This is a genomic window from Micromonospora costi, from assembly GCF_003626655.1.
Classification (GTDB): domain Bacteria; phylum Actinomycetota; class Actinomycetes; order Mycobacteriales; family Micromonosporaceae; genus Micromonospora; species Micromonospora costi.
Genome location: NZ_RBAN01000011.1, coordinates 1 through 57,671 on the forward strand (window position 1 = coordinate 1; position 57,671 = coordinate 57,671).

Here is a 57,671-nt window from a genome sequence, read left to right on the forward strand (position 1 = left end):
CGGGTCAGTTCGGGTTCTCGCCGTGGGTCAGGGTCTCCCAGGCGACGAAGAGGTTGTTGGTGCTCGCCGGGCGCTGCTGCTGGGTGAGGGTCTGCGTGTTGGTCATGGCGTTGCCCAGACGGTTGGCCAGAGCGTTGTAGCCGACCTCGGTGATCGGACCGAGCCCCCGGGTCAGGCTGCCGCCGCAGAGCCAGGACGGCGGCGCCTCGCCGAGCTGGTACCGGGAGTGGAAGCCGAGGGCGTGCCGCAACCGCTCGCCGACCTGCGGGTACAGATCCTGCCCCTGGATCCGGGAGGTCTCGGCGACGTGTGAGATCGCGGAGATGCCGTAGCCGGTGTGGGTGAAGTCCCGGCACGTCTCCTGGGCCAGGCCGGCCACGAACGTGGACTGCCCGTGCCAGTAGTTGATGATCTCGCTGCTCGTGTCCAGCCCGCTGCCCGGCACCGTGTACGGGAGGGCACCGTCGCTGGGCAGGTAGACGAACGCGCGGGCCCGGTTGAGGAAGCGCGTGACCGCCGCGTCGTAGCTGGCCCGGTCGTTCAGGAACACCGCGATGCCGGTCGCGGCCTCCATCATGGTCAGTTCCCAGTTGCCGTTGCTGTTCGAGCCGTTGCGGACCACCGGCAGGTACACGGTGCGCAGCATGGTGGCGAACCGGTCGGCGTTGGGCCAACTGCTGTACGTGTACCGGATGATCTCCGCGGCACGCGGCCACACCGAACCGGCCCACCCGGTCTGCAACGGCGCGTTGCTCCCGGTGTGGGAGGCGATCGTCGCCGACCAGGCGTCCATGATCTGGATGGACTTCTGCGCGTACCGGGCGTCGCCGGTGAGGTACCAGGCGAGCGCGTCGGTGTACGCGGCGATCGCGTCCTCCCGCTCGTCGGTGCAGCCGTTGTTGGGGTTGGAGTACGAGCCGCACTCGACGATGGGGCGGGGCGCGGGAGTGCGGGACAGGGAGGCGTAGCGGCTGCCCATCATCTGGTTGAAGGCGGACGTCCAGGGCTGGGCGCCGGCCTGCACCCGGCCGCGGACGAAGTCGAGCTGGCCGCGGCTCACCAGCACGCCGGGGTGCGTGAACCCGCCGCTCGGGGGTGGGGTCGTGCCACCGCCCGGCAGCGTCCAGCGCTGGTTGGCGGCGCCGGTGCAGGTCCAGATCTGCAGGGGGGTGCCGTCGGCGGAGCTGGTGCCGGTCGCGTCGAGGCACTTTCCCGAGCCGACGTTGACGAGCTGCCCGCCGGTGGCCGACCACCGCTGGGCGGCGGTGCCGTTGCAGTCGTAGATCTGCACCCGGGTGCCGTTGGCGGTGCCGGCGGCGGCGACGTCGAGGCACTTCCCGAGCGCGCGGATCGTCGCGTCGTCGCCGACCGTCCACTGCTGCGCGGCCGTGCCGTTGCAGGTGTACAGCTGGACCGCGGTGCCGTTCGCGGCGTTCGCGCCGGCCACGTCGACGCACTTCCCGCCGTATCCCGTGATGGCGCCCACGGCGGCCGCGGCCGCCGTCGGCGCGCCGACCACCAGACCCACCGGCACGGCGAGCGCGGCCGCCGCGAGCACGGCGGTCAACCGGCGGGGCCGGCGGACAGCAACTCCTGTCGATCGTCGTGCCATTGATGATCCTTCCCACCGCTCGAAGCGGTAGATCCGAGACAAATCCACCGCAGGCGGTGCGCGTCGACCAGCGGACGGTGCCGTGGGGGTGGCAGAACCCGATCGGTGGCGGGCGCTCGGCCGGACCGGCGGAGTGAACTGTTAACTCTGTTAATCATTACATGTGCACAGATCGATATCAATGCACCGGTTCGGCCCGGCCAGTGGAGCCGCGTCGTCACGCGTCCGCGAGGTCGGCCGGCGGTGGCCAGGGCGGGCCGCCCACCCCCGTGACCCGTACGCCGCCCCACGGGTCGATCTCGGCGAGCCGGGCCCGCGTCGGCCGGTCGGCGATCCGCAGCTCGACGTCGCGCCGGCCGGACCGCAGCAGGTCGGCCACGTGCGGTTGGGGCTCGATCCGGCCGGCCCAGTGGTAGCGGCCGTCGACCGGCTCCCACCGGCCGGCCAGGTGCACCCGCACCGGGTGGCCGGCCACGTGGGCCGGGCCGTCGTAGCTCACGGTGTGATCCGCTCGTGCGCCCGGGTGAGTTCGCGCGGAAGGTCGGCGCTGCGCCGTACCCCCTCGATCCCGCTCCACAACAGCGTGGTGAGGTAGTCGGTGAGAGCCTCCCGGCGGATGGGTTGGCCGTGACCGGTCCACCAGTCGCCGACCGCCTGCACGAAGCCCACCAGCCCGTACGCCCACGGCTCGGCCGGCCCGGCGTCGAGGCCCAGCGCCCGCAGCCGGTCGCCGATGACCCGGGCGAGCCCGGCGGCCACCTGGCGGCCCGTGCCGGCGATCACCTGGTGGACGCCCGGATCCCGGGACTGGTGCATGAGGAACCGGAAGAGGGCCGGCTCCGACTCGATCAGACCGAGGTACGCGTCGATCGTCGCCCGGACCAGGTCGCGCTCCTCGCGGACCTGCTCGACCGCGGGGGCGATGGTGTCGACCACCCGGGCGGCGATCAGCTCGCTCACCGCGAGCCACAGCGCGGACTTGTCGGCGAAGTAGCGGTAGAGGACCGGTTTGCTGACGCCCGCCGCGGCGGCCACCTGGTCCATGTCGACCCGCGGCCCGTGCCGCAACAGCGCCCGCACGGCGGCGGCGACGAGCTCCTGCCGGCGCTGCTCACGGTGGTCGGCCCACCGGGCCCGCCGACGGTCGGTGGCCGGCTTCGCGTCGGCGGCCGGCTTCGCGCCGGCGGCCGGCGGGCCGGATCCATTGACATCGGTGGACTCCGATTGCATGCTACTACTCGTAACAGTTACCGGGCGTCACGTCAATGTGGAGGCGTCATGGCCGCGACACCGGCGGGACGCGAGCGCGAGGCGACGGCCGACCGCCTGCTCGCGTCCTCGCTGCGGACGAGCTACGACCCCGCCGTCGAGATCGACTGGACGGCGCCGCACGTCCCGGGCGCCTACTGGCTCCCACCACACCGGAGCAGCCTCTACGGCACCGCGCTGTGGGACGGGATGGACGAGGAGCAGCGGGTCACCCTCACCCGGCACGAGGTGGCCAGCGCGGCCAGCGCGGGCGTGTGGTTCGAGACGATCCTCATGCAGATGCTGATCCGGCACTACTACGACGCCGACCCGACCAGCCGGCACGCCCAGTACGCGTTGACGGAGGTCGCCGACGAGTGCCGGCACTCCGTGATGTTCGGTCGGCTCATCGAGGCGATGGGCTGCCCGGTCTACCGGGCCAACCGACGGGACCACGCGCTCGGGCGTTTCCTCAAGACGACCGCCACCGGCCCCCAGATGTACGCCGCGATCCTCATCGCCGAGGAGATCCTCGACGCGTTCCAGCGCGAGATCATGGCCGACGAGACGCTGCAGCCGCTCATCCGGATGGTCTCGCGCATCCACGTGGTCGAGGAGGCGCGGCACGTACGGTTCGCGCGCGAGGAGGTCGCGCGCCAGGTCGAGACGTCCGGCCCCGCGGCCCTGGCGTACGCCCGGCTGCTGGTCGGCCGCGCCGCCTACTCGATCAGCAACCGGCTCGTCCACCCCGACGTGTACGCGGCCGTCGGCATCGCGCCGCAGGTCGGTCGCGCCGCAGCGCGCGCCAACCCGCACTGGCGGGCCACGCTGCGCTGGGCCGCCCGGCGGGTGTACGACCACCTCGCGAGCTTCGACCTCGTGGCGGGCCCGGGGCGGCTGCTCTGGGCGCGCGCCGGGCTGATCTGAGGGGGCGAGCAGGGGCCCGTGATCGTCGGACCGGCGCCGCGGTGGCCGCCGACGTGCGCGCCAAGCTGCCCGTAATGGGCAGCGCGTCACCCACCGCCCACCCGCGGCTGCCGGTGGTCGGTCAACCGGAGGCCGACACCGCGCACCGCGTCGATCGTGATGCCCGTGCCCAGCTCGGCGAGCTTGCGCCGGAGCCGCTTGACCAGCGACTGCACGTCCGCCCGGCGTTCCAGGCCCTCGTCGTGCCAGACGGCACGGTGCAGCTCGGCATAGCTCCAGACGCGGACCGGGTCGGCGGTCAGGCAGCTGAGCAGATCGTGTTCGAGCCGGGTCAGCGGGATCTCCCGGTCGCCGCAGCGGGCGGTGGACCGGGCCGAGTCGATCAGCAGGGCGCCGTCGGCGACCGCCGCGCCGCCGGGCGTCGTGGGAGGCGCCGGACCGCGGATGCGCCCCGGGACCGCGATGAGCCGCCGCAGCTCGTCGAGGTCGGCCACCAGCAGCAGCGGCGCCGCGCCGTCGAGGCGCTCGGCGAGCCGCAGCCGCTCGGCCGGCGACGGTGTCACCGCAATGACCAGGGGAAACAGGTCCTCGGCCGGATCGGGTCGACCCGACACAGTGGTTTCGTCGTCTTCGGCCATCGCACCTACCCGGAGACGATGGGCAGCAGCTGCCCAGATTCGATCGTGATCGTGACAGTTATTGGCAGGACGGCGAACCGGTCGGCAAACGGTTAGTGACAAGTTGCTTACGGCGCGTGCTTGATCGTCCTTTTTCTCGATCATAGTGTCCAACCGGGCAACCGGCGTGACCCGCGCGGTGCATGGGGGGGGCATGGAGGGGTTCGTCCGAACGACTTTCGTCCACACCGGAGTCGGACCCCTGCACCTTCACCATGGCCCAATTCACCCCCTGGGTCGTTCTGAAGGAGGCAGCACCGAATGTTCAGACGTCCACACTGGAGGCGCGTCGCCAGATCGCTGGTGAGCGCCGGCGCGGCGACGGTCCTCGTCGCGACCGCACTGGCGGCCACCGGCTCCGGCGCCCAAGCCGCGTCCGGCGGCTTCGGAGCGAGCGCGCCGTCCCCGGCGGACAAGATCCGACCGGAACTCACGAGGCAGCTCGAGGGCAAGAGCGAGAGCGACTTCTGGATCCGCTTCACGAACAAGGCGGACCTGAGCAAGGCCAGCCAGCTCACGGACTGGAACGCGCGGGGCGCCGCGGTCGTGGAGGCCCTCAAGAAGACCGCGGCCGACAGCCAGGCCACGGTCAAGGCGGAGCTCGACGGCTCGGGCGCGAAGTACCAGACCTTCTGGGCGACCAACGCGATCCGGGTCAGCGGCGGTTCGCTGGCCATGGTGCAGAAGCTCGCCGCCCACTCCGAGGTCGAGGGCCTCTACGCGCCGGTCGCGTACGAGGTGCCGAAGACCACCGAGGGCGACAACGAGAAGGTCGTCAACGCCCTCGAGTGGGGCATCGCCAACATCAACGCCGACGACGTCTGGTCGCAGTACGGCGTCACCGGCGAGGGCGTCACCATCGCCAACATCGACACCGGCGTCCAGTTCGACCACCCGGCGCTGGTGAACTCCTACCGCGGCAACAACGGCGACGGCACGTTCGACCACAACTACAACTGGTTCAACGCCGCCGGGACCTGCGCCACCCCCTGTGACGGTGACGGCCACGGCACCCACACCATGGGCACGATGGCCGGCGCCGACGGGGCGAACCAGATCGGTGTCGCTCCCGGGGTCAAGTGGATCGCCGCGAACGGCTGCTGCCCGAGCGACGCCGCGCTGGTGAACTCCGGCCAGTGGATGCTCGAGCCGACGGACCTGAACGGCCAGAACGGGGACGTCACCAAGCGGCCGAACATCATCAACAACTCGTGGGGCACCCGCCTGCCGTCCAACGACCCGTTCATGGAGGACGTGACGCTGGCCTGGAAGGCGTCGGGCATCTTCGGCGTCTTCTCCAACGGCAACATCGGGCCCGGCTGCCAGACCAGCGGCTCGCCGGGCAGCCTGGCGAGCAACTACTCGGCCGGCGCGTACGACGTGAACAACAACATCGCCGGCTTCTCCAGCCGGGGCACCGGCCAGAACGGCGAGACCAAGCCGAACATCTCGGCGCCCGGCGTGAACGTGCGGTCCAGCGTCCCCACCAACGGGTACGCGAGCATCAGCGGCACCTCGATGGCGGCCCCGCACCTCGCGGGCGCGATCGCGCTGCTGTGGTCGGCGGCGCCGGGCCTGCTCGGTGACGTCGACGGGACCCGCGCGCTGCTGGACAACTCGGCGACCGACTCGGCCGACGACCAGTGCGGCGGCACCCCGGACGACAACAACGTGTTCGGTGAGGGGCGCCTCGACGCGCTCGCGCTGCTGAACGCCGCGCCGATCGGTGACACCGGCACCCTGGCCGGCACCGTCACCGACGCCGGCACGGGCGCGCCGATCGCCGGTGCGACCGTCAGCCTGACCGGCCCGGCCGAGCGTCAGCTCACCACCGGGGCGGACGGCAGGTACACGTCGCTGCTTCCGGCCGGCGACTACCAGGTCGCCGTGTCGGCGTTCGGCTACGAGGCCAAGACCAGCCCGGCCACGGTGACGCCGAATGCGACCACCACGCTCGACGTCGCGCTGAGCGCCGTGCCGAGCGTGACGGTCAGCGGCACGGTCACCGACGGCTCGGGCCACGGGTGGCCGCTGTACGCCAAGGTGACGGTCGTGGGCCCGTCGGGCCTGTCCGACTACACCACGCCCACCAACGGCCGGTACAGCCTCACCCTCCCGGCCGGGGCGACGTACAGCCTGAAGGTCGAGTCGCAGTACCCGGGCTACGAGACGGTGACGAAGGAGGTCGTCGTCGCCTCGCGTAACGTGACCGCCAACGTCGCCGTTCCGGCCAAGGCGGACTCGTGCTCCCTGGCGCCCGGCTACACCTACGGGTCCGACGGCGAGTACGAGACCTTCGACGGCGACACCGTGCCGAGCGGCTGGTCCGTGGTGGACCACGCGGGCACCGGCCAGGTGTGGACGTTCACCGACGACGGCAACCGGGGCAACCTGACCGGTGGCACCGGCGGTTTCGCCATGGTCGACAGCGACCACTACGGCTCGGGCGGGCGGCAGGACACCTCCCTCGTCAGCCCGGTCGTCGACCTCACCGCGGTGACGGCCCCGGTGATCCGGTTCAACCAGGACTTCAACTGGCTCGGGTCGGACCGCGCCGACGTCGACCTCAGCGTCGACGGCGGTGCCACCTGGACGAACGTGCTCCGGCAGTCGACGGACGCGCTCGGCCCGCGGGTGACGGAGATCCCGATCCCGCAGGCCGCGGGCGAGGCCCAGGTCCAGGTGCGGTTCCACTACTACGAGGCCTCGTACGAGTGGTGGTGGGAGGTTGACAACGTCCTCATCGGCAGCACGGTCACCTGTGAGCCGGTCGACGGCGGCCTGGTGCTCGGCCACGTCCGGGACAAGAACACCAACGGTTACGTGAACGGCGCCACCGTCACCAGCGTCGACCGCCCGGCGGAGAAGGCCACCACGGTGGCGACGCCGGACGACCCGGGGCTCGAGGACGGCTTCTACTGGATGTTCTCCTCGCTGACCGGGACGCACAAGTTCACCGCGGCGGCCGGCAACTACGTCAGCCTGAGCAAGGGCGTCGACGTCCAGGCCGACGGGGCGACGGCGGCGAACTTCCCGCTCGCGGCGGGCCGCCTGTCGGTGACGCCGACGGCGCTGACCGGCACGGTCCAGATGCCGACCGGCAAGGTCAGCAAGACCTTCACGGTGACCAACACCGGTGGGGCTCCGGTCGACGTGGCGTTCGGTGAGCGCGACGCCGGGTTCGAGCTCCTGCGTGCCGACGGGTCCCGCCTGAGCAGGCAGCAGGTGCTCGGGTCCAGCGGTGCTCCGGAGCAGCGGCTGACGGCGGCGACGTCGTTCGCCGCGAAGGCGTCGGACAAGTCGTCGCAGGCGGCGCCCGCCGCGGTCGGCCCCCAGGCCGCGCCGTGGACGGACATCACCGACTACCCGGCGAACATCATGGACAACCGGGTGGTGAACCTGGACGGCAAGGTGTACTCGATCGGTGGTGGTGACGGGACCGCGTCCACGACGAAGAACTACGTGTACGACCCGGTCGCCCAGACCTGGGGTCAGATCGCCGATCTTCCCGGGGCGCGCAACGCCATGACGGTGGGCGTCATCGGCGGGAAGATCATCGCGACCGGCGGCTGGGCGGCGGCCGGCCCCGACGGCACCACCTGGTCGTACGACCCGGGTGCCAACGCCTGGACCGAGGTGGCCGACAACCCCGCGCCGCGTTCCGCGGCCGGCCAGGCGGTCGTCGACGGCAAGCTCTACGCCGTGGGCGGCTGCACCACCTCGGGCTGCACGCCGATGTCGAACAGCGTGGTCCGGTACGACCCGGGTAGCGACAGCTGGGAGACCCTGCCCAACTACCCGAAGTCGGTGGCGTTCGCCTCCTGCGGCGGCATCGACGGGCGGGTCTACTGCACCGGCGGCAACGACGGTGCCGCCTCGCAGAAGGCCAGCTACGTGTTCGACCCGGGCGCCAACGCCTGGAGCCCGATCGCGGACGCCCCGGCCGACAACTGGGCCAGCTCGTTCGCGGTCGCGAGCGGCAAGCTCCTGGTCGTCGGCGGGTCGCAGGGTGGCGCCGTCACCAACGCCGGCTTCGCCTACGACCCGGCCACCGACTCGTGGGCGACCCTGCCGAACGCCAACACCGCCCGCTACCGCGGCGGCGCGGCGTGCGGCTTCTACAAGGTCGGCGGCTCGTCCGGTGGCTTCACCTCGACGCCCGACAGCGAGGTGCTTCCCGGCTTCGAGGGGTGCGCCGAGGCGGCGGCCGACGTCAGTTGGATGACGATCGACACGTCCGAGGTCACGCTGGCGCCGGGCGAGAAGGTCACGGTCACCGTCGGGATGACGGCGAACGTCGACCAGCCGGGCACCTACAGCGGCGAGGTCACCATCAAGGAGAACACGCCGTACACGGTGGCTCCGGTGACCGTGACGATGACGGTGCAGGCGCCGAAGACCTGGGGCAAGTTGATGGGTACCGTCACCGGGACGAGCTGCCAGGGTGGCAGCGCTCCGCTGCCCGGTGCCGTCGTCCAGGTCGACTCGTGGGCGATGTCGTTCACCTTCGCCACCGACGAGCAGGGCAAGTACGCCTACTGGATGGACCGCCGGAACAACCCGTTGACCATGATCGTCGCCAAGGACGGCTGGAAGCCCCAGACCCGTCAGACGAAGATCAACACCACCACGCCCACGGTGGAGGACTTCGCGTTGTCCCCGATCCGGTGTTGACGCCTGAGCGCTGACACACCGATCCGGCCCGCCTGGTTCGCACCAGGCGGGCCGGGCCGTGTCGGTCCACGCGACGGTGCTCCCGTACGCGCGGCCCGCCGACCGAGCGGTCGGCGGGCCGCGGCGCCGGTGACGCGCGTTCAGGCGGAGGCGAAGCGGAAACCGACCCCGCGGACCGCGTCGATCGTCGCCGAGGCGTCCAGTGTGGCCAGCTTGCGTCGTATCCGGCGCACCACGGAGTGGATATCCGAGCCACGGCCCAGATGCTCGTTGCCCCACACCGTGAGGTGCAGCCGCTCGTACGTCCAGATCTGGCCTGGCGCACCCACCAGGCACAGCAGGAGGTCGTGCTCCAGCCGGGTCAACTCGATCTCGCGGTCGCGCCAGCGCACCACCCGCCGGTCGGAGTCGACGACCAGCGCCGGTGGCGACGCCGACGGCTCCGGGCCCGCGACGACCTCGCCGACCACCACCGGGAGCGGCGGCCGGGCCGGCGGGGCGGACGGCGCCTCCACCCCGCCGAGGAACTCCCGCGCCTGGTCGACGCTGGAGACGATCAGGAACGCCTCGGTGTCGCCGAGCAGTTGCGCGAGCTGGCGACGGGCGGCCGGCGACGACGCGATACCGATGACCATGGATGCGATCGGGATCCCCCTCATTTTCCACCTCTTCCGGTTCCCCACTGATACCGGGATGGTTTCTCGATGACGTATATCGATCTGCGCAAAGACCTTAGTGTGGCTTTATCTCGGTTCGGTTAACAACGCTTGCGCGTAGGCACCCATGAATACCCTTTCGGGGCATACGGGCCGGTGGCTGGCGTGTTCATGACACGGTGACCGGCCCGGACGCGCGGCGTTTCTTCGGTTTGACCGGGTTGTGCGCGACGGTCCTCCCGCCCGGACGGTCGCCGCTGCTCGCGGCGCGCCGTGCCGTCATCGGACGCCCGACGGTGCCGGGATCAGGCCGCGTTCGCCGCCTGATCCTCCGGCTTTCTCCGTCATCGGCGCCCCGGAAATCGCGCGTCACCGATTCACTTCCGAATTGGCAGACAATACCGCAGGCGGCCGCCCGACGTGGGATAACATTCACCGCTGTCTCCGTCGATTGGGCCGGATCCCGCGTCGCCGGACACTCATTCGTCCGACCGCCGAGAGGATGCGGCGGTCGCCGCCGTGACAATTCCGGACCGACGCGTCCGCAGTGCGCGGGCCCTCGGGCCCGCGCACTGCGACCAACTGCCGGGCCGGCCGCCGGACGCCCAGCCCGGCTCCGCCCGGCCGCGCACGGGACGGGTGGAACGCCGGGGGAGAGGACACCTGGAAGAAGATCGCGCTGGCCTGTTCATCTCGCTCGACGGCGTGGCAGGGGCGCCCGACGGACGGTGCCTCCCGTACGACAACGACGGGGAGGGTGCACCGCGCACTCCATCCCGGCGATCATGCAGTTGTGGTTGGCGGTTTGTGGGCATACAACCCCTTTGCCCACCACCACAACTGCATGATCGGCGGGGAGGGCGGGGCACCGCCCAGCTCAGGTGCGGGCCGGCGCCCACCCCTCGGCGACCAGCCGCGAGGCGTCGGCGCCCTCGCCGTGGAAGAGCAGCCCGCCCCGGTCCGCCACGACGATCCGGTCGACGTAGACGCCGCGGCCCTGGCTGGACACGTCGGTGCTGCTGGTCCACCGCAGGTGCGTCGCCCGCTCCGGCAGGTCCACCGACACCTGCCACCACACCCGCCCGCCGTACCCGGTGACCGTGCCGTCGCTGGTCCAGCGCCGGTCGCCCTCGCGCAGCACCATCGGGGCCGGCGTCCACGTCGACCCGCCGTCGGTCGACACCTCGACCCGGGCGCCGTCGAAGCGCGGCTCGGTGTCGTACCAGAGCAGGAAGCTGGCCACCCCACCCCGGGCGGCGCGGCGCAGGGGCGCGGTGAGCGTGACGGTCGCGGAGTCCCGCGGGTCGGCGCGCCAGGCATCGCGCGAGCGGGGCCGCACCGGCATCGCCTCGGCGAGGTCGCGCGCCACGGCCCGCCGTGCCACGTTGTTGCTGCCCCAGCCGCGGTCCGGGTGCACCCGGTTGCTGAGCAGGATCACGAACGAGTGCGACAGCGGGTCGACCACGATCGACGTGCCGGTGAAGCCGGTGTGGCCGAACGCCACGGGCGACGACAGGCCCATCATGTACCAGTGCTTGTTCAGCTCGAACCCGAGACCGCGGTCGCTCTCCGGGTACGCCTGCTCCAGCGGCGCGTTGTGGTTCACGAGCATGGCCCGCACCGTGTCGGGTCGCAGGATCCGGTGACCCCGGTACTCGCCGCCGTTGAGCAGTGACTGGCAGAGCACGGCCAGGTCGGCCGCCGTGGAGAACACACCCGCGTGCCCGGCCACCCCGCCGAGCGACCACGCGTTCTCGTCGTGGACCTCGCCCCAGACCATGCCCCGGCCGGCGTACGGCTGGTACTCGGTCGCGGCGATCCGGGCCCGCCGTTGCGGCCCCGGGTTGTAGCCGGTGTCGGTCATGCCCAGCGGCGCGGTCACGCCGTCACGGACCAGCTCGGCCAGACCGCGGCCGGTCACCCGTTCGGCGAGCACGCCCAGCGCGATCAACCCGAGGTCGGAGTAGACGTACTGGGCGCCCGGCGCCGCCCCGGCCGCGAGCGGCGTGGCGAGCGCGGCCGCGAACCGCTCGGCCGGCGTCGGGTAGCGGCTCCACAGTGGCGTGAACGCCGGCAGGCCTGAGGTGTGGGTGAGCAGCATCCGTACGGTCACCGCGGCCTTGCCGCCGGCCCCGAACTCGGGCACGTACCGGGCGACGGGCTCGTCGAGCCGTACGCGCCCCCGCTCGACGAGCTGCATGACCACGATCGTCGTGAACAGCTTGGACACCGACGCCAGATCGTGGATGGTGTCCGGCCGCATCGGGATCTGCGCGTCGGCGGGGAGTTCCACACCGGGAAGCTCGGGCGGTGGTCCCACCTCGGCGTACCGCACGGCCGTGCCCACGGCCGCGTGCTGCACGATCACCCCGTCCTTGGCGGCGAGCACCACGGCGCCGGCGTACGTCGGGTGCCCCGGGTGGTCCGGGGTCGGTTCGAGGTAGGCGGCCAGGTCGGCGGGCATCCGGGCCACGTGCTCGGGAAGCAGGCCCACCTCGCGGGCCGTGCCGCGGCGCAGCGTGTCGTGCCGGAACCGGATGTCGGCGGGCGTCACGGCGGGTGGCCCGGCGTCGGGGCGCGCGGCGGCGACGTCCCGGGCCGGCGGCGCGGCGCTGCGCGGCGCGGCCGACGCCGCCGCGGTCGGCGGGAGCGTGGCGCCCAGGACGGCCACGGTGAGGACGAGCCCCGCGGTGCGCAGGGGCGTGGTGACGCGCGCGTTCCCGGCCGGCATCGTTCCTCCTACCAGGTCAGGCCATGGCCGTACGGGTGCAGCACGCCCGTGCCGTCGGCCGTGGGGATGGTGACGGGCAGCCGCCCGCGCGGCGACAGCTCGCCGTGCAGGGCACGGACCAGGGTGTCCATGGCGGCCCGGGTGTACGAGTACGTCGCCAGGTAGGTGTCCACCCCCGGCAGGTGCGCGATGTCGTACGGGTCGCGGACCGCCACCACGACGACGGGCCGGCCGGTGGCGAGCAGCGCCGCGACCAGCCGCTGCTGGCTGGCGCGCGGGTCGCCGACCTCCGTGTCCCACGCCTTGTTCACGAGCACGACGGTGAGGTCGTGCGCCGCCGCGGCGGCCGCCGTGTCGGCGATCGCCTGGTCCGAGGGCAGGGTCGCGGGCCGGGCGGTGGTGCGGGCGCCCCGGGCCGTGAAGCTGGCGGCGACGGTCGCGACCGGCGCGAAGGCGGCCGTGTCCCAGCCAGTGACGAGCACCGACCGGTCGGCGCGGGGCAGGGGCAGCAGCCCGGCGTCGTTGCGGACCGCCGTGAGGGTCGCGTCGGTGACCCGGGTGACGGCGGCCAGGTGCGCGGGCGCCCCGACCGTGCGTACGGCCTCGTCGACGTCGACGAAGGGCGCGCGTGCCAGCCCCTGGCGGTACTTCATCGTGAGGATGCGCCGGACCGACTCGTCGACGCGCCGTTCGGTCAGCTCGCCGTCGGCCACGGCCCGCAGCACCGCGTCCCGCGCCAGCCGCAGGTCCGGCGGCATGAGGAGCTGGTCGGCCCCGGCCTTGAGCGCCAGCACCGGCACCCGCTCGTCGCCGTACCGCTGGCGGACGGCCGCCATGTTGAGCGCGTCGGTGACGACGACGCCGCGGAAGCCGAGTTCGCCGCGCAGCACGCCGGTGAGGATCCGCGGGGACAGCGTGGCCGGGTCACCGGACGGGTCGAGCGCGGGCACCACGATGTGGGCCGTCATGATCGACTCGACGCCGGCGGCGATCGCCCGCCGGAACGGTGGCGCGTCGACGCGGTCCCACTCCTCCCGGGTGTGGTCGATCACCGGCAGGTTGGTGTGGCTGTCGGTGCCCGTGTCGCCGTGGCCGGGGAAGTGCTTCGCCACGGCGGTCACCCCGGCGTCGTCCTGGAAACCCAGGACCTGCGCCGCCGTCAGCCCGGCCACGAGCGCGGGATCAGCCCCGAAGGAGCGGACGCCGATCACCGGGTTGGCCGGGTCCACGTTGACGTCGGCGATCGGCGCGTACGGCTGCCGGATGCCCACGGCGGCCAGTTCGCGCCCGGTGACCCTCGCCGCCGTCCGTGCCGCCCCGGCCGACCGGGCGGCGCCCAGCGCCATGGCGCCGGGAAACTGCGCGGCCGGGGCGGGCATCCGCAGCACCACGCCCTGCTCCTGGTCGGTGGAGATGAGCAGCGGCACGCGTCCCTTGCTGCCGTCGTCGAGCGCGGCCCGTTGCAGGCCGTTGGAGAGCGTCGCGATCTGGCCGGGGTCGTTCAGGTTGTGCGACCAGGAGAAGTAGCAGACGCCGCCGAGGTGGTACCTCTCGATCACCTCGGCCGGTGTCTCGACCCCGAACGCGGCCCGGTTGGCGGCGCGGTCGGCGGCGCTCGGCGCGGTCGCGTCGGCGCCGTAGACGTACGTGGCGAAGAGCTGGCCGACCTTCTGCTCCAGGCTCATGTGCCGCAGAGTCGAGGTGACCCAGCCGTGCTCGCCGGCGGGCGCCGGCGGCGACGAGGCGGAGACGGGCGGGAGCGACGCGGCGGAGACGGGCGGCGGCGCGGCGGTCACGCCCAGGGCGGCGAGCAGCACCGAAGCGGTCACGAGACGGGTCTTCATAGACGACTGCCTCTCAGCCGGGATGGCTGAAACTTAGCTACACATCTATGAATCGTCAAGGAAGGTTAGCTACACGGACGGACTTAGAGGACGAGGACCACCCGTCCCCTGGTCCTGCCCGCGGCCTGCCGGGACCAGGCGTCCGCCACGTCCGCGAACGGCACCACCTCGTGGTCGACGGTGAGCCGGCCGGCCGCCGCGTGACCCGCCACGACGGCGATCGACGCGGCACGCTCCCGTGTGGAGAGCGCGTTGTTGGTGTAGCCGATCAGCCGCAGCGACCCGCTGCGCAGCACCGCCGACTCGACCGGCGCCGTCGCGCCCGCCGAACTGCCGAGGTTCACCAGCCGGCCGCCCGGACGCAGCACCCGTAACGCGGCCGCGGCCGGGGTGCCGAAGACCGGGTCGAGCACGAGGTCCACCGGACCGTCCGTGGCCCGTCGCAGCCGGTCGGCCAGCGCGGCGACGTCGTCGTCCGGGAGCAGCGGGACGGCCGCGTCCGCGCCCAGCTCCTCCGCGCGCTCCTGGGCCGCGGCCGAACGGGCCACCGCCACCACGCGGCGCGCGCCACCGAGCCGGGCGAGCTGGACGGCCGCCTGACCGACCACGCCGCCCGCGCCGAGCACGACGACCCGCTCGCCGGGCACCAGGCCGCCGGCGACGGTGAGGGCCGCGTGCGCGGCGACGGCGGACAACCCGAGGGCGGCCATGAGCCTCAGCGGCACGCCGGCCGGCAGCGCCACCACGTCGGCGGCCGGTACGGCCACAGTGGCGGCCATCCCGCCGTCGGCGCCCGACCGCATACCGGCCGACGTGCCGAACCACACCGCCTCGCCGCCGGCGAGGCGGCCGACACCCTGCACACCCGGCACGTACGGGGTCGCCGGTGTGCCGAAGTAGCTGGTGCCGGAGGCGCAGAGCAGGTCGAGCGGCGTGATGGGCACGGCGTCGACCGTGACCAGCACCTCGCCGGCACCCGGCACGGGAGGCGGCCGCTCGCCGAGGACGGGCGGAGCGCCGCAGGCCGTGAGCAGCGCCGCGCGGATCACGTGGCGATGTCCGGGTACGGCAGGGCGAAGTGGGCCAGCCGGGCTCCGTAGTACTTCTGGTACTCCAGCGGCTCGGTGTTGTCCCGCTCGAACATCGCGATGAACAGTGTGAGCGTCAGGAACGGGTGCGCGCCCAGCTCGAAGAGCTTCACGTGGTCGTGGGTGGCCAACGCCTCGCGTTCGGCCTCGTCGAAGCGCAGCCAGGTGCTCGCCTCCCCGGTGTGGCAGTTGAGCACCGCGTTGGCGCGCTCGGCCTCCCACCAGGCCACCAGCTCGCGCGGCTCGCTCCGGTAGCGCTCGACCAGCTCCGGGTCCCGGTCCACCGTGTAGAGGAACTTGTTCAGCAGGTACCTGCTCATGCCGGCGCTCCGTTCGGGTACCAGGTGAAGTAGGCCTCCATGGTGTGGAACAGGTCGAGGGTGTCGACGTGGTCGGCCTTGGCGCCGGCTCCGGCCACGCCCATCATGAGCATGAAGTCCATGAAGCCGTGGGTGGCGTTGCCCGGGGCGTGCAGGCTGTCCAGGGTGACCTCGCGCAGGCACCCGTCCAGGTCGCCGGTGGCGATCCACTCGACGGCCCGCCGGTCGAACTCCGGGTCCGGCCCGTGCGGCCCGAACTGCCGCGGCCCGCCCAGCTCCAGCGACAGGTGGCCGGTGCCGATGATCGCCACGCGCAGGTGCGACGGCCACTGCTCGACGATCTCCCGGATCGCCTGCCCGAGCTGGACGAAGCGTTTCGGCTGCGGCAGCGGCGGCGCGAAGATGTTCGTGTAGATCGGCACGATCGGCAGGTCCGCCTCGGGGCGCAGCGTGACGATCGGGCAGGTGATGCTGTGGTCGATCCGCAGCTCGTTGCTGAACGCAAGGTCGAACCCGGCGTCCAGGCCCGCCCGCAGGATGTGCGCCGACAGGTCCTCCTGGCCCGTGAGCAGCATCCGCGGCAGGCCGAACTCGCGTTCCTCGTTGTACCAGTTCGCGTCGTAGAAGGGCGCCTTGCCGACCAGGAACTGCGGCATGTTGTCGAGCCAGAGCTGGTGGAAGTGGTCGGAGCCGACCATCACCAGCACGTCGGGGTTGGCCCGCGTCAGGGTCTCGCGGAAGGCGAGGATCTTGCGGGTCCACTCGTCGGCGAACGGCGGCCGGTCCTCGCCGGTCGCGGTGCTGGCCCGGTAGTAGAAGGGGTGGTGGGTGGAGGCGATGACCGCGACGACGGTGGCCATGGCCGCTCCTTCCGGGGGTGGGGGAGGCTCAGGGTTCGTAGACGGCGTTGCGGTCGACCGTCTGGTAGATCCGCATGCCGAGGGGCCGGCGCCGCTCCTCGGCGAGGTGGCCGAGCAGCCCCGCGGCGCGGGCCAGCAGGGCGAAGCCGCGCAGCAGGTCGACCGGGAGACCGAGGTCGGCGAGCGCCGCGCCGCAGACGCCGGCGCCGTTGAGCGGCAGCGTGCGGCCGAGCACCTGCGGGTGCACGCGGCCGATCGCCTCGAACAGCCGCAGGTGCGGCCCACGCAGGCCCTCCTCGTCCGCGATGCGGATCAGCGCCGGCGTACGCGGGTCCTGCTCCTTGTGGACGGGGTGGCCGAGCCCCGGGACGAGCCGCCGCTCCCGGCGGGCCCGGGTCACCGTGTCGAGTGCGAGGGCGTCGTAGTCGGTCACCTCGCCGGCCTGCGCGAGGGTGTCGGCGAGGAACCGTCCACAGTCCTCGGTCACGCCGAGGAAGCGGGACCCGCCGCCGAGCAGACCGGCCGCGAGCGCACCCTGCAACGCCTCGGGCGCGGACACGTACGTGAGTCGCGCCGCGATGGCGGTCGGGGTGAAGCCGTGGTCGGCGAGCGCCACGAGGACCGCCTCGAAGACGCGTACCTCGCCCCGGGTGGGGCGGCGGCCGGCCACCAGCCAGTACGCCAGCTCACCGAACCCGACCGTGCCCATCAGATCGCCGGCCAGGTCCTGGCCCAGCAGCGAGATGGTGGTCGGATCGGACGTGCCGATGCCGGTCGGGAAGGTCAGCTCCTCAGCCACGCGCGGATCTCCTCGCCGTGTTCGTCGAGCCCGGGCGGCGGCAGCTCGTACCGGGCCGGGGTGTCGGAGAACGTGATGGGGTTGCGGACGCCGGGCACGTCGCCGACGGTGACGACGGGGTCCAGGCCCAGCTCCGCGGCGAGGGCGACCCCGCCATCGATGGTGTTGATGGGCGCGCACGGCACCCCGGCGGCGAGCAGGTCCCGGAACCACTCGTCCTTCGTCCGCTTCCCGAGCCGCTCCACGAGCAGCGGTCGCAACTGCTCCCGGTTGGCGGTGCGGTCCTGGTTGCGGCCGAAGCGGGGGTCGTCGGGCAGGTCGGGCAGCCCGAGCACCTGGCAGAGCTTGCGGAACTGCCCGTCGTTGCCGGCGATGACGATCAACTCGCCGTCGGCGGTGGGCAGCGGCTCGTACGGGAAGAGGCTCGGGTGCGCGTTGCCCATCCGGAAGGGCACCGTGCCGCCCGCCACGTAGCCGCTGGAGTGGTTGACGAGCCCGGACAGCGCGGAGCTGAGCAGGTTCACCTCGACGTGCTGGCCGCGCCCGCCGGCCCCGCGGCGGTGCAGCGCGGCGAGGATGCCGATGCTTGCGTGGAGCCCCGCCATCACGTCGAAGACGGAGATGCCGGCCCGGTACGGCGGGCCGTCCGGGTCACCGGTGAGGCTCATGAGGCCGGAGATGGCCTGCACCATCAGGTCGTAGCCGGGGTAGTCGGCGCCCGCGCCGGTGCCGAAACCGCTGATGCTCGCGTACACGATCCTCTCGTTGCCGGCGGCGACGGTGTCGTAGTCCAGGCCGAACCGGGCCAGGCCGCCGGGGCGGAAGTTCTCGATCATCACGTCGGCGCGACGGGCCAGCTCCCGCGCGGCCGCGAGGTCGTCCGGGTCCTTGAGGTCGAGGGCGACAGACCGCTTGTTGCGGTTGATGCCGAGGTAGTACGTCGAGACGCCCTCGCGGGTCGGCGGCATCCAGGTGCGGGTGTCGTCACCGCCTGGGCTCTCCACCTTGACGACGTCCGCGCCGAGATCGGCCAGGAGCATCGTCGCGTAGGGGCCCGCGAGGATCCGGGAGAAGTCCGCGACGAGGAGGCCGGCCAACGGCCCCGACGAGTGGTGCACCATATCTCCGTCCGTCCTGCGGACATCCGTCCGCCACCACAGCTTCGCGCCCCGACCGTGGCGTGTCAACGGCGTCTTCACTGCGCGGAAACGCGGGTATTGACACGGCCGGTGACCGGGACCACACTTGCGCCACCCGGGAGTGCCCGCACAGCGGACAACAGTCCGGAGATCTGTACCCGGAAAGGATGGGTGGCGATGAGCGCAACCGACCGGCCGGTGCTCCTCCGTAACGGCCTGGTTCTCACCATGGACGACGCGCACACGGTGCTGCCCCGCGCCGACGTGCTGGTCGTCGGCGACCGGATCGCGGAGGTCGGCACCGGCCTCACCGCGCCCGAGGGCGCCCTGGAGATCGACGCCACCGGCGGCATCGTCATGCCCGGCATGGTCGACACCCACCGGCACATGTGGCAGACCGCCATGCGCGGGTACGGCGCCGACTGGACCCTGACCCAGTACTTCGTCTGGTACTACCTCGAATCCGGCAGGCTCTTCCGGCCCGAGGACGTGTACGCGGGCAACCTGCTCGCCGCGATCGAGGCCGTCGACGCCGGCGTCACCACCACCGTCGACTGGTCGCACGGCCTCCAGACACCCGACCACGCCGACGCCGCCGTCGATGCCCTGGAGGCGGTGCCCGGACGGTTCGTCCTCGCGTACGGCAACATCCAGCAGGGCCCGTGGGAGTGGGCCACCTCGCCGGAGTTCCGGGACTTCCACCGCCGCCGCGTCGACGGCGGCAGGCTCGCCGGCTTCCAGATGGCCTTCGACGTGACCGGCGACCCCACGTTCCCCGAGAAGGCCGCCTTCGAGGTCGCCCGGGATCTCGGCGTCGCCGTCACCACCCACGCCGGCGTCTGGGGCGCCACCAACGACGACGGCATCCGCCTCATGCACGAGCACGGTTTCATGACGCCCTCGACCGTCTACGTGCACGCGGCCACGCTGACCCACGACTCGTACAACCGGATCGCCGCCACCGGCGGAAGCGTCTCCGTGTCCACCGAGAGCGAGCAGAGCGCCGGGCAGGGCTACCCGCCCACCTGGCAGCTGCGCCACCACGACATCCCGGTGTCGCTGTCCATGGACACGAGCGTGTGGTGGAGCGGCGACCTCTTCTCCGCCATGCGTACGACGCTCGGCGCCGACCGCTCCCGCGAGCACCTGGAGGCGCACGCCAAGCAGGACACCATCACCCACTGCCACCTGCGCGCCGAGCAGGTCGTGGAGTGGGCCACCCGGGGCGGCGCCCGCGCCCTCGGCATGGACTCGTCGATCGGCGCCCTCACCCCGGGCCGCCAGGCCGACATCGTGCTGCTCAAGAACGATGCCTCGCCCGTGATGTTCCCGATCCTGCACCCGTACGGCCACGTCGCGTTCCAGGCCCAGCGCGGCGACGTGCACACCGTGCTGGTGGGCGGCCGGGTCGTCAAGCGGGACGGCAGGCTCGTCGGCGTCGACCTCGCCGCCGCCCGGGCCCGGGTGGAGGCCACCGTGGCGCACCTGCGGGACACCCTCGGCGAGGAGGCCTGGCAGCGCGGCATGAACCCGGACATCCCCGAGACGAAGATCCTCGAGAATCCGTACCAGTACACCGAGTGGGATGCCGGCTCGGCGCAATGGAAGCATTAGGGCATGAGTGACAACGGAAGGGGCGCCGGACCGGACTTCATCGAGGCGCTGGCCCGCGGCCTCGACGTCCTGCGCTCCTTCCGCCCGGGCTGCCCCGCCACGACGCTCAGTGATCTCGCCGCGGCCACCGGCCTGGCCCGGCCCACGGTCCGTCGCATCCTCATCACGCTCGAGTCGCTGGGCTACGTCCGCGCCGCCGACCGCGGGTACGCCCTCACGCCCCGCGTCCTCGACCTGGGCATGGCGTACGTCAACGCGCTGAACATGTGGGACGTCGCCCGCCCCCACATGGAGAAGCTCGTGGCGCAGACCCACGAGTCGACGTCGATGGCGCAGCTCGACGGCAGCGACATCGTCTACGTCGCCCGGGTCGCCGTACCCAAGATCGTCACGCTCGCCGTCACGATCGGCACCCGCTTCCCGGCCGCGGCCACGTCCATGGGGAAGGTGCTGCTCGCGGCGCTGCCCCCGGCCGCGCTGGCCGGCGTGCTCGCCGAGCCGTCGCGCTCGGGCATCACGGCGCGCTGGCAGCCGTCGCCGGGTGAGCTGGACGCCGCGCTGCGCGAGGTGCGGGCCAAGGGCTGGGCGCTGGCCGACCAGGACCTCGCGCCGGGCATCCGGTCGGTCGCCACGGGCGTACGCGACGGCGACGGGCGGGTCGTGGCCGCCATCAACGTGACCGTGCACGCCGCCGAGACCCCGGTGGAGACGCTGCTCGAGGAGCACCTGCCGAAGCTCCTGCGTACGGCTGCGGACATCAGCCACGACTGGGCGCTCACCGCGTCCGTGCCGGTCGCCACCGGCTGACCCGGCCGCGTCCGCCCCTCGCGGTTCGGCGGCGCGGCCACTAGAGTCGACGGCAGCAATTCCCGTGGATCTATTCGATCGCATCACGGTGAGGAGCCCGCCATGCAGCCACCCGACGGTGTCGTGGTCACCGGTCCCCGGCACGACCGCTACGAGGAGATCCTCACCCCGCAGGCTCTCGGCTTCCTCGCCGAGCTGCACCGCGCCTTCGACGCCCGCCGCCGTGATCTGCTCGCCCGCCGCGCCGACCGCGAGGCCGCGCTGGCCGCGGGGGAGTCGCTGGACTTCCTGCCCGACACCCGGCACGTCCGCGAGGGCGACTGGGCCGTCGCCCCGCCCGCGCCGGGTCTCGTCGACCGACGGGTGGAGATCACCGGGCCGACCGACCCGAAGATGACGATCAACGCGCTCACCTCCGGGGCGAAGGTGTGGCTCGCCGACCTCGAGGACGCCAACACCCCGCTGTGGGAGAACGTGGTCGGCGGCCAGCTCACCCTGCGCGACGCCGTCGACCGGACGCTGACCTTCACCTCGCCCGACGGAAGGCGCTACGCCCTCGGCGACGGTGAGCTGGCGACCATCGTGGTCCGCCCGCGCGGCTGGCACCTCACCGAGAAGCACATCCTCGTCGACGGCGAACGCGCTTCCGGCAGCCTCGTCGACTTCGGCCTCTACCTCTTCCACTGCGCGCGACGGCAGCTCGACCGCGGCAGCGGCCCCTACTTCTACCTGCCCAAGATGGAGAGCCACCAGGAGGCGCGGCTCTGGAACGACGTCTTCCTGTTCGCCCAGGAGCGGCTCGGCATCCCCCGGGGGACGATCCGCGCGACGGTGCTCATCGAGACGTACCCGGCGGCGTTCGAGATGGAGGAGATCCTCTACGAGCTTCGGGAGCACTCGGCCGGCCTCAACGCCGGGCGGTGGGACTTCATGTTCAGCGTCATCAAGAAGTTCCGCACCCGCGGCGCCGACTTCCTGCTGCCCGACCGCAACGCGGTCACCATGACCGCACCGTTCATGCGGGCCTACACCGAACTGCTGGTCCGCACCTGCCACCGCCGCGGCGCGCACGCGATCGGCGGCATGGCCGCCTTCATCCCGAGCCGGCGGGACCCGGAGGTCAACGAGACCGCGCTGGCCAAGGTACGCGAGGACAAGACCCGCGAGGCCGGCGACGGCTTCGACGGCTCCTGGGTGGCACACCCCGACCTCGTGCCGGTCTGCCGGGAGGTGTTCGACGCGGTCCTCGGCGACCGGCCCCACCAGCTCGACCGCACCCGCGACGACGTCCGCGTCACCGCCGCCCAGCTGCTGGACGTGCGGAGCACGCGCGGGCGGCGGACCGAGGCGGGCCTGCGCAACGCCATCAGCGTCGGCGTCCAGTACCTGGCGAGCTGGCTGCGCGGCACCGGCGCCGTCGCCATCTTCAACCTCATGGAGGACGCCGCCACGGCCGAGATCTCCCGGTCGCAGGTGTGGCAGTGGCTGCACGGCGGCGTCACCCTCGACGACACCGGTGAGAAGGTGGACCGCGCCCTCGTCGAGCGCCTCGCCGACGAGGAGCTGGCGAAACTTTCCGGCGACCCGGCCGACCTGGCCCCCGCTCGGGCCCTGTTCATGGAGGTCGCCGTAGCCGACGACTTCGTGGACTTCCTGACCCTGCCCGCGTACGAGCGCATGCCCTGACGACCGACGCCGCGACGGGAGGTCGACGGTGACCACGACGGACATCCCCGCCCTCGTCGCGGTGCTGCGGGCCGCGCTCGGCGAGGACCAGGTGATCAGCGACCGGCAGGAGCTGCGCACCTACGAGTGCGACGGCCTCGCCCAGTACCGGGTGGTCCCGGCCCTCGTGGCCCTGCCCCGCACCGCCGCCGAGTGCGCGGCGACCGTCAGGGCATGCGTCGACGCCGGCGTGCCCTTCGTGGCACGCGGCTCCGGCACCGGCCTGTCCGGCGGCGCGCTGCCGCACGCCGACGGGGTGCTGGTCGTCACCTCGCAGATGCGCGCGATCCGCGAGGTCGCCCCCCTCGACGAGCGGGCCGTCGTCGAACCGGGCGTGATCAACCTGCACGTCAGCCGGGCCGCCGCCCCGTACGGCTACCACTACGCGCCGGACCCGTCGAGCCAGCAGGTCTGCTCCATCGGCGGCAACGTCGCGGAGAACTCCGGCGGCGCGCACTGCCTCAAGTACGGCTTCACCACCAACCACGTGACCGGGCTGGAGATCGTCACCCCCGACGGCGACCTGGTACGCCTCGGCGGGCGCGCGCCCGACGCGCCCGGCTACGACCTGCTCGGCGCGTTCGTCGGTTCGGAGGGGACGCTCGGCATCACCACCGAGGTCACGGTGCGGCTCACCCGCTCGCCGGAGTCGGTGCGGACGCTGCTGGCCGGCTTCACGGGCACGGACGCCGCCGGCGCCGCGACCTCGGCGATCATCGGCGCGGGCGTGGTTCCCGCCGCCATCGAGATGATGGACGCGCTCGCCATCGAGGCGGCCGAGGCGGCCGTGCGGTGCGGCTACCCACCCGGAGCGGGGGCGGTGCTGATCGTCGAGCTGGACGGCCCGGCCGCCGAGGTCGACGCCCAGTTCGCCGACGTCGAGCGGCTGTGCCGCGACCACGGCGCCACGGAGATCCGGGTCGCGGCCGACGACGGCGAGCGGGCGCTGATCTGGAAGGGACGCAAGTCGGCCTTCGCCGCCGTCGGGCGGATCAGCCCGGACTACATCGTCCAGGACGGCGTCATTCCCCGCACCGCGCTGCCCGAGGTGCTGCGCCGCATCGCGGAGATGTCCGCCGAGCGCGGTGTACGGGTCGCCAACGTCTTCCACGCCGGCGACGGGAACCTGCACCCGCTGGTCCTGTTCGACGACGCCGTCCCCGGCCAGGCCGAGCGGGCGGAGGAGGTGTCCGGGGCGATCCTCGACATCTGCATCGCGCACGGCGGCTCGATCACCGGCGAGCACGGCGTGGGCGTGGACAAGGTGAGCTACCTGCCGCGCATGTACGGCGACGACGACCTCGACACCATGCAGTTGCTCCGCTGCGCCTTCGACCCGCGGGGGCTCGCCAACCCCGGCAAGGTCTTTCCGACCCCCCGGCTGTGCGGCGAGGCGCCCGGCCGCCGCCGGGGCGTCCACCCGCTCCAGGAGGCCGGCCTCGCGGTGGTGTTCTGATGCCCGACGACGTCCTCGACGCTCTCCGCGCGGCCGCCGACGCCGGCGGCGAGGACATCGTCCGGCTGGCCGGCGACACCGACGCGGTGGCCGGCGTCGCGCCCCGGTACGTCGCCGCGCCCGGCTCCACCGCGGAGGCGGCCGCGCTGCTGACGGTCGCCGCGGCCCGGAACCTCGCCGTGACTGTCAGCGGAAGCGGCGGCAAACAGACCTGGGGTAACCCGCCCCGGCGGCTGGACCTGCTGCTGCACACCCGCCGGCTCGCCGGCGTGGTCGCGCACGCGGCCGGTGATCTCGTCGTCGTGGTCCGGGCCGGCACCCCACTGGCCGAACTCCAGGCCAAGCTGGCGCCCGCGGGCCAGCAGCTCGCCCTCGACGCTCCGCTGCCGCCCGGCGGGTCGGCCACCGTCGGCGGTGTCGTCGCCACGAACACCAGCGGGCCGCGGCGCATGCGCTACGGCACCGTGCGGGACCTGCTGATCGGCGTCACGATGGTCCGTCCCGACGGGACGGTGGCCCGGGCCGGCGGCACGGTGGTCAAGAATGTCGCCGGTTACGACCTCGGCAAGCTGCTCACCGGGGCGTACGGCACGCTCGGGCTGGTCACCGAGTGCGCGTTCCGGCTGCACCCGGTCCCCGCGGCGCGCGCCTTCCTGTGCCGGCGGGCGGTCGACGCCGCCGAGGCCGGACGTCTCGCCGCCGCCGTCCTCGCCGCACAGGTGGTGCCGAGCGCGCTCGAGGTCGACACGACGCCCGACGGCGGCGTCGAGGTCGCCGTGCTGCTGGAGGGCACGCCGCGTGGGGTGCGGGAACGGGCCGACACGACCGGGCGGCTGCTCGGCGGCGCCACCGTCTCCGACGAGCCGCCGCCGTGGTGGTGCGCGTACCCGTGGGGGACCGGGGACGTGGGGCTCAGGCTCACCGCCGCCCTCTCCGGCGTGCCGCGGCTGCTCGCGGCCGCCGCCGAGGCCGGCCGGCGGCACGGGGTGCCCCTGGCCGTCCGCGGCTCGGCCGGCACCGGCGTGCTCCACGGCGGCCTGCCCGGCGCCGCCGCGCCCGACGCCGTCGCCAGCGTCGTCGCGGACCTGCGCGCCGCCACGGCGGGCCTCGGCGGGCACGCCGTCGTGCTGACGGCGCCCCCACCGGTGCGCGAGCGGGTCGACCTGTGGGGGCCCGTGAACGGCCTCGACCTGATGCGCCGGGTCAAGGCGCAGTTCGACCCCGACGGGCGCTTCGCGCCGGGCCGCTTCGTGGGAGGGATCTGAGGATGGGCGACGCGCCGCGGGACGTGCTAGGGCCGGTGGTGGGCGGGCCCGCGGGGCCAGCCTTCGACGGCGACCACCCGCCGCGACGGGACCTGGTCGACGACTGCGTCCACTGCGGCTTCTGCCTGCCCACCTGCCCCACGTACGTGCTGTGGGGCGAGGAGATGGACTCGCCGCGCGGGCGGATCCACCTGATGAAGCAGGGGCTCGACGGCGAGCCGATGACCGCCTCGATGGTGAGCCACGTCGACCGTTGCCTGGGCTGCATGGCGTGCGTGACCGCGTGCCCGTCGGGCGTCCGCTACGACCGGCTCATCGAGGACACGCGCCAGCAGGTGGAACGCCGTCATCCCCGGCCGCGGCGGGAGCGGGCGCTGCGCGGCGCCGTCTTCTCGCTCTTCCCGTACCCGCGCCGGCTGCGCCTGCTGCGCGGGCCGCTGCGCGCGTACCGGGCGAGCGGCCTGCGGGCAGTGGTCCGGCGCAGCGGCCTGCTTCCCCGACTGGCGCCGACCCTCGCCGCGCTGGACGCGCTGGCCCCCCGGATCGGGCGCGCCACCCGCCTGCCGGCGCGGATCCCCGCGCAGGGCCGGCGGCGGGCCACCGTGGGCATGCTGACCGGCTGCGTGCAGCGCGCGTTCTTCCCCGAGGTGAACGCGGCCACCGCCCGCGTCCTCGCCGCCGAGGGCTGCGACGTGGTCGTCCTGCCGCAGCGGCAGGGGTGCTGTGGCGCCCTGAGCGTCCACAACGGCCGGCGGGCCGAGGCGCGGCGGTTCGCCCGGGCCCTGATCGACGCCTTCGACGGCGCGGGGATCGACCGGTTCGTCGTCAACGCGGCGGGCTGCGGCTCGTCGCTCAAGGAGTACGGCGACCTGCTCCGCGACGACCCGGCGTACGCCGAGCGGGCCGCGGCCTTCGCCGGCGGGGTGCGTGACCTGTCCGAGCTGCTGGCGGAGTTGGGGCCGGTCGCCCCGCGGCATCCGCTGCCGCTGACCGTGGCCTACCACGACGCCTGCCACCTGGCGCATGCCCAGGGGATCCGGGCTCAGCCGCGCGAGCTGCTGCGCGGCGTCCCCGGACTGGAGCTGCGGGAAATCGCCGACCCGGAGATCTGCTGCGGGTCGGCCGGGGTGTGGAACGTGTTGCACCCGGAGCCCGCGGGGCAGCTCGGCGAGCGCAAGGCCCGCGACGTCCTCGCCACCGGTGCCGACCTTCTCGTCACCGCCAATCCCGGCTGCCTCATGCAGATCGCTGCCGCCGCGCGGCGGCTCGGCGGCGCCCTCGCGGTGGCGCACACCGCCCAGCTCCTCGACGCGTCCATCCGGGGGCGTCCCGTCACCGATCTTCTCCGGTGAGCGGAAACGATCGTTGCCGGGCACGAGGAATCGCCCCCTCCCGCGATTCCCGGCGGGAGGGGGCGGTCGCGGAAAGATGGGAATCAGAACGTGACCAGCGGATCGCCGATGAAATCGGCGATGAAGTTGACGAAGAAGAACCCGAAGAAGATCACATTTATGACGAGCAGTACGTGGTGCCACCACCGGGGACGGGCGGCGCGGGGCAACCGCCGGTTCAGGTAGATCAGCATGAACGGGAAGATCAGCGCGCCCAGATTGGACATGTTCGCCGACCACTGCACGAGACTGACGGGCAGCGCGAGGTGCAGGACCACCGCGATGATCCCCAGCAGCAGGAGCATGAACGGGTAGTAGAACCGGCGGGGGTCGCCCTCCAGGAGGCGCCGCAGGCGTGGGCTGGTGGCGTGCGCGGCGTCGGTCGTCACCCGCACCATGCCCTCGAAGATGCCCAGTTGCGTGCTGAAGAGGATCAGCACCCCGACCACCAGCATCAGGTAGAACATCCCCCGGCCGTACTCGGCTTCGAGCGCGGCCGCGACGAACGTGGGCACGGTGGCCGTGGTGGGCGTCTCACCGGACAGCTCGACGGCCTGCGCCATGAGGATCGTGGGCAGCAGCATGCCGAGCATCGCGCCGACGAAGAAGATGCCCCACATGTCGGTGAGCAGCAGCCGGTACCACCGCTTCCAGCGGCCGGCGTTGGCCGCGTCGTCGGGGAACGTGACACCGTTGGCGAGCAGTTCCCGCCGGTCCCCGCGCAACCCGGAGATGTAGCCGGTGCGGTAGCCCATGCCGTAGCCCTTGTCCCGGTAGTGGCCCATCACGTACCAGTTGAGGCCGGACGCCAGCGCGGTGAAACCGGCGAGCCCGCCGAGCTGGGTCGCGGTGATGCCCTCCGGTGGCGCGGCAGGGGTGACGAACCCACGGATGCCCTCCCACCACAGGCTGCCCGGCACCACGAGCAGCGTGATGACCAGCAGCGCGAGCAGGATGGTGCCGACCATCACCCAGTTGGCCAGCTCCAGGGTGCGACTGATCCGCCGGGCGGCCGCGGTCATGAGGAACACCAGCGCCAGCAGCGCGATCGCCCAGAGTCTCGGCTCCTCGGCGCCGGCCGGCGGCACCTCGCCGTGGACGAGCGCGTACAGGCCCTGGCCGGCGGACGCGGCCCACCCGCCGGCGATGAACGCGAAGATGACCAGGAACACGGCCACCGGCACCCACAGCAGGTAGCCGGGCGGCACCCGCCCCCAGCCGACGACCGGGGCCTCGCCCGTGGCCATCACGTACCGGGACGACTCGACGTTGTAGAACGTCTGGAGCACGGCCGAGATCAGGATCACCCAGCCGACGCCGACGAAACCGAACTGACCCACCGCCTGGGGCCCGAGCAGCCATTCGCCGCTGCCGATCGAGATGCCGAGGGCGATCAGGCTCGGCCCGAGCGCGTACTTGAACAACTGCGGGAGACCGAGCCGGCGTACGCCGAAAACCTCTTCCGGTTCGGGCAGGTCCGCGACGGCGAGCGGAGGACGGCTCTTTCCCAGTGGATAGGTGCGGACGTCCGGGGCCTGAGTTACTTCGGTCATGAAGAACCTCCTTGTGGGAATGGCCCCCCTGACAATCGTCATACGCCGTTAATCGGTTGGCAATAACCAGATTTCGGCGCGCAATGGCCGGCCTAGCGGTCCACGGTGCCGGCGGGCGCCATCACGCGCAACGCGTTAGCGGCGAGGCCCACCCGGATCGGCGTCCGGCCGCGCAGCTCACCGTCCACCTCGACGGGGGCCGGCCGGTCGGTCTCCAGCCACAGTTCACCGACGGCGAGGAACGGCTCCTCGTGCAACGTCCGGCGATGGCCGGTCGTCGCGTTGCGGACCGTGTCGCGCAGCAGGCCGCGGCGGGTCGGGCCGCCGACCGGGTACGCGACCAGCAGCCGGTCGTCGGCATCGGCGTCGGCCGTGATGGGCCGTCCGGCGTGGAAGCCGCCGTTGGCCACGTACAGCTGGCGGGTGACGTACGTGTGCTCGGCGCCGGCGGCGCGGATCGTGGCCCGCAGCGGACGGTGCCGGGTCAGCAGGGCCAGGGCGGTGAGCGGGTACGCGACCCGGCCCGTGACACGCTTCAGGCGCGGCGGCGTGGTGAGCATGACGTCGGCGGACAGGCCGATCCCGACGTGGTTCGTGAACGGCGTGTCACCGGCGAGCCCCAGGTCGACGTCCACCACCGTGCCCTCGGTGAGGACGTCGACGGCCTGGTCGAGCCGGAGCGGGACGCCGACGGTACGCGCGAAGTTGTTGGTGGTGCCCAGCGGCAGCAGCCCGAGCGCCATGTCGCGGTGGGCGAGCAGGCGGGCCGCGGCGCTGAGGGTGCCGTCGCCGCCGCCGGTGATGAACAGGTCCGGCCCGAGGTCGGCGGCCGCCGCGAGGGTCGACTCGAGGTCCTCGACCCGCTCGACGGGGTGGTTTGCGAGCAGGTCGAACCCGGCCGCCGCCAGCAGCGCGCAGGCCCGCTCGTAGAGGTGTCGGCCCCGGCGCGAATGGGCGTTGACGACCAGGACCGCACGGCGGTCGCGCCGGATGGCCTCGGCCAGAGCCTGTTTGGTCCGCATCGTCCCGACCCTAGCGCCGGACCGCCATCGGCACGGCGCAGGCGCGTGGGCGATCCCGCCCTGTCGTGCCGCCCGGCCGGCTCACCGGCGGCGGCCCCACCGGCGCGTCTGGCCGCTCCCGGACGCCGCCTCCAGGTCCACCATCCTGGCGGCCACCCGCAGCTTGCCCATGATCTCCGCCCCGGCCGGCCCGAGCAGGCCCGCGAGCCCGTTGCCCAGGCGCAGCACCATCCGGGCCCGTTCGACGTCGTGGATGAGCGCGAGGCACTGGGCGTAGACGGCGTACGTGTTGGCGAGTTCCCAGATGCTCAGCGGCCGGCCCGGATCAGCGAGGGCCTGCCGCAGCTCGGTCGCCCGTGACGCCGCGAGGGCCGCCTCCCGGGCGTCGTGGTCGGCGGACGAGCCGGTCAGGAACCGGTGCAGCAACGCGTTCGCCCGGTTGTGGTAAGCCGTGCCCATCGCCTCGCGCGTCCGGGGCCCGGCGCCCGGTGGCGGCCCGGCCGTCTCCAGGCCCACGGCGATCGCCTGCTGGATCAGCTCAATGCGCACGGCGGGCTGACCGGCCGCGAAGGCGGTCTCCGCGAGGTCCACCGTGGCCGTGACCAGCTCGGCGAGGGCCTCGTCCCGGCGCGGAGCCGCCGCGTCGCGGTCGGCGGCCATCGCGGCGTCGTTGACCTGCTGGAACACCCGCACGGCCTCCCGGCCGAGCGTCATGCCCTCGGCGGGGCGGCCGCGCGCCGCGGACAGCATCCCGCGCCGCCACAGGGCCCGGGCCAACTGCTGCTGGTCCCGACGGTCCGCCGACCGTGGGTCGGCCACGGCGGCCCGGTAGGCGTCGACGACCTCGGCCCACAGCCGGTCCGCCTCCGCCCAGGTCCGCTGCTCGGTCGAGCGTTCGCGTGCCCGCTCGAACAACGCGGTCCGCTGCTCCGGCCCCATACCCGCACCGCCCTCCGCCGCCCCGCCCGGGCTCGCGTGGCCCGAACGACCACCATCGATTCTATGGGCGCGAAACGGCACCGGAGGAGTGGTGGCGGTGCGGCGGTTACCGCGGATGGGCCGCCCGGGCGCGGTGGAGCACGCGCACCAGCACCGACATGACGGCGGTGCCCGCGGCCAGGCCGGCCAGCAACAGCCCGGCGCCGACCACCCACAGGCCGCTGTCGTCACGGCGCGCCGAGGTCACGGCGAACGCGGCGGTGAACGCGACCGTGAGCGCGGCGCCGCCCGGCAGCGGCCGGACGCCGGCCAGCAGCGCCCCGACGAGCACCACGAGCAGGGTGAGGGCGGCTCCGAGCACCTGCCAGACCTCGTACGGGCCGCTCACCGCACCGGTCACGGGGTCGACCCGGTACCGGTCGTCCCACCCGAGCCACGCGTACCAGGACGCCGCCGACAGCAGCGCCACGAGCAGCGACCCGACGGTCTGGAACGGCAGGGAGGAGTGGCGGCGGCGATCCGGGGCGGTGGTGGTCATGCGGCCGAGGCTAGAGCCGGCGCCCGACACGCGGATGAGCACCCGTACTCAGCGCCGGGCAGCCTCGCCGTTCCGGCCGTGACGGTGCGTCACCGACCGTACGCTGCCGGGAAAGGAGGGGTGCGGATGGCGGGACAGCAGCGGGTGGCCGTACTGGGACTCGGCGGCATGGGGCGGGCGATGGCCGGCAACATACTGCGGGCCGGCCTGCCGACGGTCGTCTGGAACCGCAGCCCGGACCCGGCGCGCCAGCTCGGCGAGCAGGGCGCGGAGGTGGCCGACAGTCCAGCCGACGCGGTCCGGCGGGCGGACGTCGTGGTCACCATGGTGACCGACGCGGACGCGGTCGTCTCGATCGCCACCGACCGGGGCATGCTCGCCGCGATGCCGGACGGCGCGATCTGGGCCCAGATGAGCACCATCGGGGTGGCGGCCACCGAGGACCTGGCGCGGCTGGTGGCCGGGCAGCGCCCCGGCGTCGTCCTGGTGGACGCGCCGGTCGCCGGCAGCCGGGGGCCGGCGGCGCAGCGCAAGCTGGTCGTGCTCGCGTCCGGCCCGGACGAGATCCGGGACCGGGTCGCGCCCGTGTTCGACGCGGTCGGCCAGCGCACCGTCTGGGTCGGGCCGACCGGCGCCGGATCCCGGGTGAAACTGGCCAACAACCTGCTGTTGGCGTTCATCAACGAGGGGATCGCCGAGTCGCTCGCGCTGGGCCGGGCACTCGGGCTGGACCGCGCGGCGGTGCTCGGCGCCATGCAGGGCAGCCCGCTCGTGTCGTCCTGGGCCGCGGAGAAGCTCGAGCGGATCGGCCGTGACGACTACTCCCCGCAGTACACCCTCTCGCTCGCCCTGAAGGACGTGAACCTCGCGCTGCGCGAGGTCGACGTCGACCGCTTCCCTGTGGCGGGCAGCCTCGCCACCGAGTGGCAGCGGGCGGTGGATCGCGGCCTCGGCGCCGAGGATCTGACCGTGGTGACCCGCGCCCTCGAGGAGAACCTGGGCGCCTGACGCCCGCGCGCTCCGCCTGGTCGAGCTATTCGAACCGATTTCAGGCGGTAGGAGAGATCAGTAGGGTTAAGGTGATTTTGCGCAGGTTCCAGCGGCCCGTTGTCCCCGGCCCTACCCGCAGCACACGCGGCGCGGGCCATCGCACCCGCAGCGTGCGATGAACGAGCGTCGCAGCACGACCCATGCCGGCGGCCACCCCGCCGGCCGGTGAAACCAGACGGTGTCGCCGCGGAGTCGCGCGTGCCCGGACGGAGAGATGATGTCCCTGCTTGACGATGTCAACGAGCCCGCAGACCTCGACCGGCTCACCGGCGACCAGCTCGGGCTGCTCGCCACCGAGATCCGGGCCTTTCTCGTGGAGGCGGTCTGCCGGCGGGGCGGCCACCTCGGGCCCAACCTCGGCATGGTCGAGCTGACCCTGGCGCTGCACCGGGTCTTCCGCTCCCCGCACGACCGGATCGTGTTCGACACGGGTCACCAGGCGTACGTCCACAAGCTGCTCACCGGCCGCCGGGAGCGCTTCGCCGGGCTGCGCGGGCGCGGCGGCCTGTCCGGATACCCCCGGCGGGCCGAGTCGCCGCACGACCTGGTGGAGAACTCCCACGCCTCGACCGCCCTCTCGTACGCCGACGGCCTGTCCCGCGCGTACGCCCTCGACGGGGTGGACCGCGCCGTGGTGGCGGTCATCGGCGACGGCGCCCTCACCGGCGGGCTCGCCTGGGAGGCGCTGAACAACCTCGCGACCTCGCCGGGCCGCGCCGTGATCGTGCTCAACGACAACGGCCGCTCGTACGCCCCGACCGTGGGTGGACTGGCCGCCCACCTCGCGGCCCGCCACGACGGCGGCGCGGACGCCGGGTCCACCATCTTCGAGTCGCTGGGGCTCGACTACCTCGGGCCGGTCGACGGGCACGACGTCGCCCAGGTCGAGGCGGCGTTGCAGAAGGCGCGTACCGCCGACCGGTCCGTCGTCGTCCACTGCGTCACCCGCAAGGGGTACGGACACCAGCCCAGCGAGACCGACGAGGCCGACCGGCTGCACGCGGTGGGTGTGGTCGACCCGCTCACCGGGCGGCCCACCGCCACACCGGCCCGGACCTGGACCGACGCGTTCTCCGACGAACTGCTCGCCATCGGCGCGGACCGGCCCGAGGTGGTCGCGGTCTCGGCGGCGATGCTCGGCCCCACGGGCCTGGACGGTTTCGGCGCGCGGTACCCCGACCGGACCGTCGACGTGGGCATCGCCGAGCAGCACGCGGTGACCTCGGCGGCCGGCCTCGCGTTCGGCGGCAAGCACCCCGTGGTGGCCGTGTACGCCACCTTCCTCAACCGGGCGATCGACCAGGTGCTGCTCGACGTGGCACTGCACCACCTGCCGGTCACGCTGGTGCTGGACCGGGCGGGCATCACCGGCCCGGACGGGCCCAGCCACCACGGCATGTGGGACCTCGCGCTGCTGGGTGCGGTGCCGGGCCTGCGGGTGGCCGCGCCCCGCGACGAGGCGACGCTGCGCGAGGAGCTGCGCGAGGCCGTCGCCCACCAGGACGGGCCGACCGTGCTGCGCTTCCCCAAGGCCCGGGTCGGCGACGAGATCCCCGCCCTCTACCGGACCGGCGGGGTCGACGTCCTCCGTACCGCGGCGGCCGCGCCCGTCCTGCTGGTCGCCGTCGGCGCCATGGCCGGGCCCACGCTGCGGGCCGCCGACCTGCTCGCCGAGGCCGGCGTCGAGTGCACCGTGGTGGACCCCCGCTGGGTACGCCCGGTCAACCCGGCGGTCGCCACGCTGGCCGCGGACCACGCGCTGGTCGTGACCGTCGAGGACGGCATCCGCGAGGGCGGGGTCGGCGCCGCCGTCGCGCAGGCGCTCGGCGACGCGTCCGTCGGCGCACCGGTGCGGGCCCTGGGCCTGCCCACCTCGTTCGTCCCACACGGCGAGCGCGCCGGTCTGCTCGCCGAGCACGGGCTGGACCCGCCGGGCATCTGCGCCGCCGTCCTGCACCAGGTGTCCACCCTCCCGGCCGACCTCGACCTGCGGGTGCGCAACCGGACGCAGACACGGCTGAGCCCGCTGCCCGGATGACCCGCCGCCGTCGACCACGTGCCCGAGAGGAAGGAGACCAGGGATGAGCCAGCAGACCGTCGTGCCCGCGGTGCACCGGCTCGCCCAGGCCCGGGCGGAGGAGAACTTCCCGGTCGCCCTGCGGGTGCTGCCCGCGCGGTACCGCCGCCACCTCCTCGCGGTCTACGCGTACGCCCGCCACGTCGACGACCTCGGCGACGAGCCGCAGGCCCCGGCCGTGGACCGGGTCGCGGAACTGAACCGGATCGAGGCCGAGCTGCGCGCCCTGCACACCGGCCGCGCGGTGAGCCACCCCGTGGTGCGTGCCCTCGCACCCACGGTCGCCGAGTGCGGGTTGCCCCTCGACGCGCTGGTCCGGCTCATCGAGGCCAACCGGGTCGACCAGCGGGTCACCCGGTACGCGACGTTCGCGCAGCTGGTCGACTACTGCACCCTGTCCGCCAACCCGGTCGGCGAGCTGGTGCTGCACGTGTTCGGGCAGGTCGGGCCGGCGCGGCGGGAGCTGTCCGACCGGATCTGCACGGCGCTTCAGCTCATCGAGCACCTGCAGGACGTGGCCGAGGACCACCGGCGCGGCCGGGTGTACCTGCCGGTCGAGGACCTGGACCGGTTCGGGGTCACCGAGGACGACCTGGGCCGGCCCGAGGCGACCCGGCCCCTGCGGGAGCTGGTCGCCTTCGAGGCCGAGCGCGCCCGCGCCTGGCTCGACGCGGGCGCCCCGCTGGTGTCCGGACTGCACGGCTGGGCCCGGCTCGCCGTCAGCGGCTACCTCGCGGGCGGCCGCGCGACCCTCGACGCGCTCGCCGAGGCCGGCCACGACCCGCTGCGCGTCGCCGTCCGGCCCCACCGGGGTCGGGTGCTGCGCCGCTGGTGGGGGGCGACCGTGCGGAGCGCCGGATGACCATGACCACGGGCGTCGAGGCCGCCTACCGCCGCTGCGAGGACATCACCCGCAGCCAGGCCGCCAACTTCGCGTACGGCATCCGGCTGCTGCCGCCGGTCAAGCGCCGTGCGCTGTCGGCCATCTACGCCACCGCCCGCCGCATCGACGACATCGGCGACGGCGACCTGCCCCCGGACGAGAAGCTCGACCGGCTCGCCGAGACCCGGGCGGCGCTGCACCGGCTGCCCGCCGACGGCGGCGGCGACGCCGTGCTCACCGCCCTCGGCCACGCCGCGACCCGCATGCCGATCCCGCTGGACGCCTTCGACGAGCTGATCGACGGGTGCGCCGCCGACGTCACCGGCCGCCGGTACGCCACCTTCGACGACCTCGTCTGGTACTGCCGCTGCGTGGCCGGTTCGATCGGCCGGCTGTCCCTCGGCGTGTTCGGCACCGCCGAGCCGGGCCCGGCGGCCCCGCTGGCCGACGCGCTGGGCGTCGCGCTGCAACTGACCAACATCCTGCGCGACCTCGTCGAGGACCGCGCCGACGGCCGGATCTACCTGCCCGCCGAGGACCTGGAACGGTTCGGCTGCACCCTGGAGCCCGGCGGCGCCGGGTTCGCCGACCCGCCGGAGCGGCTGGCCGCGCTCGTCCGCTTCGAGGCGGCCCGCGCGGCCCGCTGGTACGACACCGGGCTGCGGCTCCTGCCGCTGCTGGACCGGCGCAGCGCGGCCTGCACCGCCGCGATGGCCGGCATCTACCGCCGGCTGCTCGCCCGCATCGCGGCCGACCCGCTGGCCGTCACCCGCAGCCGGGTGTCGCTGCCCGGACGCGAGAAGGCCTGGGTCGCGGCGCGCGCTCTCGTCGGGCGTACCGCATGACCGGGCCGGCCCGGACGCCGCCCGGTGGCGGCGGGGTGTGCGTCGTCGGAGGCGGTCTCGCCGGGATCGCCGCCGCGATCCGCCTCGCCGACCTCGGCCTGCCGGTGACGCTGCTGGAGAACCGCCCCGAACTCGGCGGCGCCACCTACTCGTTTCGCCGGCACGGGCTGACGGTGGACACCGGGCAGCACGTCTTCCTGCGCTGCTACCACGCGTACCGGGACCTGCTGGAACGGCTCGGCACCACCGCGGGGACCGAGCTGCAACCGCGGTTCGCCGTGCCGGTGCTGCTGCCGGGGCGCCCGCCCCACCTGCTGGCCCGTCGGCGGCTCCCCGCGCCGGCGCACCTGCTGCCCGCGCTCGCCGGCTACCGGCTGCTCAACCCGGCCGAGCGGGTCGCCGCCGCGCGGGCCTGTGCCGCGCTGCGGCGCGTGGACCCGGACGCCTCGGGCACCGACCGGATCGCCTTCGGCGCGTGGCTCGCCGCCCACGGCCAGAGCGGGCGGGCCGTGCGCCGGCTCTGGGACCTCATCACGGTGGCCGCCCTGAACGTGCCCAGCGCGCAGGCCTCCCTCGCGCTGGCCGCCCGGGTGTTCCGCACCGGCCTGCTGGAGACCGCCGACGCCGGCGACATCGGGCGACCATTGGTGCCCCTCACCGAGCTGCACGGGGTCGCCGCCCGGCGGGTGCTGGACCGGCTCGGCGCCCGGGTGCTTCCGCGCACCCGGGTCCGGTGGATCCACCCGGAGCCGACCGGCTTTCGGATCGGTGTGGACGGCGGCGAGATCGCCGCGGACGGCGTCGTGCTGGCGGTGCCGCACCAGTCCGCGGCAGCGCTCGTCCCGCCGGCCGCCGCGCCCGACGCCGACCGGTGGACCCGTCTCGGCGCCGCCCCGATCGTCAACGTCCACCTGCGGTACGCCCGCCGGGTCGCCCCGCTCACCATGGCCGCCGCCGTCGAGTCCCCGGCACAGTGGATCTTCGACCGGTCCGGTCCGGACGCCGGGGACGAGCAGCACCTCGTGGTCTCCCTCTCCGCCGCCGACGCCGAGATCGACCGCCCCGCCGCCGAACTGGTGGCGACCCAGCGTCAGGCGCTCGGCGACCTGTTCCCCGCCGCGCGGCACACCCCGGTGAGCGACGCGTTCGTCACCCGGGAGCCGCGGGCCACCTTCCGGCAGGGCCCCGGCACCCGGGCGTACCGGCCGGGGTCCGGCACGCGCCTGCCCGGGCTGGTGCTCGCCGGCGCATGGACCGACACCGGATGGCCGGACACGATGGAGGGCGCGGTGCGCAGCGGCCACGAGGCCGCCGACATCCTCGCCCGCCAGCTCGTGGCCCGGCCCCGACACCACACGGAGGCCGCACGATGACCGTTGTACGCAGCCGCAGCACCGACCAGATCCAGACGTACGTCGAGCCGGCCATCCGGGCCCTGCTGGACCGCCTGGACCCGGGCAACCGGCTGGTGGCCGGCTACCAGCTCGGCTACTGGGACGCCGACGGGTCACCGGCCGCCGCCCAGGGCAAGGGTCTGCGTCCGGCGTTGGCGCTGCTGTCGGCGCGGGCCGCGGGCGCCGCACCGGAGGCGGGCGCGCCGGCGGCCGCGGCAGTCGAGCTGGCGCACAACTTCTCGCTGCTGCACGACGACGTGATGGACGGCGACGCCGAGCGCCGGCACCGGCCGACCGCGTGGACGGTGTTCGGCGTCGGCCCCGCGATCCTCGCCGGTGACGCCCTGATCGGCCTCGCGTACGAGGCGCTCGTGGAGGTTCCCGGTGGCGAACCGGCGGCCCGCCGGCTGGCCCAGGACGTGCGGGCGCTGATCGCCGGCCAGATGGCCGACCTGGACTTCGAGCGGCGCGACGACGTGACGCTCGACGAGTGCCTCACGATGGCCGGCAACAAGACCGCGGCCCTGCTGGCCGGGTCGTGCGCGCTCGGCGCGCTGCTCTGCGGCGCCCCCGCGGCGCTGGTCGACGGGCTGTCCCGGTTCGGGTTCCACCTGGGACTGGCCTTCCAGCTCGTCGACGACGTGCTGGGCATCTGGGGCGACCCCCGGCGCACCGGCAAGCCGGTCGGCTCGGACCTGCGGGCCCGCAAGCGCAGCATCCCCGTCGTCCGGGCGCTGACCGGCGGCGACCCCGCCGCGGTGGCCCTGGGCGAGCTGTACCGCTCGCCCGCGCCGCTCACCGACGAGGACGTGACCCGCGCCAGCGAGCTGGTCGAGGCGACCGGCGCCCGCGACTGGACGCGGCAGCGGGCGTGGCAGGAGACCGAGCAGGCCCGGGCCGAGCTGGACGCCCTGGACCTGCCGGAGGACGTGCGCGGCGAACTCGCCGACGTGGCCGACTTCATCACGGGACGGGACCACTGATGACCGAGCTGCTGTCCCCGAAGACCACCACCACGGGCGCCAACCGACCCGCGGTCGCGGACCCGCTCGACGGCGCCCGGGACGCGCTGCACCGCGCCCGGGAGCACCTGCTCGGGTTGCAGGACGACGCCGGCTGGTGGAAGGGCGACCTCGCCACCAACGTCACCATGGACGCCGAGGACCTGATGCTGCGGCAGTTCCTCGGCATCCGGACCGAGGAGCAGACCGCCGAGTCCGCGCGGTGGATCCGCTCCCAGCAGCGTCCGGACGGCTCCTGGGCGCTGTTCCACGGCGGGCCCGGGGACCTGTCCACCACCATCGAGGCGTACGTGGCGCTGCGGCTGGCCGGCGACACGGTCGAGGCGCCGCACATGGCGGCCGCGGCGGCGTTCGTCCGGGCGAACGGCGGGCTCACGGCGAGCCGGGTGTTCACCCGGTTCTGGCTGGCCCTGTTCGGCCACTGGCCCTGGTCCCGGTTGCCGGCCGTCCCGCCCGAACTGGTGCTGCTGCCCTCCTGGGTGCCGTTCAACGTCTACGACTTCGCCTGCTGGGCGCGGCAGACCATCGTCCCGCTGTCCATCGTCCGCGCGCTGCGGCCGGTGCGTTCGCTGGGCTTCGGCGTCGACGAGCTGCGCACCGCCGCGCCGCCGCCGCGCCCTCCCCGGCTGGCCAGTCGGCCCGGCCTGCTGTACCGGGCGGATCGCCTGGCCAGCGGGTACGAACGGATCGCCCGCGGCCCGGTGCGCCGGCACGCCCTGCGCCGGGCCGCCGAGTGGATCGTGGCCCGCCAGGAGGCCGACGGCTCCTGGGGCGGGATCCAGCCGCCCTGGGTGTACTCGCTCATGGCGCTGCACCTGCTCGGGTATCCGCTGGACCACCCGGTGCTGCGCGCCGGGCTGGCCGGTCTGGACCGCTTCACGGTGCGCACCGAGACGCCGGACGGGCCGGCACGCTGGCTGGAGGCGTGCCAGTCGCCGGTGTGGGACACGGCGCTCGCCGTCACGGCGCTGTCCGACGCCGGCCTGCCGCCCGCCCATCCCGCCCTGGAGCGGGCCGGTCGGTGGCTGCGCGACGAGGAGATCCGGGTCCGCGGCGACTGGGCCGTACGCCGGCCGAGGACGCCGGCCGGCGGCTGGGCCTTCGAGTTCGAGAACGACGGGTACGCCGACACCGACGACACCGCCGAAGTGATCATGGCGCTGCGGCGGACCACCGTGCCGGTCGAGGCGCCGGTGCTGCGGGCCACCCGCTGGCTGCTCGGCATGCAGTCCCGCGACGGGGGCTGGGCCGCGTTCGACGCCGACAACACCCGCGCCATCCTCGGCGACCTGCCGTTCTGCGACTTCGGCGAGGTCATCGACCCGCCCAGCGCAGACGTGACCGCCCACGTCGTCGAGGCACTGGCGGCGGAGAACTTCGCCGGCACGATGCCGGTGCGCCGGGGCGTGCACTGGCTGCTGCGCCACCAGGAGCCCGACGGATCCTGGTTCGGCCGGTGGGGCGCCAACCACGTGTACGGCACCGGCGCCGTGGTGCCGGCGCTGGTCGCCGCCGGCGTGCCGCGGACCCACCCGGCGATCCGCCGCGCCGTCGACTGGCTGCGGGCGCACCAGAACGCCGACGGCGGCTGGGGCGAGGACCTGCGCTCCTACCGGGACCGGTCGTGGATCGGGCGCGGCGAGTCCACCGCGTCGCAGACCGCCTGGGCGCTGCTCGCGCTGCACGCCGCCGGCCAGGGCACGGCCGAGCCGGCGCTGCGCGGCGTGCGCTGGCTGGTCGACACCCAGCGCCCGGACGGCGGGTGGGACGAGCCGCAGTACACGGGCACGGGGTTCCCGGGCGACTTCTACATCAACTACGGCCTGTACCGGTTGGTGTTCCCGATCAGCGCGCTCGGGCGGATCCTCGGCGCCCGGGCCGGTGACCTCGAGGCCACGGTGACACGGTGACCCGGCCCGGCTCCCCGGACGCTCCCGCGTGGACGCTGTACGCGCCCATGCGGCCGGAGGTGTCGGCGTTGCGGCGCGGGCTCGGCGAGCCCGACCCGCACGGGCGGCTCACGCTCTGCCGCACCGGCATCGGCCCACGCCGTGCCCGCTCGGCCGCGGCCCACCGCCCGGCCGGTGACGCCCCCGTCGCGGTCGCCGGCATCGGCGGCGCGCTCGCCCCCGACCTGGCGACCGGGGACGTGGTGGTGGCCAGCGTGGTGCGGGCCGATCCGCTGGCGCCCGACGCCCCGGCCGGCGAGGTGCGGATGCCCGGCGCCGACCTGCTCGCCGCCGCGCTGCGCCGCCGCGGGCTGCGGGTGCACGTCGGTCCGGTGGTCAGCTCCGACCGGCTCGTCGACGGCGCCGACCGGGACCGGCTGGCCGCGTCCGGCGCGCTCGTCGCCGACCTGGAGTCGGCGTGGCTGCTGGCCGGCTGCGGCGATCGGCCGACGGCCTGCGTACGGGTCGTCGCCGACACCGCGGGCGGGTCGCTGTACCACCCCGCGACCCTCCGGCGGGTCCGCGCCGCGCTGCGGGTGCTGCCCGTGGTGGCGGCCGCGCTCACCGAGTGGGCGGCGGTGGCCGGGAGCGTCCACCACCTGCTGCTGGCCGCACCGCGGTCGTTCTGCGCCGGCGTGGAGCGCGCCATCGCGGTGGTCGAGCAGGCACTGGAACGGCACGGCCCGCCGGTGTACGTCCGCAAGGAGATCGTCCACAACGCCCGGGTGGTGGCCGACCTGCGCGCCCGCGGGGCCGTCTTCGTGAACGAGCTGGACGAGGTGCCCGACGGGGCGCTCACCGTGTTCTCCGCGCACGGCGTGTCGCCCGCCGTACGGCAGGAGGCGACCGACCGGCGGCTGCCGGTCATCGACGCCACCTGCCCCCTGGTGACCAAGGTGCACGCCGAGGCGCGCCGGTTCGCCGGCCGGGGCGACACGGTGCTGCTCATCGGGCACCCCGGCCACGAGGAGACCGACGGGACGCTGGGGGAGGCGCCTGACCGGATCCGGCTGGTGCCCGATCCGGCCGCGGCCGAGACGGTGCAGGTCGACGACCCGGAACGGGTGTCGTACCTGGTCCAGACCACCCTCGCGATGGACGAGGCGGCGGGCATCCTCGACACCCTCCGCCGGCGCTTCCCGGCGCTCGCCGGCCCCGGGTCCGACGACATCTGCTACGCCACCACCAACCGGCAGCGGGCCATCACGGCCGTCGCCGCCCGGGCCGACGTGGTCCTCGTCATCGGCTCGACGAACTCCTCGAACTCCCGTCGCCTCGTGGAGGTCGCCGAGCGCGCCGGCGCCCGGGCCCACCTGATCGACGGTGTGGGCGACATCGACCTCCGCTGGCTGGTCGGCGCCGCCACGGTGGGGATCACCGCGGGGGCCTCCGCGCCGCCCGGACTGGTCGACGAGGTCGTGGCCGCGCTCGGCGCGCTGGGCGCGAGGGAGGTGAGCGAGCACACCGCTGCCGTGGAGGACGTCGTTTTCACCCTGCCGAAGGAGGTACGCCAGCCGTGAGTATGCCGTTGCGTCAGAGCCTGCGTATCGCGAGATACCTGGCCGGACAGAAGATTCGCCGTCAGAAGCGGTTCCCGCTGCTGCTGGAGCTGGAGCCGCTGTTCGCCTGCAACCTCAAGTGCGCGGGCTGCGGCAAGATCCAACAGCCGGCGAGCCTGCTCAAGCGCCGGATGCCGGTGGAACAGGCGGTCGCCGCCGTGGAGGAGTGCGGCGCTCCGATGGTCTCCATCGCCGGCGGGGAACCGCTCATGCACCCCGAGATCGACAAGATGGTCGGCGAACTGGTGCGGCGCAAGAAGTTCGTGTTCCTCTGCACCAACGCCGTCCTGCTGCCCAAGAAGATCGACAAGTTCCGCCCGTCGCCGTACTTCGCGTTCACCGTCCACATCGACGGGCTGCGGGAGCGCCACGACGCGGCCGTGTGCAAGGACGGCGTCTTCGACGCCGCCGTGGAGGCGGTGCGCGACGCGAAGCGGCGGGGCTTCCGGGTCACCACCAACACGACGTTCTTCAACACCGACACCCCGCAGACCGTCATCGAGGTGCTCGACTACCTCAACGACGACCTGAAGGTCGACGAGATGATGCTGTCGCCGGCGTACGCCTACGAGAAGGCGCCCGACCAGGAGCACTTCCTCGGTGTCGTGGAGACCCGGGAGCTGTTCCGCAAGGCGTTCTCCGGTGGCCGCCGCGCCCGCTGGCGGCTGAACCACTCGCCGCTGTTCCTCGACTTCCTGGAGGGGAAGGTCGACTTCCCCTGCACGGCGTGGGCGATCCCGTCGTACTCCCTGCTGGGCTGGCAGCGTCCCTGCTACCTCATGGGCGACGGGTACGCGGCGAGCTACCGGGAGCTGCTGGACTCGACCGACTGGGACAGCTACGGCCGGGGCCGGGACGCGCGCTGCGCGAACTGCATGGCGCACTGCGGGTACGAGCCGACGGCGGTGATGGCCACCATGTCCTCGCTGCGCGAGTCGCTGCGGGCGATGCGGGCGACCACGTGAGTCACCGCGGCGGGCGGGCTCAGCCGAACCGGGACGCGAGCCGGCGGTACACGGCCGGCAGCAGGCCCCGGACGGCCACCGGGACGCGCAGCCAGCGGGGCACGTACACCTCGGCCCGGTCCCGGACGATCGCGTCGGCGATCGCGTCGGCGACCCGGTCGGGCGGCAACGGGCGGGGGCGCCGCCGCCGGTACGGCTGGCCCCGCCGGGCGAAGAACGGCGTGTCCACCACGCCGGGCACCACGGTGCTGACGGCCACCCGGCGGCTCGTGAGCTCCAGCCGCAGGCTCTGCGCGAACGCGTCCAGGCCCGCCTTGCTGGCCGCGTAGACGGCCTCGCCGCCGACGCCGAGCCGGCCGGCGATCGAGCCCACGAACACCAGGTGCCCGCCGCGGTGACACATGCCGGGCAGCAACGCCCGGGTCAGTTCGATGGGCGCGCGCAGGTTCACGGCGAGCAGTTCGTCGGCGAGCGAATCGGCCATCCCGGCGAACGGACCGGCCCAGCCGACGCCGGCGTTGTTCACGAGCACGTCCACCCGGGTGTAACGGGCCAGGGCCTGCTCGGCCAGCTCGCGCCCGGCGTTCGGGCGGCTCAGGTCGGCCGGCAGGGTGGTGGCGCCGGTCTCCGCGGCCAGCCGCGCGAGGCGGTTGGTGTCCCGGCCGGCCGCGACGACCTGGCTTCCGGCCAGCGCGAGCCGCCGTACCACGGCCGCCCCGATCCCCGACGACGCTCCGGTGACCAGCACCACGGCGCCGGTCAGGCGCATCGCGGCACCCCGGGCGCGGCCCCGCGCACCCGCCCCCCGGTGCCGTTTCCCGTCGCGGTGCCGGGCGCCGGGTCGGCGGCCGGCCCCACGTCGCGCCGCACGTGCGCGCCCGCGGCGCCACCCGCGGGGATCCCGTCCCCGGCCGTTCGCGCGGTACCGTCCCGGGCCGTCCGGGCGGCGCCGGCCAGGTCGCCGGTGGCGGCCGCGGCTTGCCGGGCGGTCTCGGCCGCGCCCGCGCGGGCTCCCGCCGTGACACGGTCGTCCCGCTCGGCGGCGGCTTCGGCGAGCAGCTCGGCCAGGCCGCTCCGGAGGGCGCCGACGACCTTCTCGCCGACGTCGGCCAGCGCCTCGTTGAGGATCACCCCGACGTCGAAGCTGGACCCGCAGCGCAGCAGGCAGATGCCGAGGTGGACGCCCTCGGCCAGGGCGACGACCGGCGCGGAGGACCGGACCGGAGCCCCGGCGAGCAGCCGCGGATGGAAGTGCGCCGGGACGTACGAGACGACCACGTTGAGCCGCCGGCTCGTGTAGACGCGACGGGCCAGGGCCCCGTGCAGCGGCGCGGGAAGCAGCCCCATGGCCCGCATCACCATCCCGGCGGCCTCGGGTTCGCCGCTGCTCAGCGCGTCGCGCAGCGCCCGCCGTACGCCGGCGACGCGGTCGCGCGTCGGGATCCTCCCGAGCGGAAGGTCGAGGGTCACCGCTCCGGTCCAGTTGCCGTGGGTCGGTGCCCGCCGCCGCCGGTCGCGGGAGACGGGGAACATCGCCCGCAGCCGTGGCGGCGCCGGTGCCGGGTGCGCCTCGGCGAGCGCCGCGGCGGTGAGCGCGACCATCAGCTCGCTCGGGTGGGCCCGGCAGGCGCGCGACGCGCGGAGGACGTCGGCGGCCGGCAGGCTGGTGCTGAGAAGGCGCCGCCGGGGCGAGTCGACCCGCCGGTTGAGCGGCGTGGGGGGCGCGGAGCCCTGGGTGGCGAGCCGGGCCAGGCCGCGTACCGTCCGGCCGACCTGCCGGGCCGCCTCCCGCGCGGGACCGGAGACGTGCCGCTCGGCGGTCGGCGCGGGTCGGGCGGGGGTCGGGGCTCCGCCGGACGCGGGCGTGGACCGGGCGGCCCGCTTCGGGGCGCCGTCGGCCGGGTCGAGCAGCCGTTGCAGCACGGCGATCACCGAGAGGCCGTCGCCGAGGCTGTGGTGCAGCTTGATCGCCAGGCGGGTACGGCCGTCCGGCAGCCCGCCCACGAGCAGCATCCGCCAGGGTGGCCGGTCGGTGGGCAGCGGTTCGCTCCAGAACCGGTCCACGGCGGCGCCGCCGTCGTCGCCGGCCGGGACGCGGACCTCGTCGACGTGCCCCACGGGGTCCACCGACCGGTCGACCACCCAACCGGGCCGGCGCCACCGGCCGCGGTCCACGAGGCGCCGGCGCAGGGTGGTGATGGCCGGCAACCGCCGGACCAGCAGGTCGGTCACGTCCGCCCGGGTCACCGGCCGCCCGTCGGGGCGGGGCCCCAGCTCCATGACCGTGCCGATCTGCTGGACGTCGGTCGGCGTCTCGACGTGCAGGAAGAACGCGTCCTGCGCGCGCAGCGGCCAGCTGGCCGGGCGGGCGCGCGCCGACCGGCGGCCCGGCGGCGTCCGACCTGACCCGCCGCCCGGTGCCGGGCCCGCCGCGTGGCGGGGCGCCGAGCCCTCCGTGCCGCCTGGTGCCGGGCCCGCGGCCTCGCCGGGCGCCGAGCCCGCCGCGCCGCCCGGTGCCGGGCCCGCCGCGTGGCCGGGCGCCGGGCCCTCCGCGGCGGCGGACGGCGGTCGGGATCCGGCGACCGCGGGCAGTCCCAGGTCGGGCAGCCGCGCGTCGGACGGGGCCTCGACCAGGCCGGGCGGCTGCGCGAGCCGGGTCCGGACCCCGGCGACGAGCGTCCCGGGGCTGTGCGCCGTCTCGGCGAGCCCGGCGGCGGCCATCAGGGCGGCGTTGGCCGCGCCGTGCGCGGCGATCGGCCGGTACATCACGATCGGTGTGCCCGTGGCCAGCGCCTCGAGCGCGGTGGCGCCGCCCGCGTTGGTGACCAGCAGCCGGGCGGCCTGCAACAGGGTCGGCATGTCGTCGACCCAGCGCCGCACGAGCAACCGGCCGGGCGGGGCGTCCAGAGCCTCCAGCCGGGCGGCGAGCGGCTCGTTGCGCCCGCACACGGCGACCACCTGGACGGCGTCGCCGATGTCCACGAGCGCGCGGATCGCCTCCTCCACCGCGCCGAAGCCGTACGACCCGCACGCCACCACCACGGCCGCCCGCTCCGGATCGAGGTCGCAGCGCCGGGCGGCGTCGGCGCGGTCACCGGGGCGGAAGTCGCCGAGGACCGGAGGCGCGCAGACGCCCAGCGGCGCGCCCGGCGCCGCGACCGCCGCGACCGGGAGCGCGGCCGGGTGCACCACCACGTTGAGGTCCAGCTCCCGGTACACCCAGAACGGGTGTGGGGCGAAATCGGAGACCCAGGCGCCGATCGGCACGCCGAGGCCGCGGCGGCGGCGCAGCCAGGCCAGGCCAGCGCTGCCCAGCGGGTAGGTGGAGACGATCAGGTCCGGGTCGAACGCCTCGACCACCGGCGCGAGTCGGCGCCCGGCCCACGAGCCGGTGAACCACTTCGCGGTGGTCGCGAACCACCGGTGCCGCCAGAGCGCGGCCCAGAAGAACTCGTACAACCACGGCGTCATGGCGACGTTGGTCACGTAGGTGCGGCGGAAGCCGCGCCCCACGCCCGGCCCCATCACCTCGAGGGTGTCCACCCAGCCCACCCGGCTGCCGGGCCAGAGCGCGTGGACACGCTCCTCCAACGCCCGGCCGGTGGCGTCGTGCCCGCCGCCGATGTCGGCCGAGACGACCAGGACGCGCCGGGCGACCGGTTCGACCGGCGTGGCGCCGGCCGGGGCCTGGGAAGTGTTCACGGGTCACCCGCCCCATTCGTGCGATACCTGGCCGAAGACGGGTATGCGCAGGTGCCTTCGCCGGCCGCGTCCGGCGCCGTCGACTCCGGGATCGTGACATGGCTGTGGGCTTCGTGCTGGCGATCATCGCCGCGCTGTGCAGCGCCACGGCCGCGATCGTGCAGTCGATCGGTGCGCGCCGCCTGGCCGCCACCCCGCACGTCGACCCGCGCCTGCTCCTGCGGCTGGTCCGCAACGGCCCGTACGCGGTGGGCCTGGTGCTGGACGGCGCGTCCTCCCTGTTGACGTTCACGGCGCTGCGGACCCTGCCGATCTTCGCGGTGCAGGCCGTGGGGGCGGCCAACCTCGGCATGGTGGCGCTCATCGCCATGTGCGTACTGCGGGTGCGGCTCACCGCACGGGACTGGACGGCCATCGGCGGGGTGATCGCCGGGCTCGTGCTGCTGGTGCTCTCCGCGCTCGCCGCGCCGCCGGACCGCGTGCCCGCGAGCGCCGCCTGGTGGCTGCTCGTGGCCGTGCTCGTGCTGGCCGCCGCGGCGTACCTGGGTATGCCGAGGATGCGGGGACCCGCGCTGCCCGGCCTGCTGGCCGGGCTGTCGTTCGGGTCGGCGGCGTTGGGCGCCCGGCTGCTCGGCCGGGCCACGACCGTCGGCGCCCTGGTGGGCAGCCCGGCGACGTACGCCGTGGTGTTCGCCGGTCTCATCGGCGTGCTGCTCTACGCGGCGGCACTCCAGCGCGGCGCCGTGACGGTCGCCTCCGCCTCGTCCATCGTCGGGCAGACCCTGGCGCCCGCGGCGGCCGGCTGGCTGCTGCTCGGAGACCGGGTACGGCCCGGCTTCACGCCCGTGGCGATCCTCGGGTTCGTGCTCGCGGTGAGCGGCGCGATCGCCCTCGCCCGGCACGCCCAACCGCACCCGCACCCGCACCCCGAGGGGGAGGACTGCGGCCCGCAGCAACGCGGGGGCGATGGGTGACATGTCGGTGCTCCCAGGCGGTTCGCGGTTCAGGGGCGCGGGTCGGCCACCCCTTCGGAACAATCATCAGCTTAAACACCGTTTACGTATTCTTGCGGTGTTTGCCGGCACTGCCCCCACCGAACCGGCCGCCGGCGGCAGGCGTTTACCACCGGCTATGTCGGGAAGGCGCGCCGGACCGCCGCACGTGCGGGCGGGCCGCCGTGCGGCACGGAGCGGCAGAACGCGGACGACATGGTGAGGAGACGCAGGTGACCATGCCGGTTGGCGTGCGGTGAACGCGACGGGGGAGCTGCTCGCCGGCATCCCGATCGCCCTGGCTGCCGCCGCGGCGTTCGGCGCGTCCGGCGTGCTGCAGTTTCGGTCGGGCCGCCAGGTGCCCGAGGAGCCGGCGGGCCGGCCCACCCTCCTGGCCCACCTGATACACATCCCGAGCTGGCGCTGGTCGGTGGTGCTCGCCGCAGCGGCGTTCGCCTTCCAGGTGGCCGCGCTGAGCCTCATCCCGCTCATCCTGGTGCAACCGCTGCTGGTGACCGGGCTCGTCTGGTACGTGCTGCTCTTCGCCGCGTTCGAGCACGACCGCCCCGACCGCACGATCCTGCTGGAATCCACCCTGTGCCTGTTCGGTCTCGCCGCGTTCCTGATCATCGCCGAGCCCGGACGCGGGCAGGGGAGAGGCCTGGATTCCTTCTGGGCGGCGCTCCTGCTGATCGTCGCCGTGGTGGCCGCCGTGGGCCTGTGCCTGTTGGCCGCGTTGAAGCTCGACCGGAAGTGGCGTCCCATGCCGTTGGCGCTGGCCGCCGGTGTCTGCTACGGCGTGACGGCCGGTCTCATCAGCAGTCTCGCGTTCCATCTGCAGGAGAGCCCGTGGCAGATCTTCGTCCAGTGGCAGGCGTACGCCATCCTGGTGCTCGGTCCGTTCGGGGTGCTGCTGAGCCAGAACGCCTACCAGGCCGGCCCGCTGGGCGCCCCGGCGCTCGCGGCGATCACCGTCACCGACCCGTTGGTGGCCATCGTGGTCGGGTTGGTCTGGCTGGACGAGTCGATCCGGGGCGGTCCGGCGCCCTCCCTGGGCGAGGCGCTCTCGCTCGTGGTGGTGGTCCTCGCGGTCGTCATGCTGGCCCGGCGCGCGCCGCACGTGAAGGGTGGCTAGTGCGCGCCGAGGCCCGCGCGGCGGTCGCGCCCGGCGGGGTCAGGAGACCAGGCTGACCCGGCCGTTGTCGAGGTCGTAGCGCGCGCCCACCACGGCCAGCGCACCCTCGTGCACCTTCTCGGCGATGATCGGGCTGCGGTGGAGCAGCGACCGGACCTGCGCCCGCACGTTCGCCCGGACGGCGTTCTCGACCGCGTCGCCGGGCTGGTCGAGGACGGGCTCGACCACCGGCCGGAGGCTGTCGACGATCGTGCCGATGTGACCCGGGGCCGTGCCGCCCGAGCGGATGGCCTCGATGGTGGCGGTGATCGCACCGCACCGCTCGTGACCCAGGACGACGATCAACGGGCTGCCGAACTCCTCGACCGCGAACTCGACGCTGCCGAGCAGCAGGTCGTCGACGATGTTCCCGGCGACGCGGTTGTCGAACAGGTCGCCCAGCCCCTGGTCGAAGAGCAGCTCGGGGGCGACGCGCGAGTCGGCGCAGCCGACGGTGACGGCGAACGGGTGCTGCCCGGCGGCCAGGTCGTGCAGGTCGTCGAGGCTCTGGTGGGGGTGCCGGCTGTGCCCGGTCACGAACCGGTGGTTGCCCTGCAGCAGGCGGCGCAGCGCCTGGGCCGGGGTCGGCGGGGTCGGCTCGGCGGGCGCGGCGACGGCCGTCGGGGCGACGGCGGTCGCCCCGACGGCGACGACGACGGCGCCACCGGTGGCCAGCAGCGACCGGCGGGACAGGATGGGACGCGTCATGATGATCTCCCGTGTCGAGGTTCGCCTATTTCCTACCAGCGGTGCGTCCACTGTGGTCGCCGGTGTGATCCTCCGCGCTGTCGTGGTTCCGACGCACGGGGCGCGCGGGGCGGCTAGCGTCGGGCGCGTGGGGCGGATGCGTGGCGTCCACGAGCGGCCGGCGGGGCTCACCTACCAGCCGGAGCTGGTGGATCCCGACGAGGAGCGGTCGCTGCTGACCGCCCTGGCCGCATACGACTTCGGCGAGGTCCGGATGCACGGCCAGATCGCCCGCCGGACCGTCCGCCACTTCGGCTACGACTACGATTACGGCTCGTTCCAGCTCACCGAGACGGAGGCGGTGCCGGTGGAACTGCACGAGGTCCGCGAGCGCTGCGCCCGCCTCGCCGGCGTACCGGCCGACAGCCTGGCGCAGGCGCTGGTCACCCGGTACCCGCCCGGCGCGGTCATCGGCTGGCACCGCGACGCACCCGCCTTCGGCCCCACCGTGGCCGGTCTCTCCCTGGGCTCCGACTGCCTCCTGCGCTTCCAGCGCGGCAGGGGAGACCAGCGCCGGGTGTACGAGGTGGAGCTGGCGGCACGCTCCGCGTACGTCCTGGCGGGCGCCGCCCGGTCGAGCTGGCAGCACAGCATCCCGCCGGTGCCGCGCCTGCGCTACTCGGTGACCTTCCGGCAGGTGCGGCGATCGTGACGGAGCTGTCGGTGCCGCGGATCGTGCAGCTGCTGGCCTCACCCGTGCACCGGTACGTCGGCCGGCCCGCCGACGGGCCGACGCCGGCCCCGGAGGGCGAAGTCGTCGAGGAGATCCAGGTCCGGGCCGGCCTCGGGATCGTGGGCGACCGGTACTTCGGCCGGCCGGCGCACCGCGAGGCGAGCGTCACGCTGATCGCGCAGGAGTCGCTGCCACCCGGCGCCGACCTGCGCCAGGTCCGCCGCAACGTGCTCACGGCGGGCATCGCCGTCGACGACCTGGTCGGCGCGGTGCTCGTGCTGGACTCCGGCGCGGGGCCGGTGCGGTTGCGGGTCAACCGACCGGCCAACCCGTGCGCCTGGATGGACGTGGCGATCGGCCCGGGCGCCTGGAAGGCGTTGCGCCGTCGGGGCGGCGTGCGGTGCACGCCGCTCACCGACGGCGTCCTGCGGGTCGGCCCGGTGGACGTCGCGATCGAACGCCCGCCGGATCAGCGGCCCTGAAGCGCCCGGACGTTGTCGCCGAAGGTCCAGTTCCGGCTGCCGTCCCAGTTCAGCGACCAGGTCATGAGGCCCTTCAGAGCGCCGTTGTAGGTGTTCCACGCCTGGGCCACCGACGCCGGGGCCAGGTAGCCGCCGCCCGCGCCCTGCTGGGCGGGCAGGCCGGGCACCTGCTTGTCGTACGGGACCCGGATGGTGGTGCCCTGGACGACGAGCCCGGCGTTGAGGCAGTCGGTCTGCCGGGTGAAGCCCTGCACGGTGCCGGCCGGGTAGGAGTCGCCGGAGCAGCCGTACATGCTGCCGTTGTAGTACTGCATGTTCAGCCACCAGAGCCGGCCGTTGTCCACGTACCGCTTGATGACCGGCAGGTAGGCCCCCCAGATCGACCCGTAGGTGACGCTGCCGCCGGTGACGTACGCGGTCTCCGGCGCCATGGTGAGGCCGAAGCCGGGGGGCATCTGGGCGAGCACGCCGTCGATGATGCGGATCAGGTTCGCCTGCGAGGGGGAGAGCTGGGTGATGCTGCCGCTGCCGGTGAGCCCGGTCTCGATGTCGATGTCGATCCCGTCGAAGTTGTACCGCTTGAGGATCGGGACGATCGTCGCCACGAACCGGTCGGCGACCGCTGCGGAGCTGAGGTCGATGCCGGCGGTGGCTCCGCCGATCGACATCAGGATGGTCAGCCCGGCGGCCTTGGCCTGGCACATCTCGGCGGGGGTGGGCACCTTCACGGTGGCGTCCATGCCGTCCTCCCACAGCACGGTGCCGTCCGCGCGGATCACCGGGAACGCCGCGTTGACCACGTTGTAGCCGTGGGCGCGGATGCGCGAGTCGGTGATCGGGATCCAGCCCAGCGGCGGGTGCACGCCGTTGGCCGCGCCGTCCCAGTTCTCCCAGTAGCCCTGCAGCACCCGGCCCGCCGGCCGGGGCTTTCCGGCGCACGTGGTCGAGCCCGGTGGGGCGGTGGTGGGCGTGGGGCTCGGTGTGGCGGTCGGCGTCGGGGTGGCCGTGGGAGAGGGGGTCGTGGTCACGGTGGGCGTCGGCGTGGGGGTGCCGCCGCACGGGCCGAGGTCCGTCCACAGGGCGGGCGTCGCGGCCGGGTTCCAGCCGGACCCGGGCGGCGGGGTGTGCGTGACCAGGGCCTGGTAGGTGTGGCCCGCGTACGTCACCCGGCTGCCCGCCGGGTAGGTGACGCCCTCGGCCCAGGCCGGTGCCGAGCAGGCCGCGAGTGCGGCGCGGGCGGGGGCGGTGGCGAAGCCGTTGGTGACCGGCACCGCGGCGATGGCGGTGACCAGCGCCGCGCCGGCCAGCAGCGCGGACGTCCTGCGTCGAACTCGCATGACATGCCTCCTCGTCGATGCGTCGGAGGCTATCGTTAACTTTGTTAAATGTAAATGTCCGACGGTTCCGGTGGCTGCCCGCGACGTTCCCGGCGGGCGCCCTGGTCGTGCGGTGCGAAGGCTCCGTGGGCGGCACGGCCGCCGGGTGCGAAGGGTCCGTGGGCGGCACGGCCGCCGGGTGCGAAGGGTCCGTGGGCGGCACGGCCGCCGGCCTGCGAGACTTCTCGGCATGCAGTTCACCGTGACCGACGTGCCCGAGCGCGAGCGTTTCGAGGCGCGGGACGAGACCGGCGCGCTCGCCGGCATCGTCACCTACCAGCTGACGGGTGCGATCATCGCGTACACCCACACCGAGGTCGACCCCGCGTTCGAGGGCAAGGGCGTCGGATCGATCCTGGCGCGGGCCGTGATGGACGACGCCCGGGCGAAGGGGCGGACGGTCGTGCCGATCTGCCCGTTCCTGGCCGGCTGGCTCGAGAAGCACCCGGGTTACGAGGACATCGTGGTGCGGACCACCCGCAGGATGAAGTAACCCCCTGCCCGCCTCCCCGCGATCTTGCACTTTCGGCCCCCGCTTCGCCCCTGTTCGGGTGAAATGCCGGGGCAGAAACTGCAAGATCGCGGTGCCTGGCGGGGTGGGGGGCCGCCTGGGTGGGGTCGAGGGGCGTCGATCGGGTCAGATGGTCGCGTGGAAACCGACGTCCGGCGCTATCTCGTCGACCTGGTGACGGTGGCGCGCTCCGTGCTCGGCGACAACCTGGTCGGGGCGTACGCCGCCGGCTCGGTGGGGCTCGACGCGTACCAGCCCGGCCGCAGCGACATCGACGTGGCGCTGGTCTGTGCCGACCCGCTGCCGGAGGACGACAAGCGCGCCCTCGTGGCCGGCCTGCGGCACGAGGCGCTGCCCTGCCCGGCGCGAGGGCTGGAACTCGTCGTCTACCGGTGTTCCGTGGCCGCCTCCGGTACCCCCGAGCCGGGGTTCGAGGTCGAGCTGAACAGCGGCGGCCGCATGCCGTTCCGCGCCACGTACGCGCCGCAGGACCGGCCCCTCGCGGACGGGCACTTCTGGTACGCGCTGGACCGCAGCATCCTGCACCAGTGCGGGCACGCCCTGCTCGGGGCGCCGGCGCGCGAGGTCTTCGCCGACATCCCTCCCGCGGACCTGCGGCGGCTCCTGGTCGACGCGCTGACCTGGTGGCTCGCGTTGCCGACCCCGCCCGGCGACGAGCCGGCGGCCGGCGCCGAGGACGCCGTGCTCGGCGCCTGCCGGTCGCTCGTCCGGTTCCGCCACGGCCGCTGGCTGGCCAAGACTGCGGCCGGACGCCGGGTGCTGGCCGACGGCGACGACGCCGCCCCGGTGATCGAACGCGCCATCGCGGCCCGGGACGGCGGGACCCCGCCGACCGGCCCGCAGGCCCGCGCTTTTCAGCGAAGCGTCCTCGCCGAGATCACACCACCCGCCTGACGCCACCCCGCCGCCCCGCCCTCCGGCCTTCCCCGGACCGCCTCCCCGCCCGACGCTCCCCGGTGATCATGAAGTTATTGCCCGCGGACACGGCGTGTCGCGGCAATAACTTCATGATCACTGAGGGCGTCGTGTCAGTCCGGCAGGCGGGGCATCTCCGGGTCGGTGTCGCGGCCGAGCAGCACCGCGCGCGTGAGCGCTTTCGCGCCGAACCGGTCCCGGACCGCGTCGACGGCTGCGTCGAGGTCGGCGCCCGGGTCACGGTGGAACGGCAGTGGCAGCTGCACCGGGGCGTCGTCCAGGTTGCCCACCGCGACGCCGACCAGCGTGACGCCGCGCCGCCCGATCTCCGGCAGCGACGCCCGCAGCAGGGCCCGGACGGTGTCGAGCACCGTGCGGGTGTCGTCGGTCGCCTTGGCGAGGGTGTGCGAGCGGGTCGCCCGGGTGTAGTCGGCGAAGCGCAGCCGCAGCACGACCGTCCGACCGCTGCGCCCGGCCCCGCGCATGCGCCGGGTCACGCGGTCGACCAGCCCGGCGACGATGGCCTCCAGGGATTCCGGCGGGTGCGGGCCCCGACCCAGCGCGTGCTGGGCACCCATAGACCCGCGCCGGCGACCCACCTGCACGGAACGCGGGTCACGGTTGTGCGCGAGCGCGTGCAGGTGCCGCCCGGCGCCGGCGCCGAGCAGGGAGACCAACGCCGCCTCGCCGAGGCGGGCGACCTCGCCGACCGTGCGGATCCGCCGGTCACGCAGCTTCGCCGCGGTCACCGGCCCCACACCCCACAGCCGCTCCACCGGCAGCGGGTGCAGGAACGCCAGCTCCCCGTCCGGCGGGACGACCAGCAGGCCGTCCGGCTTGGCGACTCCGCTCGCGACCTTGGCGAGGAACTTCGTGCGGGCCACGCCGACCGTGATCGGCAGGCCGACCTGCTCGCGGACCTCCCGCCGCAACCGCGCCGCGATGTCGACGGGCATTCCGGCGAGCCGCCGCAGCCCGCCCACGTCGAGGAACGCCTCGTCGACCGAGAGCCCCTCCACCAGCGGCGTGGTTCGCCGGAAGATCTCGAACACGGCCCGGCTGGCCGCCGTGTACGCCGACATCCGGGGCCGCACCACGACGGCGTCCGGGCAGAGCCGGCGGGCCTGCCGTCCACCCATCGCGCTGCGGACTCCGAGCGCCTTCGCCTCGTAGCTGGCGGCCAGCACCACCCCGCCGCCGACGATCACCGGCCGGCCCCGCAGCCGCGGGTCGTCCCGCTGCTCGACCGAGGCGTAGAACGCGTCCAGGTCGGCATGCAGGATCGTGGCCCCGGTCGACACGAACATATGTTCGCATGGCCGTCGCCGCAGCGGCACTGACCTGCCCGAACAATCCTCGGCGGGTCAGGCGACGCGTGGCGCCGGCACGACCGGCAGCATCCCCCGCTGCGCCGTGCCGGTGGCCCCGCCGGCCCGCTCGGCGGCCGGCGCCCGGGTCACCGCGGCGGTCCGCGGGTCGGTCCGGTCGGGCGGCAGTGCCCCGGCCGGCGGTGTGGCGGTCGCGCCGCCCGCGGTGATCCCGCCCAGCAGCGCCAGCAGCCGCGGCACGTCGCCCACGGGCATGCGGAAGGAGCCCCGGCACACTCCGCCGCTCCACAGGGAGAGCACCACCGCCTCCCGCTCCGGGTGGTAGCTGACCCGCATCGTCCGGTCCTCGCCCCGCGTGTCGGCGAACAGGTCACCGAGGGTGGGCATCGGCAGCACCTCTCCCATGGCAACCAGAATGCAACACTCCGGTCACGATCGGAAAGGTCAGAGGTCGCGGAAAGGCTTCGCGTACGCGAACTCGCCGCGGATCGAGGGATCCCAGGCGCTCAGCGGCCGGGCCATGAAGTACTGCGGCCCCCACGCGGCCACCGGTGGGGTGACGCCGTGCTCGACGGCGGGCCGGAACCCGAAGCGCGGGTAGTACCCGGGGTGCCCGAGCAGCACGACCAGCGGCTCGTCGCGCGCGTCGGCCGCGGCGAGCACCGCGTGCATCAACGCGGAGCCCACGCCGCCGTGTTGCCGGTCCGGCCGTACGCCGAGCGGCCCCAGGCCCAGCGCGACGGGCCGGCCGGCCACCCACCCGCGGGTGCACACCACGTGCCCGACCACCGTGCCGTCGGGGTCCGTCGCCACCAGGGACAGGGCCGGCAGCCAGCCGTCGTCGGCGCGCAGCGCGTCGACGAGGGTGGCCTCGACGGGTGTGGCGTCCGGAGCGTCCGGGCTGGCGAAGGCGGCGGCGTGCACCGCGCGGATCGCGTCAACGTCGCCGGGGGTCTCGCGTCTGATCAGCACCGGCCCACGATAGGGACGCCGGCCGCGTCCCGCCGCCGGTTTTTCGCCGGTCGCGCGCCGCCGCCGATTGCCGCCGGCGTGGTTCTCCAGCGGCGGCGGTCCTTGGCGGCGGCGGTTGCGCGCGGCGGCGGTTCTTCGCGCCGGTGGCGAGACCCGGTCAGCCGACCGAGGGCTCGCGGTTGAAGCGGGCCACCCAGTTGACCTCCCAGGTGCGCCCACCGTCGGGAGAGAACGCCTGCTCCCAGCGGGGACGCGGGGTATCGACGTCGGACCAGACGTAGCGCACCCGGATCGGCCGGCCCTCCCAGGTGTCGTCGCACTCGAACGTGCCGGTCCCGTCGGCGAACCGGCCGACGACCGGTACGTCCAGCCGCCCACCGCTGGCCCGCGACGCCCACCAGATCCGCCACACCCGCTCCTCGGGGCTGTAGAGCCGCAGGGTGACGCCTTCGAGGTCACGCTCGGGGGCGCGCAGGACGTCGAACACGCCGTTGCCGTCCAGCAGCACCTGACAGTCCAGCGTGGCGTCGAACTCGTACCACTCGTCGTGTCCGGCGAGGACCTTTCCGAGGCGGCGCTGCCGGCTGTGCCAGTGTCCGGTGAGGAAGTCGAAGTCGGTGTTCGTCATGCGGCGCACGCTAGCGACGCCTCCCTGACACCTTCCGTCAGTGGATCCGGCGGCGCCCGCCGCCGGCGCGGGTCAGCCCACCGCGGTCGGGGACGGCGGTGCGGTGCCGCCCTGCGGCGCCTCGCCGGTCATCAGCCGGACGATCTCCGCCCGGTCCCGCGCGGCCGGCAGCCCCCACCCGGGCCGGTAGCCGTACACCTCGTGCAGTGGGGTGGAGCCGGTGCGGCCGTCGAGGAACTCCACGACGTCGGTGTCGATCAGCCCGGGGTGCTCGACCCCGCAGGCCTCGGCCACCTTCATGAGGTCACGGCGCAGCGTCCTGATGTAGTTGGCCGCGCGGACCGCCTTCCGTGCCGGGTCCAGGCCGCGGGCGAGCCACGCGTTCTGGGTGGCCACGCCGGTGGGGCAGGTGTCGGTGTGGCACTTCTGCGCCTGGATGCAGCCGATCGCCAGCATCGCCTCCCGGCCGACGTTCACCATGTCGCAGCCGAGCGCGAACGCCACGACGGCGTTGTCGGGCAGGCCGAGCTTGCCCGCGCCGACGAAGACGACCCGCTCGTGCAGGTTCCGCTCGGCGAAGAGGGTGTAGACGCGGGAGAAGCCCTGCTGGAACGGCAGGGACACGGAGTCCGTGAAGATCAGCGGCGCCGCACCGGTTCCGCCCTCGCCGCCGTCGACGGTCACGAAGTCGACGCCGCGGCCGGTGTCCCGCATCAGGTCGGTCAGCTCCCGCCAGAAGCCGAGGTCGCCAACCGCCGACTTGATGCCGACCGGCAGCCCGGTCTCGGCCGCGAGCAGCTCCACCCAGTCCAGGAGGCTGTCGCAGTCGGAGAACTCCGCGTGCCGGGACGGGCTCACGCAGTCCCGACCCTCGGGCACGCCCCGGGTCGCCGCGATCTCCGCGGAGACCTTGGCCCCCGGCAGCAGCCCGCCGAGGCTGGGCTTGGCGCCCTGGCTGAGTTTGATCTCCAGCGCCCGGACGGGCGCGCCGGCGACCAGGTCCCGGAGCCGGTCCAGGCTGAACCGCCCCCGCTCGTCCCGGCATCCGAAGTAGGCGGTGCCGATCTGGAAGACCAGGTCACCGCCGTTGCGGTGGTACGGTGACAGACCGCCCTCGCCGGTGTTCTGCAGGCAGCCGGCCAGCGCCGCGCCGCGGTTCAACGCCTCGACGGCGTTGCCGGAGAGCGACCCGAAACTCATCCCGGAGATGTTCACGACCGACTCGGGCCGGAAGGCGCCGGCCCGGCCGCGGGCCGCCCCGAGCACCTTGGCGCAGGGCAGCCGCACGTCGTGGCCGGCGGCGGGGGTCGACGGGGGGACGGCCCGGCCGAAGGTGCGGTGCTTGATGATCGGATAGCCCGGGGTGTACTCGATGTCGTTGTCCGTGCCGAAGCCGAAGTAGTTGTTCTGCTGCTTCGCCGACGCGTACACCCAGCGGCGCTGGTCGCGGGTGAAGGGCCGTTCCTCGTTGTTGCCGGCCACGATGTACTGCCGCAACTCGGGCCCGATGGCCTCCAGCAG

General features: G+C 74.0%; 48 protein-coding genes (1 of these 48 running past the window's edge). 23 read left to right on the forward strand and 25 right to left on the reverse strand.

The window, feature by feature from the left end; translation table 11 throughout:
* Positions 1–4: 4 nt before the first annotated feature.
* The 3 genes from D7193_RS31670 to D7193_RS31680 form a co-directional block, all read right to left on the reverse strand.
* Complete coding sequence (locus tag D7193_RS31670) at positions 5–1,612, reverse strand: lectin (RefSeq protein ID WP_174242794.1); 1,608 nt, start codon at positions 1,610–1,612, stop codon at positions 5–7.
* Between the two features lie 217 nt (positions 1,613–1,829).
* Entirely contained in the window at positions 1,830–2,111 is a 282-nt protein-coding gene (locus D7193_RS31675) for a DUF4873 domain-containing protein (protein WP_120783353.1), read from the reverse strand.
* Positions 2,108–2,842 (reverse strand): TetR family transcriptional regulator, encoded by a 735-nt coding sequence (locus D7193_RS31680; protein WP_120783354.1) that lies wholly within the window; start codon positions 2,840–2,842, stop codon positions 2,108–2,110. Before D7193_RS31680 ends, D7193_RS31675 begins: the two co-directional genes overlap by 4 nt.
* 48 nt (positions 2,843–2,890) lie before the next feature.
* On the opposite strand from D7193_RS31680, the gene D7193_RS31685 reads away from it, so the two are divergent.
* Complete coding sequence (locus D7193_RS31685; RefSeq protein ID WP_120783355.1) at positions 2,891–3,787, forward strand: AurF N-oxygenase family protein; 897 nt, start codon at positions 2,891–2,893, stop codon at positions 3,785–3,787.
* 86 nt (positions 3,788–3,873) lie between these two features.
* On the opposite strand, the gene D7193_RS31690 is transcribed toward D7193_RS31685, so the two are convergent.
* A complete protein-coding gene (locus D7193_RS31690; RefSeq protein ID WP_120783356.1) occupies positions 3,874–4,425 on the reverse strand; it encodes a winged helix-turn-helix domain-containing protein in 552 nt (183 codons plus the stop codon).
* Positions 4,426–4,725: 300 nt separating this feature from the next.
* On the opposite strand from D7193_RS31690, the gene D7193_RS31695 reads away from it, so the two are divergent.
* Positions 4,726–9,138, forward strand: coding sequence for a S8 family serine peptidase (locus tag D7193_RS31695; protein ID WP_120783357.1), 4,413 nt, complete (start codon positions 4,726–4,728; stop codon positions 9,136–9,138).
* A gap of 140 nt (positions 9,139–9,278) precedes the next feature.
* Here D7193_RS31695 and D7193_RS31700 read toward each other — a convergent pair whose 3' ends face one another.
* The 8 genes from D7193_RS31700 to D7193_RS31735 all read right to left on the reverse strand — a co-directional run bounded on the left by D7193_RS31700 (position 9,279) and on the right by D7193_RS31735 (position 18,557).
* A complete protein-coding gene (locus D7193_RS31700) occupies positions 9,279–9,773 on the reverse strand; it encodes a winged helix-turn-helix domain-containing protein (RefSeq protein WP_241563698.1) in 495 nt (164 codons plus the stop codon).
* A gap of 898 nt (positions 9,774–10,671) precedes the next feature.
* Positions 10,672–12,525, reverse strand: a complete 1,854-nt coding sequence (locus D7193_RS31705) for a serine hydrolase domain-containing protein (protein WP_120783359.1) — start codon at positions 12,523–12,525, stop codon at positions 10,672–10,674.
* 8 nt (positions 12,526–12,533) lie between these two features.
* Complete coding sequence (locus D7193_RS31710; protein ID WP_120783360.1) at positions 12,534–14,369, reverse strand: glycoside hydrolase family 3 protein; 1,836 nt, start codon at positions 14,367–14,369, stop codon at positions 12,534–12,536.
* 83 nt (positions 14,370–14,452) lie between these two features.
* Positions 14,453–15,418 carry a quinone oxidoreductase family protein gene (locus D7193_RS31715; protein ID WP_120783361.1) on the reverse strand — a complete coding sequence of 322 codons (966 nt, stop codon included), beginning with the start codon at positions 15,416–15,418 and terminating at the stop codon, positions 14,453–14,455.
* Complete coding sequence (locus D7193_RS31720; protein WP_120783362.1) at positions 15,415–15,777, reverse strand: hypothetical protein; 363 nt, start codon at positions 15,775–15,777, stop codon at positions 15,415–15,417. The genes D7193_RS31715 and D7193_RS31720 overlap by 4 nt, the downstream gene beginning before the upstream one ends.
* On the reverse strand, positions 15,774–16,637 hold the full coding sequence (locus tag D7193_RS31725; protein ID WP_120783363.1) for a DODA-type extradiol aromatic ring-opening family dioxygenase: 864 nt from the start codon (positions 16,635–16,637) through the stop codon (positions 15,774–15,776). Before D7193_RS31725 ends, D7193_RS31720 begins: the two co-directional genes overlap by 4 nt.
* Before the next feature lie 28 nt (positions 16,638–16,665).
* A complete protein-coding gene (locus D7193_RS31730; RefSeq protein ID WP_120783364.1) occupies positions 16,666–17,436 on the reverse strand; it encodes a citryl-CoA lyase in 771 nt (256 codons plus the stop codon).
* Entirely contained in the window at positions 17,421–18,557 is a 1,137-nt protein-coding gene (locus tag D7193_RS31735) for a CaiB/BaiF CoA transferase family protein (RefSeq protein ID WP_120783365.1), read from the reverse strand. The genes D7193_RS31730 and D7193_RS31735 overlap by 16 nt, the downstream gene beginning before the upstream one ends.
* Positions 18,558–18,752: 195 nt before the next feature.
* Here D7193_RS31735 and D7193_RS31740 point away from each other — a divergent pair, with 195 nt between their 5' ends.
* The 6 genes from D7193_RS31740 (at position 18,753) to D7193_RS31765 (ending at position 26,794) form a co-directional block, all read left to right on the forward strand.
* Positions 18,753–20,189 carry an amidohydrolase family protein gene (locus D7193_RS31740; RefSeq protein WP_120783366.1) on the forward strand — a complete coding sequence of 479 codons (1,437 nt, stop codon included), beginning with the start codon at positions 18,753–18,755 and terminating at the stop codon, positions 20,187–20,189.
* A 3-nt stretch (positions 20,190–20,192) separates the two neighbouring features.
* A complete protein-coding gene (locus D7193_RS31745) occupies positions 20,193–20,996 on the forward strand; it encodes an IclR family transcriptional regulator domain-containing protein (RefSeq protein ID WP_120783367.1) in 804 nt (267 codons plus the stop codon).
* 102 nt (positions 20,997–21,098) lie between these two features.
* Complete coding sequence (gene aceB / locus D7193_RS31750; RefSeq protein ID WP_120783368.1) at positions 21,099–22,682, forward strand: malate synthase A; 1,584 nt, start codon at positions 21,099–21,101, stop codon at positions 22,680–22,682.
* 28 nt (positions 22,683–22,710) lie between these two features.
* A complete protein-coding gene (locus tag D7193_RS31755) occupies positions 22,711–24,177 on the forward strand; it encodes an FAD-linked oxidase C-terminal domain-containing protein (protein ID WP_120783369.1) in 1,467 nt (488 codons plus the stop codon).
* Entirely contained in the window at positions 24,177–25,442 is a 1,266-nt protein-coding gene (locus D7193_RS31760; RefSeq protein ID WP_120783370.1) for an FAD-binding oxidoreductase, read from the forward strand. The genes D7193_RS31755 and D7193_RS31760 overlap by 1 nt, the downstream gene beginning before the upstream one ends.
* Positions 25,443–25,444: 2 nt before the next feature.
* Positions 25,445–26,794, forward strand: coding sequence for a (Fe-S)-binding protein (locus tag D7193_RS31765; protein WP_120783371.1), 1,350 nt, complete (start codon positions 25,445–25,447; stop codon positions 26,792–26,794).
* Positions 26,795–26,877: 83 nt separating this feature from the next.
* On the opposite strand, the gene D7193_RS31770 is transcribed toward D7193_RS31765, so the two are convergent.
* The 4 genes from D7193_RS31770 to D7193_RS31785 form a co-directional block, all read right to left on the reverse strand.
* Positions 26,878–28,386, reverse strand: coding sequence for an Nramp family divalent metal transporter (locus D7193_RS31770; RefSeq protein WP_120783372.1), 1,509 nt, complete (start codon positions 28,384–28,386; stop codon positions 26,878–26,880).
* A 92-nt stretch (positions 28,387–28,478) separates the two neighbouring features.
* A complete protein-coding gene (locus tag D7193_RS31775) occupies positions 28,479–29,408 on the reverse strand; it encodes a diacylglycerol/lipid kinase family protein (RefSeq protein ID WP_120783373.1) in 930 nt (309 codons plus the stop codon).
* Positions 29,409–29,489: 81 nt separating this feature from the next.
* Positions 29,490–30,347 carry a hypothetical protein gene (locus D7193_RS31780; RefSeq protein ID WP_120783374.1) on the reverse strand — a complete coding sequence of 286 codons (858 nt, stop codon included), beginning with the start codon at positions 30,345–30,347 and terminating at the stop codon, positions 29,490–29,492.
* Positions 30,348–30,453: 106 nt separating this feature from the next.
* A complete protein-coding gene (locus D7193_RS31785) occupies positions 30,454–30,885 on the reverse strand; it encodes a hypothetical protein (RefSeq protein WP_120783436.1) in 432 nt (143 codons plus the stop codon).
* Positions 30,886–31,011: 126 nt separating this feature from the next.
* On the opposite strand from D7193_RS31785, the gene D7193_RS31790 reads away from it, so the two are divergent.
* The 9 genes from D7193_RS31790 to hpnH all read left to right on the forward strand — a co-directional run bounded on the left by D7193_RS31790 (position 31,012) and on the right by hpnH (position 42,629).
* On the forward strand, positions 31,012–31,893 hold the full coding sequence (locus D7193_RS31790) for an NAD(P)-dependent oxidoreductase (RefSeq protein ID WP_120783375.1): 882 nt from the start codon (positions 31,012–31,014) through the stop codon (positions 31,891–31,893).
* Between the two features lie 259 nt (positions 31,894–32,152).
* Positions 32,153–33,973, forward strand: coding sequence for a 1-deoxy-D-xylulose-5-phosphate synthase (locus D7193_RS31795; RefSeq protein WP_120783437.1), 1,821 nt, complete (start codon positions 32,153–32,155; stop codon positions 33,971–33,973).
* 43 nt (positions 33,974–34,016) lie between these two features.
* A complete protein-coding gene (gene hpnC, locus D7193_RS31800) occupies positions 34,017–34,874 on the forward strand; it encodes a squalene synthase HpnC (RefSeq protein WP_120783376.1) in 858 nt (285 codons plus the stop codon).
* Positions 34,871–35,740: a presqualene diphosphate synthase HpnD gene (gene hpnD / locus D7193_RS31805; RefSeq protein WP_120783438.1), complete on the forward strand. Its 870-nt coding sequence runs from the start codon at positions 34,871–34,873 to the stop codon at positions 35,738–35,740. The genes hpnC and hpnD overlap by 4 nt, the downstream gene beginning before the upstream one ends.
* Positions 35,737–37,113 (forward strand): hydroxysqualene dehydroxylase HpnE, encoded by a 1,377-nt coding sequence (gene hpnE / locus D7193_RS31810; RefSeq protein WP_120783377.1) that lies wholly within the window; start codon positions 35,737–35,739, stop codon positions 37,111–37,113. The genes hpnD and hpnE overlap by 4 nt, the downstream gene beginning before the upstream one ends.
* Entirely contained in the window at positions 37,110–38,117 is a 1,008-nt protein-coding gene (locus D7193_RS31815) for a polyprenyl synthetase family protein (RefSeq protein ID WP_120783378.1), read from the forward strand. Before hpnE ends, D7193_RS31815 begins: the two co-directional genes overlap by 4 nt.
* Entirely contained in the window at positions 38,117–40,066 is a 1,950-nt protein-coding gene (shc, locus tag D7193_RS31820) for a squalene--hopene cyclase (RefSeq protein ID WP_120783379.1), read from the forward strand. The genes D7193_RS31815 and shc overlap by 1 nt, the downstream gene beginning before the upstream one ends.
* A gap of 47 nt (positions 40,067–40,113) precedes the next feature.
* Positions 40,114–41,625 carry a 4-hydroxy-3-methylbut-2-enyl diphosphate reductase gene (gene ispH, locus D7193_RS34980; RefSeq protein ID WP_120783439.1) on the forward strand — a complete coding sequence of 504 codons (1,512 nt, stop codon included), beginning with the start codon at positions 40,114–40,116 and terminating at the stop codon, positions 41,623–41,625.
* A gap of 2 nt (positions 41,626–41,627) precedes the next feature.
* Positions 41,628–42,629: an adenosyl-hopene transferase HpnH gene (gene hpnH / locus D7193_RS31830; RefSeq protein WP_241563704.1), complete on the forward strand. Its 1,002-nt coding sequence runs from the start codon at positions 41,628–41,630 to the stop codon at positions 42,627–42,629.
* Positions 42,630–42,648: 19 nt separating this feature from the next.
* On the opposite strand, the gene D7193_RS31835 is transcribed toward hpnH, so the two are convergent.
* Together D7193_RS31835 and D7193_RS31840 are read right to left on the reverse strand one after the other, a co-directional pair.
* Complete coding sequence (locus tag D7193_RS31835) at positions 42,649–43,398, reverse strand: SDR family NAD(P)-dependent oxidoreductase (RefSeq protein WP_120783381.1); 750 nt, start codon at positions 43,396–43,398, stop codon at positions 42,649–42,651.
* The gene (locus D7193_RS31840) at positions 43,389–46,331 is read right to left on the reverse strand and encodes a wax ester/triacylglycerol synthase domain-containing protein (protein ID WP_120783382.1); all 2,943 of its coding nucleotides are present in this window, start codon (positions 46,329–46,331) and stop codon (positions 43,389–43,391) included. The genes D7193_RS31835 and D7193_RS31840 overlap by 10 nt, the downstream gene beginning before the upstream one ends.
* A gap of 98 nt (positions 46,332–46,429) precedes the next feature.
* On the opposite strand from D7193_RS31840, the gene D7193_RS31845 reads away from it, so the two are divergent.
* Positions 46,430–47,305, forward strand: coding sequence for a hypothetical protein (locus tag D7193_RS31845; protein ID WP_147434484.1), 876 nt, complete (start codon positions 46,430–46,432; stop codon positions 47,303–47,305).
* 274 nt (positions 47,306–47,579) lie between these two features.
* Positions 47,580–48,458: a DMT family transporter gene (locus tag D7193_RS31850; protein ID WP_120783384.1), complete on the forward strand. Its 879-nt coding sequence runs from the start codon at positions 47,580–47,582 to the stop codon at positions 48,456–48,458.
* Between the two features lie 39 nt (positions 48,459–48,497).
* Here D7193_RS31850 and D7193_RS31855 read toward each other — a convergent pair whose 3' ends face one another.
* Positions 48,498–49,205, reverse strand: a complete 708-nt coding sequence (locus tag D7193_RS31855; RefSeq protein ID WP_120783385.1) for a carbonic anhydrase — start codon at positions 49,203–49,205, stop codon at positions 48,498–48,500.
* Between the two features lie 136 nt (positions 49,206–49,341).
* Here D7193_RS31855 and D7193_RS31860 point away from each other — a divergent pair, with 136 nt between their 5' ends.
* Together D7193_RS31860 and D7193_RS31865 are read left to right on the forward strand one after the other, a co-directional pair.
* Positions 49,342–49,896, forward strand: a complete 555-nt coding sequence (locus D7193_RS31860) for an alpha-ketoglutarate-dependent dioxygenase AlkB (RefSeq protein WP_120783386.1) — start codon at positions 49,342–49,344, stop codon at positions 49,894–49,896.
* A gap of 11 nt (positions 49,897–49,907) precedes the next feature.
* A complete protein-coding gene (locus D7193_RS31865) occupies positions 49,908–50,399 on the forward strand; it encodes a molybdenum cofactor biosysynthesis protein (RefSeq protein WP_120783440.1) in 492 nt (163 codons plus the stop codon).
* Here D7193_RS31865 and D7193_RS31870 read toward each other — a convergent pair.
* Positions 50,387–51,736 (reverse strand): carbohydrate-binding protein, encoded by a 1,350-nt coding sequence (locus D7193_RS31870; RefSeq protein WP_120783387.1) that lies wholly within the window; start codon positions 51,734–51,736, stop codon positions 50,387–50,389. The genes D7193_RS31865 and D7193_RS31870 overlap by 13 nt on opposite strands.
* A 229-nt stretch (positions 51,737–51,965) precedes the next feature.
* Here D7193_RS31870 and D7193_RS31875 point away from each other — a divergent pair, with 229 nt between their 5' ends.
* Positions 51,966–52,268, forward strand: coding sequence for a GNAT family N-acetyltransferase (locus D7193_RS31875; RefSeq protein WP_120783388.1), 303 nt, complete (start codon positions 51,966–51,968; stop codon positions 52,266–52,268).
* 156 nt (positions 52,269–52,424) lie between these two features.
* Entirely contained in the window at positions 52,425–53,201 is a 777-nt protein-coding gene (locus D7193_RS31880) for an aminoglycoside adenylyltransferase domain-containing protein (RefSeq protein WP_120783389.1), read from the forward strand.
* A 134-nt stretch (positions 53,202–53,335) separates the two neighbouring features.
* Here D7193_RS31880 and dinB read toward each other — a convergent pair whose 3' ends face one another.
* The 5 genes from dinB to D7193_RS31905 form a co-directional block, all read right to left on the reverse strand.
* Positions 53,336–54,523, reverse strand: coding sequence for a DNA polymerase IV (gene dinB / locus D7193_RS31885; RefSeq protein WP_120783441.1), 1,188 nt, complete (start codon positions 54,521–54,523; stop codon positions 53,336–53,338).
* Between the two features lie 63 nt (positions 54,524–54,586).
* The gene (locus D7193_RS31890; protein ID WP_120783390.1) at positions 54,587–54,955 is read right to left on the reverse strand and encodes a hypothetical protein; all 369 of its coding nucleotides are present in this window, start codon (positions 54,953–54,955) and stop codon (positions 54,587–54,589) included.
* 39 nt (positions 54,956–54,994) lie between these two features.
* Positions 54,995–55,522, reverse strand: a complete 528-nt coding sequence (locus tag D7193_RS31895; protein ID WP_120783391.1) for a GNAT family N-acetyltransferase — start codon at positions 55,520–55,522, stop codon at positions 54,995–54,997.
* A gap of 157 nt (positions 55,523–55,679) precedes the next feature.
* Positions 55,680–56,150 (reverse strand): hypothetical protein, encoded by a 471-nt coding sequence (locus tag D7193_RS31900; RefSeq protein ID WP_120783392.1) that lies wholly within the window; start codon positions 56,148–56,150, stop codon positions 55,680–55,682.
* 72 nt (positions 56,151–56,222) lie between these two features.
* Positions 56,223–57,671 carry the 3' portion of an FMN-binding glutamate synthase family protein gene (locus D7193_RS31905; protein WP_120783393.1) on the reverse strand. Its footprint extends 126 nt past the window's final position, so 1,449 of the gene's 1,575 nt are visible here — the last part of the coding sequence; its start codon lies beyond the right edge, outside the window — the gene reads right to left on this strand; the stop codon is at positions 56,223–56,225.

Bases quoted from the DNA above. Each gene is read 5' to 3' on its own strand.
- aceB (WP_120783368.1), top strand. From the start codon at position 21,099: ATGCAGCCACCCGACGGTGTCGTGGTCACCGGTCCCCGGCACGACCGC.
- ispH (WP_120783439.1), top strand. From the start codon at position 40,114: ATGCGGCCGGAGGTGTCGGCGTTGCGGCGCGGGCTCGGCGAGCCCGAC.
- D7193_RS31795 (WP_120783437.1), top strand. From the start codon at position 32,153: ATGTCCCTGCTTGACGATGTCAACGAGCCCGCAGACCTCGACCGGCTC.
- D7193_RS31725 (WP_120783363.1), bottom strand. From the start codon at position 16,637: ATGGCCACCGTCGTCGCGGTCATCGCCTCCACCCACCACCCCTTCTAC.
- D7193_RS31875 (WP_120783388.1), top strand. From the start codon at position 51,966: ATGCAGTTCACCGTGACCGACGTGCCCGAGCGCGAGCGTTTCGAGGCG.
- shc (WP_120783379.1), top strand. From the start codon at position 38,117: ATGACCGAGCTGCTGTCCCCGAAGACCACCACCACGGGCGCCAACCGA.
- D7193_RS31745 (WP_120783367.1), top strand. From the start codon at position 20,193: ATGAGTGACAACGGAAGGGGCGCCGGACCGGACTTCATCGAGGCGCTG.
- D7193_RS31835 (WP_120783381.1), bottom strand. From the start codon at position 43,398: ATGCGCCTGACCGGCGCCGTGGTGCTGGTCACCGGAGCGTCGTCGGGG.
- D7193_RS31710 (WP_120783360.1), bottom strand. From the start codon at position 14,369: ATGAAGACCCGTCTCGTGACCGCTTCGGTGCTGCTCGCCGCCCTGGGC.
- D7193_RS31735 (WP_120783365.1), bottom strand. From the start codon at position 18,557: ATGGTGCACCACTCGTCGGGGCCGTTGGCCGGCCTCCTCGTCGCGGAC.
- D7193_RS31870 (WP_120783387.1), bottom strand. From the start codon at position 51,736: ATGCGAGTTCGACGCAGGACGTCCGCGCTGCTGGCCGGCGCGGCGCTG.
- hpnD (WP_120783438.1), top strand. From the start codon at position 34,871: ATGACCATGACCACGGGCGTCGAGGCCGCCTACCGCCGCTGCGAGGAC.
- D7193_RS31845 (WP_147434484.1), top strand. From the start codon at position 46,430: ATGGCTGTGGGCTTCGTGCTGGCGATCATCGCCGCGCTGTGCAGCGCC.
- hpnC (WP_120783376.1), top strand. From the start codon at position 34,017: ATGAGCCAGCAGACCGTCGTGCCCGCGGTGCACCGGCTCGCCCAGGCC.
- hpnE (WP_120783377.1), top strand. From the start codon at position 35,737: ATGACCGGGCCGGCCCGGACGCCGCCCGGTGGCGGCGGGGTGTGCGTC.
- D7193_RS31900 (WP_120783392.1), bottom strand. From the start codon at position 56,150: ATGACGAACACCGACTTCGACTTCCTCACCGGACACTGGCACAGCCGG.
- D7193_RS31855 (WP_120783385.1), bottom strand. From the start codon at position 49,205: ATGACGCGTCCCATCCTGTCCCGCCGGTCGCTGCTGGCCACCGGTGGC.
- D7193_RS31890 (WP_120783390.1), bottom strand. From the start codon at position 54,955: ATGGGAGAGGTGCTGCCGATGCCCACCCTCGGTGACCTGTTCGCCGAC.
- D7193_RS31760 (WP_120783370.1), top strand. From the start codon at position 24,177: ATGCCCGACGACGTCCTCGACGCTCTCCGCGCGGCCGCCGACGCCGGC.
- D7193_RS31785 (WP_120783436.1), bottom strand. From the start codon at position 30,885: ATGACCACCACCGCCCCGGATCGCCGCCGCCACTCCTCCCTGCCGTTC.
- D7193_RS31775 (WP_120783373.1), bottom strand. From the start codon at position 29,408: ATGCGGACCAAACAGGCTCTGGCCGAGGCCATCCGGCGCGACCGCCGT.
- D7193_RS31740 (WP_120783366.1), top strand. From the start codon at position 18,753: ATGAGCGCAACCGACCGGCCGGTGCTCCTCCGTAACGGCCTGGTTCTC.
- D7193_RS31680 (WP_120783354.1), bottom strand. From the start codon at position 2,842: ATGCAATCGGAGTCCACCGATGTCAATGGATCCGGCCCGCCGGCCGCC.
- D7193_RS31685 (WP_120783355.1), top strand. From the start codon at position 2,891: ATGGCCGCGACACCGGCGGGACGCGAGCGCGAGGCGACGGCCGACCGC.
- hpnH (WP_241563704.1), top strand. From the start codon at position 41,628: ATGCCGTTGCGTCAGAGCCTGCGTATCGCGAGATACCTGGCCGGACAG.
- D7193_RS31690 (WP_120783356.1), bottom strand. From the start codon at position 4,425: ATGGCCGAAGACGACGAAACCACTGTGTCGGGTCGACCCGATCCGGCC.
- D7193_RS31770 (WP_120783372.1), bottom strand. From the start codon at position 28,386: ATGACCGAAGTAACTCAGGCCCCGGACGTCCGCACCTATCCACTGGGA.
- D7193_RS31860 (WP_120783386.1), top strand. From the start codon at position 49,342: ATGCGTGGCGTCCACGAGCGGCCGGCGGGGCTCACCTACCAGCCGGAG.
- D7193_RS31765 (WP_120783371.1), top strand. From the start codon at position 25,445: ATGGGCGACGCGCCGCGGGACGTGCTAGGGCCGGTGGTGGGCGGGCCC.
- D7193_RS31790 (WP_120783375.1), top strand. From the start codon at position 31,012: ATGGCGGGACAGCAGCGGGTGGCCGTACTGGGACTCGGCGGCATGGGG.
- D7193_RS31815 (WP_120783378.1), top strand. From the start codon at position 37,110: ATGACCGTTGTACGCAGCCGCAGCACCGACCAGATCCAGACGTACGTC.
- D7193_RS31705 (WP_120783359.1), bottom strand. From the start codon at position 12,525: ATGCCGGCCGGGAACGCGCGCGTCACCACGCCCCTGCGCACCGCGGGG.
- D7193_RS31720 (WP_120783362.1), bottom strand. From the start codon at position 15,777: ATGAGCAGGTACCTGCTGAACAAGTTCCTCTACACGGTGGACCGGGAC.
- D7193_RS31780 (WP_120783374.1), bottom strand. From the start codon at position 30,347: ATGGGGCCGGAGCAGCGGACCGCGTTGTTCGAGCGGGCACGCGAACGC.
- D7193_RS31695 (WP_120783357.1), top strand. From the start codon at position 4,726: ATGTTCAGACGTCCACACTGGAGGCGCGTCGCCAGATCGCTGGTGAGC.
- D7193_RS31670 (WP_174242794.1), bottom strand. From the start codon at position 1,612: ATGGCACGACGATCGACAGGAGTTGCTGTCCGCCGGCCCCGCCGGTTG.
- D7193_RS31700 (WP_241563698.1), bottom strand. From the start codon at position 9,773: ATGGTCATCGGTATCGCGTCGTCGCCGGCCGCCCGTCGCCAGCTCGCG.